The 56,462-nt window shown below is 71.4% G+C and carries 54 protein-coding genes (2 of these 54 only partly in view); 19 read left to right on the top strand and 35 right to left on the bottom strand.

Annotation, left to right across the window (positions count from 1 at the left end; genetic code table 11):
* Both cobC and OG594_RS11990 read left to right on the top strand, forming a co-directional pair.
* Window positions 1-1,019, top strand: partial view of an Rv2231c family pyridoxal phosphate-dependent protein CobC gene (gene cobC / locus OG594_RS11995; protein ID WP_266598008.1) — the 3' portion only. Its footprint begins 403 nt before the window's first position; 1,019 of the gene's 1,422 nt are visible here — the last part of the coding sequence; the start codon falls outside the window, past its left edge; the stop codon is at window positions 1,017-1,019.
* Between the two features lie 222 nt (window positions 1,020-1,241).
* Entirely contained in the window at window positions 1,242-2,465 is a 1,224-nt protein-coding gene (locus tag OG594_RS11990) for a CapA family protein (RefSeq protein WP_266598006.1), read from the top strand.
* A 263-nt stretch (window positions 2,466-2,728) separates the two neighbouring features.
* Here OG594_RS11990 and OG594_RS11985 read toward each other — a convergent pair whose 3' ends face one another.
* The 10 genes from OG594_RS11985 to OG594_RS11940 form a co-directional block, all read right to left on the bottom strand.
* A complete protein-coding gene (locus OG594_RS11985) occupies window positions 2,729-3,667 on the bottom strand; it encodes an SCO1860 family LAETG-anchored protein (protein WP_266598004.1) in 939 nt (312 codons plus the stop codon).
* Window positions 3,668-3,950: 283 nt separating this feature from the next.
* Window positions 3,951-5,027: an amidohydrolase family protein gene (locus tag OG594_RS11980; protein WP_266602838.1), complete on the bottom strand. Its 1,077-nt coding sequence runs from the start codon at window positions 5,025-5,027 to the stop codon at window positions 3,951-3,953.
* A gap of 111 nt (window positions 5,028-5,138) precedes the next feature.
* On the bottom strand, window positions 5,139-6,200 hold the full coding sequence (locus tag OG594_RS11975) for an aminotransferase class V-fold PLP-dependent enzyme (protein WP_266598002.1): 1,062 nt from the start codon (window positions 6,198-6,200) through the stop codon (window positions 5,139-5,141).
* 117 nt (window positions 6,201-6,317) lie between these two features.
* Window positions 6,318-7,025, bottom strand: a complete 708-nt coding sequence (locus OG594_RS11970) for a DsbA family oxidoreductase (protein WP_266598001.1) — start codon at window positions 7,023-7,025, stop codon at window positions 6,318-6,320.
* A 62-nt stretch (window positions 7,026-7,087) separates the two neighbouring features.
* Complete coding sequence (locus OG594_RS11965; protein ID WP_266597999.1) at window positions 7,088-7,588, bottom strand: GNAT family N-acetyltransferase; 501 nt, start codon at window positions 7,586-7,588, stop codon at window positions 7,088-7,090.
* A gap of 63 nt (window positions 7,589-7,651) precedes the next feature.
* A complete protein-coding gene (locus OG594_RS11960; RefSeq protein ID WP_266597997.1) occupies window positions 7,652-9,100 on the bottom strand; it encodes a penicillin-binding protein 2 in 1,449 nt (482 codons plus the stop codon).
* Window positions 9,101-9,162: 62 nt separating this feature from the next.
* A complete protein-coding gene (locus OG594_RS11955) occupies window positions 9,163-9,840 on the bottom strand; it encodes a response regulator transcription factor (protein WP_266597995.1) in 678 nt (225 codons plus the stop codon).
* Window positions 9,837-11,045 carry a sensor histidine kinase gene (locus tag OG594_RS11950; protein WP_266602836.1) on the bottom strand — a complete coding sequence of 403 codons (1,209 nt, stop codon included), beginning with the start codon at window positions 11,043-11,045 and terminating at the stop codon, window positions 9,837-9,839. Before OG594_RS11950 ends, OG594_RS11955 begins: the two co-directional genes overlap by 4 nt.
* Before the next feature lie 65 nt (window positions 11,046-11,110).
* The gene (locus tag OG594_RS11945; protein ID WP_266597993.1) at window positions 11,111-12,103 is read right to left on the bottom strand and encodes a hypothetical protein; all 993 of its coding nucleotides are present in this window, start codon (window positions 12,101-12,103) and stop codon (window positions 11,111-11,113) included.
* Window positions 12,104-12,204: 101 nt separating this feature from the next.
* Complete coding sequence (locus OG594_RS11940; RefSeq protein WP_266597991.1) at window positions 12,205-12,987, bottom strand: IclR family transcriptional regulator; 783 nt, start codon at window positions 12,985-12,987, stop codon at window positions 12,205-12,207.
* A 127-nt stretch (window positions 12,988-13,114) separates the two neighbouring features.
* Between OG594_RS11940 and OG594_RS11935 the strand changes: the two genes are divergently transcribed.
* From OG594_RS11935 to OG594_RS11925, 3 genes are all read left to right on the top strand, one after another.
* Window positions 13,115-14,638 (top strand): aldehyde dehydrogenase (NADP(+)), encoded by a 1,524-nt coding sequence (locus OG594_RS11935; RefSeq protein WP_266597989.1) that lies wholly within the window; start codon window positions 13,115-13,117, stop codon window positions 14,636-14,638.
* Window positions 14,639-14,988: 350 nt separating this feature from the next.
* Complete coding sequence (locus OG594_RS11930; RefSeq protein WP_266597987.1) at window positions 14,989-16,248, top strand: TerD family protein; 1,260 nt, start codon at window positions 14,989-14,991, stop codon at window positions 16,246-16,248.
* A gap of 102 nt (window positions 16,249-16,350) precedes the next feature.
* Window positions 16,351-16,527 carry a hypothetical protein gene (locus tag OG594_RS11925; RefSeq protein ID WP_266597985.1) on the top strand — a complete coding sequence of 59 codons (177 nt, stop codon included), beginning with the start codon at window positions 16,351-16,353 and terminating at the stop codon, window positions 16,525-16,527.
* A gap of 64 nt (window positions 16,528-16,591) precedes the next feature.
* Here OG594_RS11925 and OG594_RS11920 read toward each other — a convergent pair whose 3' ends face one another.
* The 3 genes from OG594_RS11920 to OG594_RS11910 all read right to left on the bottom strand — a co-directional run bounded on the left by OG594_RS11920 (window position 16,592) and on the right by OG594_RS11910 (window position 20,291).
* Window positions 16,592-18,031 carry an alkaline phosphatase PhoX gene (locus OG594_RS11920; protein ID WP_266597983.1) on the bottom strand — a complete coding sequence of 480 codons (1,440 nt, stop codon included), beginning with the start codon at window positions 18,029-18,031 and terminating at the stop codon, window positions 16,592-16,594.
* A 207-nt stretch (window positions 18,032-18,238) separates the two neighbouring features.
* Entirely contained in the window at window positions 18,239-18,478 is a 240-nt protein-coding gene (locus tag OG594_RS11915) for a hypothetical protein (RefSeq protein WP_266597981.1), read from the bottom strand.
* A 331-nt stretch (window positions 18,479-18,809) separates the two neighbouring features.
* The gene (locus tag OG594_RS11910; RefSeq protein ID WP_266597979.1) at window positions 18,810-20,291 is read right to left on the bottom strand and encodes a hypothetical protein; all 1,482 of its coding nucleotides are present in this window, start codon (window positions 20,289-20,291) and stop codon (window positions 18,810-18,812) included.
* A 410-nt stretch (window positions 20,292-20,701) separates the two neighbouring features.
* Between OG594_RS11910 and OG594_RS11905 the strand changes: the two genes are divergently transcribed.
* From OG594_RS11905 to OG594_RS11890, 4 genes are all read left to right on the top strand, one after another.
* Window positions 20,702-22,543: an endonuclease/exonuclease/phosphatase family protein gene (locus OG594_RS11905; RefSeq protein WP_266597977.1), complete on the top strand. Its 1,842-nt coding sequence runs from the start codon at window positions 20,702-20,704 to the stop codon at window positions 22,541-22,543.
* 69 nt (window positions 22,544-22,612) lie between these two features.
* The gene (locus OG594_RS11900; RefSeq protein ID WP_266597975.1) at window positions 22,613-23,086 is read left to right on the top strand and encodes a GNAT family N-acetyltransferase; all 474 of its coding nucleotides are present in this window, start codon (window positions 22,613-22,615) and stop codon (window positions 23,084-23,086) included.
* A gap of 147 nt (window positions 23,087-23,233) precedes the next feature.
* Entirely contained in the window at window positions 23,234-23,485 is a 252-nt protein-coding gene (locus OG594_RS11895) for a hypothetical protein (protein ID WP_266597973.1), read from the top strand.
* Between the two features lie 61 nt (window positions 23,486-23,546).
* Window positions 23,547-24,077 (top strand): hypothetical protein, encoded by a 531-nt coding sequence (locus OG594_RS11890; protein WP_266597971.1) that lies wholly within the window; start codon window positions 23,547-23,549, stop codon window positions 24,075-24,077.
* Between the two features lie 84 nt (window positions 24,078-24,161).
* On the opposite strand, the gene dapD is transcribed toward OG594_RS11890, so the two are convergent.
* Complete coding sequence (dapD, locus tag OG594_RS11885; protein WP_266597969.1) at window positions 24,162-25,142, bottom strand: 2,3,4,5-tetrahydropyridine-2,6-dicarboxylate N-succinyltransferase; 981 nt, start codon at window positions 25,140-25,142, stop codon at window positions 24,162-24,164.
* A 9-nt stretch (window positions 25,143-25,151) separates the two neighbouring features.
* Entirely contained in the window at window positions 25,152-26,381 is a 1,230-nt protein-coding gene (locus OG594_RS11880) for an MFS transporter (protein ID WP_266602834.1), read from the bottom strand.
* 93 nt (window positions 26,382-26,474) lie between these two features.
* Between OG594_RS11880 and OG594_RS11875 the strand changes: the two genes are divergently transcribed.
* Window positions 26,475-27,350, top strand: coding sequence for a winged helix-turn-helix transcriptional regulator (locus OG594_RS11875; protein ID WP_266597967.1), 876 nt, complete (start codon window positions 26,475-26,477; stop codon window positions 27,348-27,350).
* Window positions 27,351-27,518: 168 nt separating this feature from the next.
* On the opposite strand, the gene OG594_RS11870 is transcribed toward OG594_RS11875, so the two are convergent.
* The 11 genes from OG594_RS11870 to OG594_RS11820 all read right to left on the bottom strand — a co-directional run bounded on the left by OG594_RS11870 (window position 27,519) and on the right by OG594_RS11820 (window position 36,728).
* A complete protein-coding gene (locus OG594_RS11870; protein ID WP_266597965.1) occupies window positions 27,519-28,070 on the bottom strand; it encodes a TetR/AcrR family transcriptional regulator in 552 nt (183 codons plus the stop codon).
* Entirely contained in the window at window positions 28,070-28,390 is a 321-nt protein-coding gene (locus OG594_RS11865; protein WP_189735897.1) for a multidrug efflux SMR transporter, read from the bottom strand. Before OG594_RS11865 ends, OG594_RS11870 begins: the two co-directional genes overlap by 1 nt.
* Window positions 28,391-28,508: 118 nt before the next feature.
* Window positions 28,509-29,837, bottom strand: coding sequence for a hypothetical protein (locus tag OG594_RS11860; protein ID WP_266602832.1), 1,329 nt, complete (start codon window positions 29,835-29,837; stop codon window positions 28,509-28,511).
* 287 nt (window positions 29,838-30,124) lie between these two features.
* Window positions 30,125-30,469, bottom strand: a complete 345-nt coding sequence (locus OG594_RS11855) for a metal-sulfur cluster assembly factor (RefSeq protein ID WP_030009139.1) — start codon at window positions 30,467-30,469, stop codon at window positions 30,125-30,127.
* The gene (gene sufU / locus OG594_RS11850) at window positions 30,466-30,927 is read right to left on the bottom strand and encodes a Fe-S cluster assembly sulfur transfer protein SufU (protein WP_030009138.1); all 462 of its coding nucleotides are present in this window, start codon (window positions 30,925-30,927) and stop codon (window positions 30,466-30,468) included. The genes OG594_RS11855 and sufU overlap by 4 nt, the downstream gene beginning before the upstream one ends.
* Window positions 30,928-30,949: 22 nt before the next feature.
* Entirely contained in the window at window positions 30,950-32,206 is a 1,257-nt protein-coding gene (locus OG594_RS11845; protein ID WP_030762523.1) for a cysteine desulfurase, read from the bottom strand.
* The gene (gene sufC / locus OG594_RS11840; protein ID WP_030720347.1) at window positions 32,203-32,970 is read right to left on the bottom strand and encodes a Fe-S cluster assembly ATPase SufC; all 768 of its coding nucleotides are present in this window, start codon (window positions 32,968-32,970) and stop codon (window positions 32,203-32,205) included. Before sufC ends, OG594_RS11845 begins: the two co-directional genes overlap by 4 nt.
* A 7-nt stretch (window positions 32,971-32,977) precedes the next feature.
* Window positions 32,978-33,295, bottom strand: coding sequence for a bifunctional 3-phenylpropionate/cinnamic acid dioxygenase ferredoxin subunit (locus OG594_RS11835; protein WP_030009135.1), 318 nt, complete (start codon window positions 33,293-33,295; stop codon window positions 32,978-32,980).
* Window positions 33,295-34,473, bottom strand: a complete 1,179-nt coding sequence (gene sufD / locus OG594_RS11830) for a Fe-S cluster assembly protein SufD (RefSeq protein WP_266597958.1) — start codon at window positions 34,471-34,473, stop codon at window positions 33,295-33,297. The genes OG594_RS11835 and sufD overlap by 1 nt, the downstream gene beginning before the upstream one ends.
* An 81-nt stretch (window positions 34,474-34,554) precedes the next feature.
* Window positions 34,555-35,970, bottom strand: a complete 1,416-nt coding sequence (gene sufB / locus OG594_RS11825; RefSeq protein WP_030009133.1) for a Fe-S cluster assembly protein SufB — start codon at window positions 35,968-35,970, stop codon at window positions 34,555-34,557.
* Window positions 35,967-36,728, bottom strand: coding sequence for a metalloregulator ArsR/SmtB family transcription factor (locus tag OG594_RS11820; RefSeq protein ID WP_266597955.1), 762 nt, complete (start codon window positions 36,726-36,728; stop codon window positions 35,967-35,969). Before OG594_RS11820 ends, sufB begins: the two co-directional genes overlap by 4 nt.
* A gap of 413 nt (window positions 36,729-37,141) precedes the next feature.
* On the opposite strand from OG594_RS11820, the gene OG594_RS11815 reads away from it, so the two are divergent.
* From OG594_RS11815 to OG594_RS11800, 4 genes are all read left to right on the top strand, one after another.
* A complete protein-coding gene (locus OG594_RS11815) occupies window positions 37,142-38,068 on the top strand; it encodes an ABC transporter ATP-binding protein (protein WP_266597953.1) in 927 nt (308 codons plus the stop codon).
* Window positions 38,065-38,847, top strand: coding sequence for an ABC transporter permease (locus tag OG594_RS11810; RefSeq protein WP_266597951.1), 783 nt, complete (start codon window positions 38,065-38,067; stop codon window positions 38,845-38,847). The genes OG594_RS11815 and OG594_RS11810 overlap by 4 nt, the downstream gene beginning before the upstream one ends.
* A 67-nt stretch (window positions 38,848-38,914) precedes the next feature.
* Entirely contained in the window at window positions 38,915-40,048 is a 1,134-nt protein-coding gene (locus OG594_RS11805) for a hypothetical protein (RefSeq protein WP_266597949.1), read from the top strand.
* A gap of 4 nt (window positions 40,049-40,052) precedes the next feature.
* Window positions 40,053-41,042, top strand: coding sequence for a heme A synthase (locus OG594_RS11800; RefSeq protein ID WP_266597947.1), 990 nt, complete (start codon window positions 40,053-40,055; stop codon window positions 41,040-41,042).
* Here the strand turns inward: OG594_RS11800 and OG594_RS11795 are convergent.
* From OG594_RS11795 to OG594_RS11785, 3 genes are all read right to left on the bottom strand, one after another.
* Window positions 41,039-42,130 (bottom strand): amidohydrolase, encoded by a 1,092-nt coding sequence (locus tag OG594_RS11795; RefSeq protein WP_266597945.1) that lies wholly within the window; start codon window positions 42,128-42,130, stop codon window positions 41,039-41,041. The genes OG594_RS11800 and OG594_RS11795 overlap by 4 nt on opposite strands.
* A gap of 126 nt (window positions 42,131-42,256) precedes the next feature.
* The gene (locus tag OG594_RS11790; protein WP_266597943.1) at window positions 42,257-42,616 is read right to left on the bottom strand and encodes a hypothetical protein; all 360 of its coding nucleotides are present in this window, start codon (window positions 42,614-42,616) and stop codon (window positions 42,257-42,259) included.
* A gap of 24 nt (window positions 42,617-42,640) precedes the next feature.
* Window positions 42,641-43,582 carry a heme o synthase gene (locus OG594_RS11785; protein WP_266597941.1) on the bottom strand — a complete coding sequence of 314 codons (942 nt, stop codon included), beginning with the start codon at window positions 43,580-43,582 and terminating at the stop codon, window positions 42,641-42,643.
* Between the two features lie 331 nt (window positions 43,583-43,913).
* Here OG594_RS11785 and tkt point away from each other — a divergent pair, with 331 nt between their 5' ends.
* From tkt to pgl, 5 genes are all read left to right on the top strand, one after another.
* Window positions 43,914-46,001: a transketolase gene (tkt, locus tag OG594_RS11780; RefSeq protein ID WP_266597939.1), complete on the top strand. Its 2,088-nt coding sequence runs from the start codon at window positions 43,914-43,916 to the stop codon at window positions 45,999-46,001.
* Window positions 46,002-46,036: 35 nt separating this feature from the next.
* Window positions 46,037-47,155, top strand: a complete 1,119-nt coding sequence (tal, locus tag OG594_RS11775; RefSeq protein ID WP_266597937.1) for a transaldolase — start codon at window positions 46,037-46,039, stop codon at window positions 47,153-47,155.
* A 10-nt stretch (window positions 47,156-47,165) separates the two neighbouring features.
* Window positions 47,166-48,686: a glucose-6-phosphate dehydrogenase gene (zwf, locus tag OG594_RS11770; RefSeq protein ID WP_266602830.1), complete on the top strand. Its 1,521-nt coding sequence runs from the start codon at window positions 47,166-47,168 to the stop codon at window positions 48,684-48,686.
* Window positions 48,683-49,720 (top strand): glucose-6-phosphate dehydrogenase assembly protein OpcA, encoded by a 1,038-nt coding sequence (gene opcA / locus OG594_RS11765; RefSeq protein ID WP_266597935.1) that lies wholly within the window; start codon window positions 48,683-48,685, stop codon window positions 49,718-49,720. The genes zwf and opcA overlap by 4 nt, the downstream gene beginning before the upstream one ends.
* 151 nt (window positions 49,721-49,871) lie before the next feature.
* Entirely contained in the window at window positions 49,872-50,654 is a 783-nt protein-coding gene (gene pgl, locus OG594_RS11760) for a 6-phosphogluconolactonase (protein WP_266597933.1), read from the top strand.
* A gap of 70 nt (window positions 50,655-50,724) precedes the next feature.
* On the opposite strand, the gene pgi is transcribed toward pgl, so the two are convergent.
* The 6 genes from pgi to gap all read right to left on the bottom strand — a co-directional run.
* Window positions 50,725-52,380 carry a glucose-6-phosphate isomerase gene (gene pgi, locus OG594_RS11755; RefSeq protein WP_266602828.1) on the bottom strand — a complete coding sequence of 552 codons (1,656 nt, stop codon included), beginning with the start codon at window positions 52,378-52,380 and terminating at the stop codon, window positions 50,725-50,727.
* Window positions 52,381-52,529: 149 nt separating this feature from the next.
* Window positions 52,530-52,865, bottom strand: coding sequence for an RNA polymerase-binding protein RbpA (locus OG594_RS11750; protein WP_010352468.1), 336 nt, complete (start codon window positions 52,863-52,865; stop codon window positions 52,530-52,532).
* Between the two features lie 181 nt (window positions 52,866-53,046).
* Window positions 53,047-53,277 carry a preprotein translocase subunit SecG gene (gene secG / locus OG594_RS11745; protein ID WP_030720398.1) on the bottom strand — a complete coding sequence of 77 codons (231 nt, stop codon included), beginning with the start codon at window positions 53,275-53,277 and terminating at the stop codon, window positions 53,047-53,049.
* Window positions 53,278-53,407: 130 nt separating this feature from the next.
* The gene (tpiA, locus tag OG594_RS11740) at window positions 53,408-54,184 is read right to left on the bottom strand and encodes a triose-phosphate isomerase (protein ID WP_266597931.1); all 777 of its coding nucleotides are present in this window, start codon (window positions 54,182-54,184) and stop codon (window positions 53,408-53,410) included.
* Between the two features lie 6 nt (window positions 54,185-54,190).
* Window positions 54,191-55,405 (bottom strand): phosphoglycerate kinase, encoded by a 1,215-nt coding sequence (gene pgk, locus OG594_RS11735; RefSeq protein WP_266597929.1) that lies wholly within the window; start codon window positions 55,403-55,405, stop codon window positions 54,191-54,193.
* Window positions 55,406-55,536: 131 nt separating this feature from the next.
* Window positions 55,537-56,462: the 3' portion of a type I glyceraldehyde-3-phosphate dehydrogenase gene (gap, locus tag OG594_RS11730; RefSeq protein WP_189973787.1), read on the bottom strand. 82 nt of this gene lie beyond the right edge of the window; only the last 926 of its 1,008 coding nucleotides appear in the window; its start codon lies beyond the right edge, outside the window; it ends in the stop codon at window positions 55,537-55,539.

The raw sequence follows: 56,462 nt of genomic DNA, 5'->3' as shown, positions 1-56,462 counted from the left end.
ACGCCGAGGTGATCGACGCGGGCTCCGCCCTGGTGGACCTGGCGGTCAACGTACGTGCGGACACCCCGCCGGACTGGCTCAAGCAGCGGATCGCCGCCTCGCTCGGGGACCTCGCCGCATATCCCGACGGGCGGCGGGCCCGCGCGGCGGTGGCGGCCCGGCACGAGCTGCCGGTCGAGCGGGTGCTGTTGACGGCCGGGGCCGCGGAGGCCTTCGTACTGATCGCCCGGGCCCTGGGAGCCGTACGGCCGGTCGTGGTGCACCCGCAGTTCACCGAACCGGAAGCGGCCCTGCGGGACGCGGGGCACCAGGTCGAGCGCGTGGTGCTGCGGGCGGCGGACGGCTTCCGGCTGGACCCGGCGGCCGTGCCCGAGGACGCGGACCTGGTGGTGATCGGCAATCCGACCAACCCGACGTCCGTGCTGCATCCGGCGGGGACGCTGGCGGCGCTGGCCCGGCCCGGACGGATCCTGGTCGTGGACGAGGCGTTCATGGACGCGGTCCCGGGCGAGCGGGAGGCCCTGGCCGGACGGATGGACCTGCCGGGGCTGGTGGTGCTGCGGAGCCTGACCAAGACGTGGGGGCTCGCGGGGCTGCGGATCGGCTACGTGCTGGCCGAGCCCGAGGTGATCGTGAAACTGGCGGCCGCGCAGCCGTTGTGGCCGGTGTCGACGCCGGCGTTGGTGGCGGCCGAGGCCTGTGTGGCTCCGGCGGCGCTCGCCGAGGCGGAGGAAGCCGCCCGGCGGATCGCGGTGGACCGGGCGCACCTACTGGCCGGGCTCGCGGAATTCGACGAGGTGACGGTCTTTGGGGTGGCGGAGGGGCCGTTCGTCCTGATCCGGGTGGCGAGTGGGGCCGAGGTCCGCACCCGGCTGCGCGCCCTCGGCTTCGCCGTCCGCCGCGGGGACACCTTCCCGGGGCTGGACCACTCCTGGCTCCGGCTGGCGGTGCGCGACCGGGCGACGACGGGCCGGCTGCTCCAGGCCCTGGACCACGCCCTCGCACTGGCGGCGCGCTGAGCGCGGGCTGAGCGCGGGCTGAGGGTGGGCTGAACGCAGGCTGAGGGTGGCCCGAGCGTGGGCCCAGCGCGCGCCGGCCGGGCCGACCTCCACGGCGCCCGTCCTACCTGCAGTCCTTACGGAGCGCCGATGGGGCCGTCACCCGTACGGCTCCCTACGATGGCCGCGGGGGCGGGGCCGGGTGAGGATCCCCGCATCAGTGCATGACATCGGGGGTCGGGAATGAAGTCATCCGCCAAGACGGGCGTGGCTCTGGCCGCGCTGGCGGTCGTGGGCGGCGGGATGTACGCCGTACCGCAGTTGTTCGACAACGGTGCGGGGCCCGCCACGGAACAGCGGCTCCGGGGCGAGCCGGGCCGGGGCACGGCGGACGCGCCCGCGGGCGCCGCCGGTAAGCCGTTCACGCTGGTGGCGACCGGCGACATCATCCCGTACCCGTCGATCGTCCAGCGGTCGGCGGACGACGCGGGCAAGGCCGGGGAGTACGACTTCCGAAAGATACTCGCCGGGGTCAAACCCCTGATATCCGCCGCCGACCTGGCGATGTGCCACCACGAGATACCGTACGGGCGCCCCGGCGGCCCCTACACCGGCTATCCCACCTTCAAGGCCCCGCACCAGTTGGCGGACGCCCTGGGGGACGCCGGGTACGACAGCTGTTCCACTGCCTCGAACCACACCCTGGACGACGGCTACGAGGGCCTCGCCCGCACCCTGGAGCACCTCGACCGGGTCGGCATCCAGCACGTCGGCTCGGCCCGCAGCGCGGAGGAGGCCAAGGCCCCGGCGCTGCTCACGGCGGGCGGCGCGAAGATCGCCCAGCTCTCCTACACGTACGGTACGAACGGCATCCCGATCCCCCCGGGCAAGCCGTGGGCCGTCAACCTGATCGACAAGGACCGGATCGTCGCCGACGCCCGGGCCGCCCGGGCGTCGGGCGCGAACGTGGTGGTGCTCAGCATCCACTGGGGTACCGAGTGGCAGACGGCGCCCGATGAACAGCAGAAGGAACTGGCGCAGGCGCTGACCGCCGCCCGCTCGGCCGACGGACTCCCCGACATCGATCTGATCATCGGCACGCACAACCACGTGCCGCAGCCCTACGAGAAGATCAACGGCACGTGGGTGGTCTTCGGGATGGGTGACCAGGTCGCCAGCTTCGTACCGGCCGACAAGTTGCGCGGCAACCAGTCCTCGATCCCCCGCTTCACCTTCTCCCCGGCGGCGGGCCATCCGGGCCGCTGGGAAGTGGTGAAGGCCGAATACCTCACGCAGTACTCGGACATGGGTCCGCCGTTCCGCGTCGTCTGCGCCTCCTGCGCGGCCTCGGACACTTCGCTCCCGGCCGCGAAGCGGAACGAGTACGCGCGGATCGACCAGCAGGTCACCGAGGCCGTGATGGCACGCGGCGCGGGCGGACAGGGCCTGGAGCACGCCACCCGCTGAACACGCCACCGGCCGACCACGACCCGCCGAGCACGTCGCGCGCCGAGCCGGCCGTCGACCCCGCGGCCACCGGGGCCCGCAGACCACCGCGCCCGCAGGCCACCGGCGCCCGCAGACCTCCGGGGCCCTCGAAACGGCGGCCCCCGCAGGCCCATGCGTCGCCGGGCACGCCGCCCGTCCTCGCCCGTCACCCGTTGAGCACTCCCCTCCGTGCGCTCCTCGGGGCGGGCGCGCCGGGCGGCGGCCCGGGGCTCCCGGCCGCCCTACGAGGCCCTGCCCCGCCGGGTGATCAGGAGCGCGCCCCCGCCGATGGCGAGCAGGGTCAGGGCCCCGCCTGCGACGTAGGGAGTCAGTGAACCGCCGCCGGTCTCGGCGAGGTTGGCACCGGGGGTGCCGGGATTGCCGGCGGCGGCGCCGGACACGGCGGAACCGGAGCCGGAGCCGGTCCCCGTCCCCGCCTGGGGCTTGACGTCCGGGTTCGCGGGCGGGGTCGCCGGGGACTCGCAGTGCGCCTCGGCGAGCACGATCTCGCCGTCGACCTGCGCCACGTTCAGGTTCAGCGGGTTGACCGCCACCTTCAGGCGGAGCGCGGCCGCGGCGGCCGTGGTGGAGGTGGTCTCGGTACCGGACAGTTGCAGGTCGACCTGGCCCACCCCGGGGACCTCGACCTTGGTGGGGCCACCCGTCGACAGCGTCACCTTCTTGCCGAGCGCCGTCACCTTCCCGAGGGCGTTCGCGCTGGCCACCGGCTTCTTGCCCGCCTCGCAGACCGCCTTGGAGGTGACCTTCTCCACCTCGATGAGGGAGAGCAGCGGCAGTCCGGGCACGTGGACGGAGGCCTTGGCGAGGTTGGCCTCCGCCTCTGCCCGGGTCTTGTCGGCGCTCGCCTTGGAGGTGGCCACGTCGGCGCGCAGCACGCTGACCGGATTGTTCCCCTCGACCCCGTCCAGGGTGACGGTCAGCGCGGTCTTCTCGGCCGTCGCCGGGGCAGTGACCTCGTTGAGGGTCGTCTTCAGCGGGACGTGCGCGGTCTTGTTGAGCAGGCCCACGTCGAGTGCGGCGCGCAGGACGACGGCGCCGGCCTTGCCCTCACCCCCGGCCGCGCCGCCTCCCGTGGCGACGGCGGGCGGAGCGGCGAGCAGGGCCACCGCTCCCGTGGCGAGGAGGACGGCCGCGGGCTTGAGGAAGGTATGGCTGTTCACGGTGGTAGAACCCCCGGGGAGTTGGGTGCCGTCGCGCCGCCGATGGGGGACATCGCGGGCGCCGACGGACTCGACTCCGGAATCTTTACGCACTGTGGGTGAACGAGGGGCAACCTGAGGTGAGTTCACCCCAAAGGGTGGTTTCCGGGTGCGTATTCGAATCGTTGCGCCCCACGAAGAACGCGAGTTCTCTCCTTTCACGAACGTCCGGCCCGTGCGGCCCTCCTCAACGACCGGCGGGCCCCCGATGTCACGCGGCGTCAACCGGACGCCACCGCGCGGCTCAGGCCCGGACCCTGCCGTTCACGACGACCCGCAGCGGCTGTGCCAGCACGCGCACGTCGGCCCGCGGGTCGGCGGCGTACACCACGAGGTCGGCGGGTGCCCCCTCGGTCAGCCCCGGCCTGCCGAGCCACTCGCGGGCCGCCCAGGTCGTCGCGGAGAGGGCGTCGATCGGCGGGATACCGGCCTTGACCAGTTCCGCGACCTCCGCCGCGACCAGGCCGTGCGGCAGGGAGCCCCCCGCGTCGGTGCCGACGAAGACCTCGATGCCGGCGTCGTAGGCGGCGCGGACGGTGTCGTAACGCCGCTCGTGGAGCCGCCGCATGTGCGCCGACCAGTGCGGGAACTTCGCCTCGCCGCCCGCCGCCATCTTCGGGAAGTTCGCGATGTTCACGAGCGTCGGCACGATCGCGACCCCGCGCTGCGCGAACAGCGGGATGGTGTCCTCGGTGAGGCCGGTGGCGTGCTCGATGCAGTCGATGCCCGCCTCGACCAGGTCGCGCAGCGAGTCCTCGGCGAAGCAGTGCGCCGTGACGCGGGCACCCAGCCGGTGCGCCTCGGCGATGGCCGCCTCGACCTCGGTGCGCGGCCAGCAGGCCGTGAGGTCCCCGGCCTCGCGGTCGATCCAGTCTCCGACGAGCTTGACCCAGCCGTCGCCGCGCAGCGCCTCGCGGGCGACGTACTCGACGAGGTCGGCGGGTTCGATCTCGTGGGCGTAGTTGCGGATGTAGCGGCGGGTGCGTGCGATGTGCCGCCCGGCCCGGATGATCTTCGGCAGGTCCTCGCGGTCGTCGATCCAGCGGGTGTCGGAGGGCGAACCGGCGTCGCGGATGAGGAGGGTGCCGGCGTCGCGGTCGGTGAGGGCCTGGCGCTCGGCGGTCTCGGCATCGACCGGGCCGTGGGCGTCCAGGCCCACGTGGCAGTGCGCGTCGACCAGTCCGGGCAGGGCCCAGCCGGTCACCGTGGTGATCTCGCGCGCGCCGGGCGGGCGCTCGTAGGAGATCCGCCCGCCGACCACCCACAGCTCGTCGCGCACCTCGTCGGGCCCGATCAGCACCCGCCCCTTGACGTGCAGCACCTCGCGCCCGTCGCGCCCGTCGCGCCCGTCGTGCACATCGCCTGCATGGCTCGCGCCGCTCACACCGCTCACATCGCTCATGGCGGCACTGTACGCACGGGCCCTGCCCCTTCAGGAGGCGGAGAGGGCGTCCAGGAGCCGGTCCACGTCCGCCTCCGTGTTGTAGAGGTGGAACGAGGCCCGCAGGAGGCCCGCGCGGGCGGATGTGGCGATGCCGGCCGCCTCCAGGGCGGGCTGCCGGTCGGCGAGGCCCGGCACGGAGACGATGGCGGAGTCGCCGGAGACGGGTTCGTGGCCCAGGCGCGCGAGCCCGGCCCGGTAGCGGGCGGCCAGGGCGGTGTCGTGGGCGTGGACGGCCTCGATGCCGATCCGCTCCAGCAGGGCCAGTGCCGACTCGGACGCGTGGTAGGCGAGGAAGGCCGGGGACTCGTCGAACCGCCGCGCTCCGTGCGCGAGTTCCGCCATCGGCCCGTAGGTGGCGTCCCCTGCGGCCACCGCCGGAACCCATCCGGCGTGCAGCGGGGTGAGCGTGTGCTGGGCCTGCGGCGACACCGTCAGGTACGAGGCTCCGCGCACGCCGAGCAGCCATTTGAAGCCGGCGGCGACGGTGTACTCGTACGGCGAGGCGTCGAAGGGGAGCCAGCCGACCGCCTGGGTCGCGTCCACGAGCATCCGGGCCCCGTGCGCGGTCGCCGCCGCGCGCACCGCCGGCAGGTCGGCCTTGCGGCCGTCCGCGGACTGCACGACGCTCAGCGAGACCAGGGCGGTACCGGGGCCCACGGCCTCGGCGACGGCGTCGAGGGGGGCGAAGCGCACCTTGAGGTCGCCGCGCGCCACGAAGGGGTTGATCACGGAGGCGAAATCACCCTCGGGACACAGCACTTCGGCGCCCGGCGGGAGCGAGGCGGCGACGAGGCCGACGTGGGTGGAGACGGCCGAGCCGATGGACACCCGGTCGGTGTCCACCCCGACCAGGCGGGCGAAGGCCGCCCGGGCCCCGTTCACGCGGTCGAAGTCGCCGAAGCCGGTGGGCAGCCCGGCCCCCGCCGCCTCGGCCAGCTCCCGTACGGCCGCGACGGCGGAACGCGGGACGACCCCGCACTTGGCGGTGTTGAGGTAGGTGGTGGAGTGGGCGAACTCGGCACGGGTCGCTTCGGCGAGCGGAAGATCCATGCCTTCAACTCTGCGCCAGACTCGGCCCACAGTCCATCGCCGAGCGCTCCGAGTCTCCCGAGTCCCCCGGCTCTCCCCGGCTCTCCCCGGCTCCCCCCGGCCCTCCCCGAGCGGTCCTTATGCCTGGGGGACCGCGCACGCGCCGTCGGGCTCGCAGGCCTCGGCGGCGGGGGCCGGTTCCTCGACCTCGCGCCCGGCCCACGCCTGCTCCAGGGCCCGGGTGAACACCTCGGCCGGCTGTCCGCCGGAGATCCCGTAGCGGCGGTCGAGGACGAAGAACGGCACGGCGTTCGCGCCCAGCTCGGCAGCCTCGCGTTCGTCGGCCCGGACCTCGTCGGCGTAGGCGGAGTCGTCGGCGAGGACGGCGCGGGCCTCGGCCCCGTCCAGTCCGGCCTCGACGGCGAGCGCGATCAGCACCTCGGGGTCGAAGACGGAGCGCTCCTCACCGAAGTTGGCCCGGTAGGCGAGGTCGAGCAGCTCCTCCTGTCGGCCGCGGGCGGCGGCCAGGTGCAGCAGCCGGTGGATGTCGAAGGTGTTGCCGTGGTCGCGGCCCTCGGTCCGGTAGGTGAGCCCCTCCGCGCGGGCGCTGGCGGCGACGTGCTCCTCCATGCCGCGCGCCTCGTCGAGGGTGCGGCCGTACTTCTTGGCGAGCATCTCGACGACGGGAGCGGTGACGCCCTTCGCCCCGCCCGGGTCGAGCTCGAAGGACCGGAAGACGACCTCCACCTCGTCGCGGTGCGCGAACTCGGCCAGGCCCTTGGTGAAACGCGCCTTTCCGATGTAGCACCAGGGACAAGCGATGTCGCTCCAGATTTCGACGCGCATGATCCTTCTTCTCTCCGGGTTCAGGGGGAACGGTTTGCGGTTCAACCATTCACCGCCCCGTCTCATTCCCCGGACGGGGCAGATGCCCGGCCCACCTGTAGCCAGAGGGTGCGGTGGGTGCCCGAGCGCGGGGCCGCCGGATCCGCGAGCCAGCCCTGGGTGGCGTAGAACGCCTGGGCGCGGAGGTTGTGCTCGTAGACCTCCAGGCGGACCCGGCGGATTCCGGCCCGCCGCCAGGCGTCCAGGCAGGCGGCGTGCAGGGCGGCCCCGGTGCCCCGGCGCCAGTGGACGGGGTCGACGTGGAGCTGGGTGAGGGTGGTCTCGCCGTCCTGCGTGCGGAACGCGGCGACCCCGGTGACCTCGCCGTCCTGCTCGGCGCAGAGCACCTCGCCCTCGGCGGCGTCCCGGGCGATGGCCCGCGACCAGCCCTCGCGCGTGCGTTGGAGCTCGGCGTCGCCCAGGTAGGCCTGCTCGGGGATGTGGCCCTGGTAGTAGGTGGCGCGGGCCCGGGTGTGCAGGGCGGCGATCGCGGGGAGGTCGGCGGGGTGCGCGGCTCTGATCATGGGAGTGGGAACGCGCCGGGAGCCTCGACGGTTCCCGGCGCGTCGGCCGCGCGGCCTTCGCGGCTACTTCTTCAGCCACGCCTCCATCATCTTCTGGGCGATGGGGGCGGCCAGCTTCCCGCCGCCGATCTCGGAGCGGTCGGTGTCGGAGTTCTCGATCACCACGGCCACCGCGATCTGCTTGCCGTTCGACTTGCCGTACGAGGTGAACCAGGCCAGCGGAGCGAGGCTGTTGTTGACACCGCGCTGGGCCGTACCGGTCTTGCCGCCCACTTCGGCGCCGGACACCTGGGCCGGCTTGCCGCCGCCCTCGGTGGCGACCGTGCGCATGGCGTCACGGATCATCGTGGCGGTCTTCTCTCCCATGACCCGCTGGGACTTCGCGTCCTTGAAGCTCTCCAGCACGTTGCCGCCCGCGTCGGTGACCTCGGAGACCAGGTGCGGGGCGACGAGCTTGCCGCCGTTCTCGATCGCGGCCGTCACCATCGCCATCTGGAGCGGGGTGGCCTGCACGTCGAACTGGCCGATACCGGTCTGCGCGACCTGGTCGACCGACATCTTCTTCGACGGGTACTTGCTGGGCGGGTTGGTGCGCACCGGGGTGTCGATCTGCACGTTGAAACCGAGCTTCTCGGCGGTCGCCCGCATCTTGTCCTGACCCAGCTTGGAGGCGAGCTCGGCGAAGACGTTGTTGCAGGACAGCTTCAGGGCGGTGCGCACCGAGACGTTGTTGCAGGCCGCGGAGCCCGCCTCGCTGGGCAGCGGGGTGCGGGTGCCGGGGATCGTGTACGGGTCGGCGATCCCGGTCTGCCGGTCGAGGTCGGTGACGAGGCCGTTCTCGATCGCCGCGGCGAGGGTGACGAGCTTGAAGGTGGAGCCGGGCGCCTGGGGCTTGCGCAGCGCCACGTTCTCCAGGGCCTTGCCCTTGTCCGCGGAGAGCTCCGCCCAGGCCTCCTTGTCGTTGGCACCGGCGATGCTGCCCGGGTCGAAGGACGGGTTGTTCACCACGGCGAGGATCTCGCCGGTCGCGGGGTCCAGGGCCACGGCCGCGCCCTGCTTGCCCTGGAGTGCGTCGTAGGTGGCCTTCTGGACGCCCTTGTCGATGGTGGTCAGGACGTTGCCGGGGGAGGCCCGCTTGTTGGTGAGCGTGTCCATGACCGTCTTCAGTCGGCTGTCGGAGCCGTTGAGGACATTCCTGTAGATGCCTTCCAGCAGGGTGCTGCCGTAGGCCTGGGAGCTGTAGCCCGTGATGGGGGCGTAGAGGGGACCGTCGACGTACGTCCGCTTGTAGGCGAAGTCCTTGCCGCCCGTCTTGACCGAGCCGGTGATCGCCTCCCCGCCCACGATGATGTTGCCCAGCGGGTTCTGGTACTGCCCGATGAGGTTCCGGCGGTTGTGCTTGTCTTCTGCGAGGGCCTGGCCTTGGTATGCCTGCACCCAGGTGACGCGGACCAGCAGGGCCAGCACCAGGAGCAGACAGAAGACCGACGCACGCCTGATCGTCTTGTTCATCCCCCAGAAGGACGTCCCGGCGGCCCCAGCCGTTCCGCTCTGCCCCGATTGTGGCGGGCTTCTCAGCCTTTCTTCATGATGAAGCCCCCTTCGTAGGCCGCGATGACCGCCTGGGTGCGGTCGCGGGAGCCGGTCTTGGTGAGGACCGCCCCGACATGGGTCTTGACGGTCTGCGGTCCGACGCCGAGGCGCTCGCTCATCTCCTGGTTGGACAGGCCGGTGGCCATCAGACGCAGGACGTCGGCCTCGCGCTCGGTGAGCCGGGCCACCCAGGGCGCCTCGGCGATCGGGGCTCCGGCCGTGTGGGCGGCGGCGAGGGAGCGGACGGCGGCCGGGAAGAGCAGCGAGTCTCCGCGGGCGACGAGCCGGACCGCGCCGATCAGCTCGTCGGGGTCGGCCCGCTTGAGGAGGAAGCCGGCGGCTCCCGCGCGCAGCGCGTCGTAGACGTAGGCGTCGTTCTCGAAGGTGGTGACGACCACGATCCGGGGCGGCTCGGCCATGGTGGCGAGGATCTGTTCGGTGGCCCGGATGCCGTCGATCTCGGGCATCCGCACGTCCATGAGCACCACGTCGGGGGCCAGTGAGCGGACCAGCGGAACCGCCTCGGCCCCGGTGGCGGCCTCACCGACGACCTCCAGGTCGGCTTCGCCCTCCAGGATCACCCGCAGCGCGGTGCGGACCATCCGCTCGTCGTCGCAGAGCACGATGCGCAGCGGCGGTCGCGGCACGGGCGCGGTCATCGGGCCTCCCCGGCGAGCGGGAGGACGGCCCGAAGCCGCCACCGGTCCCCGTGCGGGCCGGCCTCGACGCTGCCGCCGAGCAGCGCGGCCCGTTCCGCGGCGCCGCGCAGTCCGCGGCCCCCGGTGGTACGGGTCTCCCGGCCCTCGGCGGGTACTGCCGGTGGATTGGTCATGGTGATCTCCAGTTCGCGGTGTGCGGGGTCGGGGCCGGCCTGTATGCGGATCCTCAGGTCCACCGGGCCCGCGCCGTGCCGCAGGGCGTTGGTGAGGCCCTCCTGGACGATCCGGTACGCCTCGCGGGAGGCGATCGCCGGGAGGGCGGTCCAGTCCCCGGCGGGTCCGGGGTCCTGGTGCGCGGTGACGGTGGTGCCGGCGACCCGGGTGCGGGCCAGCAGCCCGTCCAGGTCGGCGGCGAGGGTGGGCGCGGGCGCGGCGTCCGACCTGGCCGGGTCCCCGTCCCGCAGCAGGCCCAGTACGGCGTCGAGCTCGCCCACCGTCCGCCGCGTGGTGTCCTCGATCGCGGCCAGCGCCTCTCGTACGAAGCCGGGGTCGCGCTCCAGCATCCGCCGGGCGGCGGCGGCCTGGAGGGTGACGGCGCTCAGGGCGTGACCGACCGCGTCGTGCAGCTCGCGGGCCAGCCGGTTGCGCAGGGCCAGGTCGGCGGCCCGCTCCTCGGCCGCGGCCAGCCGGTCCGCCGCCGTGGGCCCGAGCAGTACGGGCGCCATCCTGGCCAGCAGCTGCCCGGCCCCGACCGCGCAGAGGGTGAGCCCGGCCAGCAGGCCGATCCCGAGCAGGGGGGCGGCGTACGGGCCGGTGTCCATGGCGAACCAGCCGTACCCCAACCGGACGTCCCGCAGCTGCCCCACGACCGGCACCGCGATCAGCATGACCGCCATGGGCGGTACCGCAAGGGTCATTCCGCTGATCAGCGCGCCGGTGCCCAGGTGCAGGGTCCACCAGGCCGAGGCCCGCCCCCGGGCGCCCCATGAGCGGGCCGGCCCGTCGGCCAACCGCTCCCCCGGTACCTCGCACATGGCCCGGACGGCGGCCACCGACATCGGCCGGACCGGCCCGAACAGCGCCGTAACGGCGACGAGGGGCAGGCAGGCGACATAGGCGAGGAAGGTGAGCGGGGCGGAGTTGAGCGCTTTGACCCCGCCCGCGACGACACCGACCACCACCTGCGCGAGCAGGAAGTACGGCATGAGCAGGGCGCCGCCGAGGATCAGGTGCACCCAGCGCCACCGGGCCCGCGCCACCGGCAGCCGGTTCACCCCGGGCGGCGGGTGCTGAGGAAGCGTATGAGGACGGTGCCGGTGAGCAATCCGGTGATCATCTGACCAGCGTAGATCAACAGCGTTGCGGCGGGAGGCCCTTCGCCACCGTCCAGCTGCGGCCCCAGCGCGGCGATCATCACCCATGCCCCCCAGCTCAGCGTCGCCGCCCCGCCGACCCAGGCGAGGCACAGCGGCCACCATGCCCTCAGCGTCCCACCACGGGCCAGCAGTACGGCCCCCGCTCCGGCGGCGAGCGCGCACACCGCGTGGACCACGGACACCACGGCGGTGTCCGCGGAGTGTGCGCCCGCCCGCTCGGCGTCCAGACCGGCGGTACCCCCCGAGGCCCAATACACCAACACTCCTGCCACCACCACGCCGAAGGCCGCCGCGGCTGCCGCCACCACGCCCGCGGAGGACGGCAGCCGCTCCCCCGTCACGCCCCGCCACGCCCACCCCCAGCGCTCCCGCGCATAGGGCACGAACAGAGCGGCCAGGGCGATTCCTTGGACCGTGAACCCGGTGTAGACGACGTGGAACACCCACGGGTCCAGGAAGGGCACCCGTGCCGCCTGCACCACCGGATCCGTCCCGAAGCCGAGGGCCCGTACGAGCAGTTGCCCCGGGAAGCCGAAGAGGATCGGGGTCAACAGCCCGGTGGCCACGAACACCGGAACGGTCAGCAGCAGGCCCGGCACCCGTATGCCCCAAGGCCTGGTGAACACCAGCACGAGAAGGATCACGCAGGCGTCCATGGCCAGCGTGACGGAATTGGCCGCCATGAAGAACGGGCCCGGATCCCGCAGCACACTGCCCTCGGGTATGCCGAGGTGACTCCCGCACAACCAGACCGTCTTGAGCCCCAGATACGGCACGGTGGCGGTCAGGGCCACCGCCCGCAGCATCCGCCGCCCGGTCCCCGGGCGCAAGGGTGACGGCCGCTTCACCACCGTCAGGTCACTCAGGCGCATCTCTCGCGTGTTCATGATTCAACGGTCGCCGTCGCGCCGCCCCACCACCTCCCCCTTGAAGGGGAACCACCTCCCCCACGCGGGGGAGGAACAACACCCGCCCCGCCCGCGGCGCATCACATGCGGCGCGTGACCACCGACAACCGGTCCCGCGCCTCGAACAGCGCCGCCTTGATGACCTGCTCGTGCTCCCCCGTCAGCCGGGCCACCGGCACCGAGCAGCTCACCGCGTCCCGCGCCGGCGTCCGGTACGGCACGGCCACCCCGAAGCAGCGCAGCCCGAGCGTGTTCTCCTCCCGGTCCAGCGCGTACCCCTGCTCCCGCACCAGCGCCAGCTCCTCGATGAGCTGCTCCCGGTCGGTGATGGTGTGCTCGGTGACCGCCTCCAGCCGCCGCGGCAGCAGCGCCCGTACCTCGGCGTCCGCATGCGTGGCGAGCAGCGCCTTGCCGAGTGCCGTCGAGTGCACGGGCAGCCGCCGCCCGACCCGGGTGAAGGGCCGCAGGTAGTGCTGGGACTGCCGGGTGGCGAGGTAGACCACGCTCGTCCCGTCCAGCCGGGCCAGGTGGATGGTCTCGGTCGTCTCGTCGGAGAGCCGGTCCAGGGTGGGCCGGGCCGCGGCGACCACCTCGTCGCCGTCGATGTACGAGCTGCCGACCAGCAGGGCCCGTACGCCGATGCCGTACCGGGTGCCCGTCGCGTCCGTCTCCACCCACCCCAGGTTCACCAGCGTCCGGAGCAGCATGTAGAGGCTGGACTTCGGCAGGGAGAGGTCGTTCTGGATGTCGGCCAGGCTGTGCAGCCCCGGCCGCGCCGCGAAGTGCTCCAGCAGCAGGACGGTCCGCACCGCAGATTTGACCGGCGCCGCCTGGGCGGGGATCCCCGACTCGGTCGTCGTCATACGCCTGCTTCCCCTCTGGTCGCCTCTTGTCACGCCGAGGACGCGGAAATAGAGTCCACAGCAGATGTGATCATTCATCCACCGGAACTGCGTTCAGAATACTGAACGATCCAGGAGGCAGTGGGCCATGACAACGACACCAGTCTGGAGTGTGGACCCCCGCACCGGGAAGCAGCGCGAACAGGTTGCGGTGGAGGCCACACCGGGCGAGGTGGACGAAGCCGTACGGGCCGCCCACGCCGCCCGCGGCCCGCTCGCCGACGCCACCGTGCGCGCCGCCTTCCTGCGCGCCGCCGCCGCACTGCTGGACGAAGCCGCCGCCCACGTGATCGAGGCCGCCGACGCCGAGACCGCCCTCGGCCCGGGCCGGCTCACCGGCGAACTGGCCCGCACCACCGGCCAGCTGCGCGCCTTCGCCGACGCCGTGGACGCCGGGGCCTACCTCGACATCCGGATCGACCGCGCCGACCCCTCCCTCAGCCCGCCGCGCCCCGAACTGCGCCGCTACAAGGTCCCGCTGGGCGTGGTCGCGGTCTACGCCGCCTCCAACTTCCCGCTCGCCTTCTCCGTCCCCGGCGGGGACACCGCGAGCGCGCTCGCCGCCGGCTGCCCGGTGGTCGTCAAGGCGCACCCCGACCACCCCGCCACCTCCGAGCTGTGCGCCTCGCTGCTGCGCCGGGCCGCGGCCCTGACCGGGCTCCCGGCCGACGTGGTGAGCGTGGTCCACGGGTTCGACGCCGGTCTGGAACTGATCCGCCACCCGCTGGTGGCGGCCGCCGGATTCACCGGTTCCATCCGGGGCGGGCGGGCCCTGTTCGACGCGGCGGCCGCCCGGCCCGTGCCCATTCCCTTCCACGGCGAACTGGGCTCCCTCAACCCGGTCGTGGTCACCCCGGCCGCGGCCGCCGAACGTGCCGAGGAGATCGGCGCCGGGCTCGCGGGATCGGTCACCCTCGGCGTCGGCCAGTTCTGCGTGAAGCCCGGCCTGGTGCTGGTCCCCGAGGGCGCGGACGGCGACCGGGTCACCGGCGAACTCACCAAGGCGCTCGGGGAGACCGAGCCCGGCGTGCTGCTCGACCACCGGATGCGGGAGAACTTCGTCTCCGGGGTGCGCGAGCGGGCCGCGCTGCCCGGCGTCGACGCACCCGTGACCCCGGGGTCCGGCGGCGAGCACACCGTCGGGGCGGGCTACCTGACCGTACGGGCCGGACACCTGCTGGAGCGCGGCGCGTACGACGTCCTCCTGGAGGAGTGCTTCGGTCCGGTCACCGTCGTCGTGCGGTACGCCGACCAGGACGAGGCGGGCGCGGTGCTCGGGCTCCTCGGCGGGAACCTGAGCGCCACCCTCCAGCTGTCGGCCGCCGAGACCGAGGGCGCGCCCGGCCCGGCCGCCGAGCTGATCGGGCAGGTCACCGGGCTGGCGGGGCGGATCGTGGTCAACGGCTGGCCGACCGGGGTCGCGGTGGCCCCGGCCCAGCACCACGGCGGCCCCTACCCGGCGGCCACCTCGCACTCCACCTCGGTGGGCGGGACCGCGATCGAGCGCTGGCTGCGGCCGGTGGCCTACCAGTCCGTGCCGGACGCGCTCCTTCCGGCGGAGCTGCGCGAGGCCAACCCGCTGGGGCTGCCGCGCCAGGTCACCGGGGGCTGAGCGGGAACCGGCCGCGCCGGTGTCCCGGCGGCAGGGGCGTGCCGCCCGCCGCCGGGACACCGGACCGCCGGACCGCCGGACCGCCCGACCGCCCGACCGCCGGACCGCCGTGTCAATCGCAGGGCCCGTCCCGAGTCCGTCCGTCGCGGCATGCTGCGCAGCATGCCGAAGCCGCACGGGTTCACGTACGAACGCCACCGGGACGGCTCCGTCGTCACCACCCACCGGGGCCGCACCGCGGCCGCCCTGCGCGCAGCCACCCCCGCAATCAGCACTGAAACATCCCGAAATATCCCGCGAGGGTAAGGGAACGGCAAAGCACCTCCGGTCGTTCTCCGGGCATGACCGCTATGACCCCTGGATCCAACCTGCCGCTCAACGCCGTCCGCGTGACGGTCGACGTGGCTGCGCCGGTACGGCTCGACGTATCGGCCCTGCTCCTGACGGCGGACGGCAAGGTGCGCTCCGACGCCGACTTCATCTTCTTCAACCAGCCCTCCGGTCCCGGTGTCAGCTACCGCTCCGGCGGGGGTGCGGCACCGGACTCGATCACCGTGGACACGGCCGCGCTGCCCCCGGGCATCGAGCGGATCGTGGTCACCGCCAGCCCCGACGCCGCCGGGCAGTCCTTCCAGGGCATCGAGCCCACCGGCACCGTGCGCAACGCCGACGGCGGCGCGGTGATCGCCTCCTTCACCCCGCCGCGGCTGGGCAGCGAGACCGCGCTCGTCGTCGTCGAGGTCTACCAGCGCGGCGGCGTGTGGAAGGTGCGCGCGGTCGGCCAGGGGTACGCCAACGGCCTCGCGGGCATCGCCACCGACTTCGGGGTCTCCGTGGACGAGGAGCCCGCGGCGCCCCAGGCCGTGACCCCGCCCGCACCCCCGGCGCCTCCCGCACCCCCCGCTCCCCAGTCCCCGCCGGTCTCCTACCCGGCCTCCCCCTGGCTCGGCGGCGCCACCACGCCCGCGGCTCCCTCCGCCCCGATCGCCCCCGCGGCGCCCCCCGCACCCGCGGCCCCCGCGCCCGGCTCCGGGAAGATCAACCTCGACAAGGGCCGGGTCACCCTCCAGAAGAACCAGACCGTCTCCCTCGTCAAGGGCGGCCGCCCGCTGCTCTCCCAGGTCAAGATGGGGCTGGGCTGGGAGCCCGCCTTCCGCGGCAAGGACATCGACCTCGACGCCTCCGTCATCGCGTACGGCCCCCAGCGCAACCACATCGACAGCTGCTACTTCGGCAAGCTGTCCATCCTCGGCGGTGCCATCAAGCACTCCGGTGACAACCTCACCGGTGAGGGCGCGGGCGACGACGAGGTGATCGTCGTGGACCTCGGCCGGATCCCCGCCGACGCCACCGGCCTGGTGTTCACGGTCAATTCCTTCTCCGGCCAGAAGTTCACCGAGGTGGCCAAGGCCTACTGCCGTCTCATCGACGCGGCGAGCGGCGAGGAGCTGGTGCGCTTCGACCTGACGAGCGCCGAACCCCAGACCGGCGTGATGATGGCCAAGCTGATCAAGCAGTTCTCCGGCGAGTGGGAGATGACGGCCATGGGCGACTTTGTGAAGTCGCGCACAGTGCGCGGCATGGTCAAGCCCGCCGCGCAAGCACTCTGAGCAGGTGGGCGGGCACATGCGGCCACCGGTACGCGTTGCGGGTGATGGATGCCACGCGTAATCCGCGGGTGGCTGTCAGTGCCCGCCCGTAGCCTTGAAACCATGCACGAGACACTCAACCCCGCGGGGCCCGCCCGCCCGTCCGCCGCAGAGGCGAACGAGGCGATCCGGCGCCTCGTCGAGACCCAGGTGGACGGGGAGTGGCCCTCGGAGGCGTACGAGTTCCTGCTCACCGAGTGGGCCGAGGCCTCGCGCGCGGAGGTTTCCCCGGCCCCGTAGGCGTCCTCTAGGCGTCACGTGCGCCGTCGCGCCGCCGACGTCAACGTCAATGCCAACGCCAACGTCAGTGCGCGCGCCGCCACGGCCCGGTGATGGCGAGCATGATGCCCGGGTCCTGGATGTTGGCGTACAGCGTGCGCCCGTCCGGGGAGAAGCAGACGCCGGTGAATTCGGAGTACTCCGGCGCCTCGGCCGACCCGTTGTTCAGCTCGTTGCGCGCCAGCGGGTAGGTGCGTCCCGACGCCGTCGCGCCGAACAGGTGCTGGAGCCCCGAGCCGTCCTCCGCGATGATCAGGCCGCCGTACGGGGACACGGTGATGTTGTCCGGGCCGTCGTAGCCGCCGTCGACCGACGGGTCGGCGTTGATCCCGATGAGGACGGTGAGCCGGACCGTGCGCCGCTTGGGGTCGTAGAACCAGACCTGGCCGTCGTGGGCCGCGCCCGGGCTCTCCTCACGGGCGTAGGACGAGACGAAGTACGCGCCGCCGTCCGCCCACCACATGCCCTCCAGCTTGCGTCCGCGCGTCACCACACCGTCCGCGAACTGCTTGCGCACCGGTACGGTCCGGGCATCGCGGTCGGGGACGTCCACCCAGTCGACCCCGTACACGGTGCCGATCTTCGTTGCACGCGAGAAGTCGTCGACGAACCGGCCGGAGCTGTCGATGCACTTGGCGGCCTGGAGCACGCCGGCGTCGGCCGCGAGCGTACGGAGCTTGCCGCGCCCGTGGTGGAAGCCGCGGGGCGGGGTCCAGCGGTACAGCAGCCCGTTGGGGCCGGAGGCGTCCTCGGTCAGGTAGGCGTGGCCCTGGCGCGGGTCGATGACCACGGCCTCGTGGTCGTAGCGCCCGAAGGCCTTGACCGGCCGCGGGTCTCGGTTGGCGCGCCGGTCGTGCGGGTCGACCTCGAAGACGTAGCCGTGGTCCTTCGTCATGCCGTTCTTGCCGGCCAGGTCCGAGTTCTCCTCGCAGGTCAGCCAGGTGCCCCAGGGGGTGGCGCCGCCCGCGCAGTTGGTCGACGTACCGGCGATGCCCACCCATTCGGCGACCTCGCCGCCGCGCCGGACCTCGACGACCGTGCACCCGCCGGCCGCGGCCGGGTCGTAGACGAGGCCCTCGGTGAGCGGGACGGGGTGGGCCCAGTTCTCCCGCTTGCCCTTGAGCTCGTGGTTGTTGACGAGGAGGGTGACCCCGCGGTGACCCTCGAAGGCGGCGGTCCCGTCGTGGTTGGACGGGGTGGTCTCGCCGGAGTCCAGTTTGGTGACCCCGCTGTGCGTGATGACGCGGTACGTGAACCCGGCGGGCAGGGCCAGCAGTCCGGCCGGGTCGGGGACGAGCGGGCCGTAGCCGGGCTCGCAGGGCCGCCCGCGCTCGTCGCGTTCGGTGCTGTCCTCGGCGGCGAGCGCCCCCGGGGCGGTGGCGAGGGCACCGACCGTCCCGGTGAGCGCGACTCCCGCTCCGGCGATGACGGTACGAGCGGTGAAGTCTCTACGGCTGAGCGGCATCGGAGCTCCAGGGGTGGGGAGGTGGTGCGCCTGTCGTGCGGTCGTCGGCGCACACGCTCTCGCCCGCACGTGAACGGCGGCTGAACTACCCACCACGAGGAACCGACCCCTTGCCCTGCCCTGGAATGGCCAACTCCGGCCGCAGGAACGGCGCATTGTCGCCACCCTTCCCGGACACCCGGGCCGGGAACCGGTCGAGGGACCGGGTCACCCAGTCGGTCCTGCGATTGCGCCGCGGGCCGCGAGGCGGAAGTCCTTGACCGCCTGGTAGAGGATCCGCTGCCGTTCGGCGTCCTCGACGGGGGAGGCCGGCCCTTCGAGGACGACGGTTTCGGCGGCGCGGTGGACCTCGCGGGCCAGGGTGACGAAGCGGCCCGTCTTCTCGTCGACGTCGGACAGGTCGGGTGCGTCCGGCCGCAGCGCGTCGAGTACGGCGTCCATGGCCATGTCCCGGTCATGGAAGCGCGCCGAGGTAGCCCACGTACGCGTCCGTGCCTGCGCACGGCCGCTCACGATCGCGGCCCCGAGGGTGGTGGCGGAGCCGACGGTGGCGCCCAGCAGCGCGGCACGTCCTGAGTCCGTGGCGCCCGTCGTCTCCGCCGCAGATCACGGGGCAGCCCCCGGGCAGCCCTCCCGCACCGCGCGCCCTGCCCCGCCCCGCCCCGCCCCGCCCCGCCCCGCCGGATCTTGCCGGATGATCCCCGGGTCGTCCGGTGCGGTGCTTCTCCCCCGGCTAGCGCTGGGACGGGCCCCGGGCAGAGTCGCGGGCCGGACCCGGCTAGGCCGGGCGGCGGGAGCGGGTCTTGAAGGCGGCCTTGCGGGCTTCCTTGGCCGCCTTCTTGTCCGGGTGCAGCCGGCCCATCGCCTCCAGGACGTACGCCGTCGCCGGGTGCTCCACCCGCCAGACCTCCTCGAAGAAGCGCGCGTGATGAGCGGTCAGGCTCTCCATCAGGAGCGGCAGTTCCTCCGTCTCCCCGTCGGCGGCGAGCTGCGCCGCGATCGTGTCCACCGTCAGCCAGAACACCATCTCCGGGTCCGGCGCCGGTACGTCGCTCACCCCGCGCTCCGCCAGCCAGACCCGGGCGAGCCCGCCGAGCTCCGGGTCGTCCAGCACCGAGCGGACCGCGGGCTCGGCCTCCGGCCCGGCGGGGGCCAGGGCCTGCTGGCACCGGAGCCGGCGCAGCGGGCCGCCCTCGTCGTCCCCGCGGGCGGCGGCCAGCAGCTCGGCGGCCGCGGCGGGCAGTTCCCGGCCGGCCAGCCACTGCTCGATCTCGGCCTGGGCGGCGTGCTCGGAGTAGAAAGAGACCGCGTCGAGGAGTGCGTCGGCTCCCTTCTCGGCCAGTTCGCCGACGGCGGGGGCATCGACCCCGGCCTCGAGCATCCGGGCCCGGATCCCGTACAGGCCGAGGGGGGTCAGGCGGACCATCCCGTAGCGGGAGACGTCCTCGTCGTCCGCGGCGCTCGCGGTCTCCGGCTCCAGAGGGTCGTCGCCCTCCGCCATGAGCTCCTCGTCGACGGGCCGGAACTCCACCAGCCCGATCGGCTCCAGCTGCCGGAACTGGTCGTCGAGGCGCATCATCGCGTCCGAGACCTGTTCCAGCACGGCATCGGTCGGCTCGCCCATGCCGTCGGGCACGACCATCGACGCGGCGAGCACCGGCAGCGGAACCGGATCGTCCGCGGCCCCGCCCTCGGTGACGGTGAGCAGGTAGAGGTTGGCGAGGACCCCGTCGAGGAGGTCCGCCTCGCGCCCCGGGTTCCAGTCCAGCCGGTCGAAGTCGATCTCGCCGCCCGCGTCCAGCGCGTCGACGAGGTGGTCGAGGTCGGGCACCGCCGCGTCGGCGAGCACCGTGTCCAGCGCCGCCAGCCAGAGGTCGAGTACGTCGCCGGGCGCACCGCTCGTCACCAGCGCGAGGTCCTCACCGGGCGCGGCCGTGCCGAAGCGCTCCTCGTCGCCCTCCCCGCCGTCGTCCTCCGGCTCGGTCACGTCGACCAGGCCGGTGTCCACGGCCACGCGCCAGGCCTGGCTCGCGTACCCGCGGGAGTCCGCGTCTGCGGCGTCGAGGCCGAGCACCGCGGCGGCCTCGGGCAGCTGGTCGGTGGCGAGCTCGCCACCGACGCCGACGCGGGTGTCAGGTCCGGCCCAGCGGGCGAGCCGTACGGCGCGCGCGAACAGCGGGGCGCCGAGGGCGTCGCGGGCCAGCTCCGCGTCGGAGTGCAGCCGTACGGGCGGCAGCGTGGGGTGCGAGTCTGCGGACATGGGGCGGTTCTCCTCGCGGACGCGGTGGGACGGGGTGCAGAGGGGTGTGGCGGGGTGTGGCGGGGTGTGGCGTTGGTGACACCGGCCGCGCTGTCAGCCGGACCGTCATGTGCGCCCGGATTTCGATGACATGGCCGACATGACGGGCAGTGCGGGCACACGGATGTGGCGCAGATGACAGGCGTGGCCTTCGTGCGGCGCTCCAGCCTAGACGCATTTCGGGCGCGTCCGGCGGGCCATCCCCTTTGGTTCATCCCACAGTCAGCTGCCGTATTCCCTGGAGGGCTTGACAACTTTGCTGGCCACACAGGAAATTGACGCGCGTAGATGTACAGGGAGCGGCATGCCTCCCGCAGATCTCACTGCCGCACCCCCCACCTTTTCCCTCTCCCACACCGGAGTTCCCGCCCATGCGCTCCTCGCATCCCCGTTCCGCCGCCGTCGCGGCCCTCGTCGCCACCGCGCTGGCCACCGGCCTGCTCGCGGGCTCCGCCGACGCGGCCGAAGGCGCCGTGTCCGCCGATCCGATACGCATCCACGACATTCAGGGCACCACCCGGATATCCCCGCTCAACGGCAAGCAGGTCACGGACGTCGAGGGCATCGTGACGGGCGTGCGCACGTACGGCTCGCGCGGCTTCTGGATCCAGGACCCGAACGCCGACGACAACGACGCCACCAGTGAGGGCGTCTTCGTCTTCACCAACGCCGTCCCGACCGTCGCCGCGGGCGACGCGGTCAAGGTCTCCGGCACCGTCGGCGAGTACATCCCCGGCGGCGTGAACTCCGGCAACCAGTCGGTGACCCAGATCTCCAAGCCGACGGTGACCGTGGTCTCCTCCGGCAACGCGCTGCCCGAGGCCACCGCGATCAACGAGTACTCGGTGCCCGCCGAGTACGCCCCGGCCGGCGACCCGGCCGCCGGCGGCAGCATCAACGGCCTGACCCTGGAGCCCTCGCGCTACGCCCTCGACCACTACGAGTCGCTGGAGGGCATGAACGTCAAGATCGGCACCTCCCGCGTGGTCGGCGCCACCGACCCGTACTCGGAGCTGTGGGTCACGGTGAAGGGCTGGGAGAACACCGCCAAGCGCGGTGGGACCATCTACGGCTCCTACGAGTCCCAGAACACCGGCCGCCTGCAGATCCAGCAGCTCGCGCCCATCGCGCAGCAGCCCTTCCCGGTGGCCAACGTCGGCGACCGGCTGACCGGCACCACCGAAGGCCCGCTGGACTTCAACCAGTTCGGCGGCTACACGCTGGTGGCCCGCACCCTCGGCACCGTCAAGGCGGGCACCCTCGCCCCCGAGAAGACCAAGCCGCAGGCCGAGCAGGAGCTCGCGGTGGCCACGTACAACGTCGAGAACCTCGACCCGACCGACCCGCAGGAGAAGTTCGACGCGCTGGCGAAGGCGGTCGTCGAGAACCTGGCCGCCCCCGACGTCCTCGCCCTGGAGGAGATCCAGGACGACAACGGCGCCAAGAACGACGGCACCGTCTCGGCCGAGCAGACCCTCACCAAGTTCACCGCTGCGATCAAGGCCGCCGGCGGCCCGGCCTACCAGTGGCGGACCATCAACCCGGAGGACAAGAAGGACGGCGGCGAGCCCGGCGGCAACATCCGTCAGGTGTTCCTCTACAACCCGGCGCGGGTCTCCTTCACCGAGCGCGCCCCGGGTGACGCGGTGACCGCGACCGGCGTGACCAAGGTGAACGGCAAGGCCGCCCTGACCCACTCCCCCGGCCGCGTCGACCCCGCCAACCCGGCGTGGGCGGACAGCCGCAAGCCCCTCGCCGGCGAGTTCGTCTTCCGCGGCAAGACGGTCTTCGTGATCGCCAACCACTTCGGCTCCAAGGGCGGCGACGAGGGCCTGACCTCGCACCACCAGCCGCCGGTCCGCTCCTCGGAGACCAAGCGACTGCTCCAGGCGCAGGCCGTGAACGGCTTCGTGAAGCAGATCCTGGCGGAGGACAAGAACGCCAACGTCCTGGTCCTCGGCGACATCAACGACTTCGAGTTCTCGGCGACGACGGACGCGCTGGCGGACGGCGGGGCGCTGTACCCGGCGATCAAGTCGCTGCCGAAGGCGGAGCGCTACTCGTACGTCTACCAGGGCAACGCGCAGGTGCTGGACCAGATCCTGACCAGCCCGGCGATCAAGAAGTTCACGTACGACAGCGTGCACATCAACGCGGAGTTCGCGGCGCAGAACAGCGACCACGACCCGCAGGTGCTGCGCTTCCGCCCGTAACCCCTCGGGGCCCGCAGCTGTAGGGGGTCCGGCCGGTGTCCCGGCCGGACCCCCTGCCACAATCCCGCCATGATCTTCCGTGAGGCCACCCGCCAGGACCTGCCCGCCGTACTCGCCCTGCTCGCCGACGAGGACTCGGTCGTCGACCCGGCCCGGGTCGTGATCGGCGAGGCGCACGAGCGGGCCTTCGCCGCGATCGAGGCGGACCCGCGCAACGAGATCCTCGTCCTCACGGACGGGGCGGGCGAGGCGGGCGGTGCGGGCGGGGTCGTCCTCGGCTGTCTCCAGCTCACGTACGTCCCGGGCCTGGGCCAGAACGGGCAGGAGCGGGCACTGGTGGAAGCGGTACGGGTCCGCGCGGACCGGCGGGACGCGGGACTCGGCGCCGAACTGATGCGGCTCGCCATCGAGCGGGCCCGCGGGCGCGGCTGCGGCCTGGTCCAGCTGACCAGCAACAAGCGTCGGACGGCCGCGCACCGGTTCTACGAGCGACTGGGCTTCGCACGCAGCCACGAGGGCTTCAAGCTGCACCTGGAGCCGTAACGGCGCCTTCTCGGACAAGCTAGGGACTTTCGGCCCTGGCGTGACGCTCGACACATCCCTACCGAATCGCCCGGTTGTGGTGGTTGAGTATTTCCACGCTCGATCTTGTTACCGGCTCGTACCGACCGCACCCCCCGGAGGATCCTCGTGTTGCCCTCCATCTCCCTCGCTCAGGAAATCGGCCTCGCCGTCCTGCTCGTGGCCGCGATCGTCTGGCTCACCGGCCTCCGCCGCATGCGGGAGGACGGCCACTTCCCCTACTCGGGTCCCGCCGCCGAGGGCCTGCCGATGATCCCGTCCCAGCGCGGCTCCACCGCGCACCCGATGGAGTCGGTGGAGCTGACCGAGGCGGAGAAGCAGGCCTTCGCGGGCCTGGTCCGCACGATCTCCCCGACCTGAGCTGAGCTGACCTGACCCGACCGGAGCTGACCTGACCGCCCGCGGGAACGGATGCAGGGGGATGATGTCCGATTTCCTGGGGCCGCTGGAGTTGATCGGGGGCCGATGGGCGATCGGTGACCCGAAGCGGAAGCGCCGTTCACATCTGGTCCTCACCGCCGAAGGCATGGAGCACCACAAGGACGGGGCGGCCGAGCCGCGCGCCGTCATCCCCTGGGGCAGGTTCATGGGGCTGGGCGTGAACGCGACCACGCGGGCGTGGATGGCCACCCGCGCCGGGGGCGTGCTGGAGCTGGCCTCGACCTCCGCGCAGATCGGCGGCCGCAGCGCGTGCTCCGCGTCGGCGACCCTGCGTCACCCGTACGAGAACTGGTCGGTCAACTACACCCACCACGAACGCGCCTACACGGGTTCCCACGTCTTCCTCCTGGACCGACTCATCGGGCAGGTGTCCGACGCGAAGGCGCTGCACCGCTTGGGCGATCCGGATTGGCTGGGCGCGGCGGTGGCCGAGCTGGCGCCGTTCCGCGTCCGGTGGGCCGCCACGGCGGTGCGGCGCGTGCGCGAGGTCGTCGAGGACCTCGGCACCTGACGGCCTACGACCGGCGGCGGCCCCGAGAAACACGAAGAGCGCCTTCCCCGGCCTGGGGAGGGCGCTCTTCGACGTGGCAGGGCGTCAGTTGTGGCTGTGCAGGACCTCGTTCAGGCCGCCCCAGGTCGCCTTGTACGGGCGGGCCTCGACGGCGCCGGTCACCGAGTTGCGGCGGAAGAGGATGTTGTTGGCGCCGGAGAGCTCCAGGGCCTTGACGATCTGGCCGTCCGGCAGGGTCACGCGGGTGCCCGCGGTCACGTAGAGGCCGGCCTCGACGACGCACTCGTCGCCCAGCGCGATGCCCACGCCCGCCTCGGCGCCGATCAGGGTGCGCTCGCCGATCGAGATGATCTGCTTGCCGCCGCCCGAGAGGGTGCCCATGGTGGAGGCGCCGCCGCCGATGTCGGAGCCGTCGCCGACCACGACGCCCGCGGAGATGCGGCCCTCGACCATGGAGGTGCCGAGGGTGCCGGCGTTGAAGTTGACGAAGCCCTCGTGCATGACGGTGGTGCCCTCGGCGAGGTGCGCGCCGAGGCGGACGCGGTCCGCGTCGGCGATGCGCACGCCCTTGGGGGCGACGTAGTCCGTCATCCGCGGGAACTTGTCGATCGAGGTGACCTGGAGGTGCAGGCCCTCGGCGCGCGCGTTGAGGCGGACGGTCTCGACCTGGTCGACGGCGACCGGGCCCAGCGAGGTCCAGGCGACGTTCGTGAGCAGGCCGAAGACGCCGTCGAGGTTCTGGCCGTGCGGCTTGACCAGGCGGTGGCTGAGCAGGTGCAGGCGCAGGTACGCGTCGTGCGCGTCCAGCGGCTTGTCCTCCAGGGAGGAGATGACCGTGCGGACGGCTACGACCTCGACGCCGCGGACCGCGTCCGTGCGGATCGCCTTGGCCGCTGCGGCGCCCAGCAGCTCCACGGCCCGGTCGGCGGTGAGGCGCTCGGTGCCGGCCGGGCCGGGCTCGGCGACCAGCTCGGGGGCGGGGAACCAGGTGTCGAGGACGGTGCCGTCGGCGGTGAGGGTGGCAAGTCCGGCGGCGACGGCGCCGGTGGTACGCGTAGCAGTCATATCCGAAACCTAACCGGCGACGGCCTTCGGTTGCGAACCGGTCTCATGTGCCGGTCGCGCGGGTCGCCGCACTCCCCGCGCACCCGTGACCAGCACGATCCCCCCGGCGGCCGTGCCGAGCGCCGCGCACAGCGGCCACAGCAGCTCCGGCGCGGTGTCGTACAAGGCTCCTCCGAGGGGCGCGGCGAGGACGAAGCCGCTGATGGACACGCCCGCGTACAGGCTCTGGAACCGGCCGATGGCGTGGTCGGGCGACTCGTCCGCGACGTACGCCATGGCGGTGGTCTTGTAGAGGATCTCACCGAGGGTGAGCAGGACCATCATCGCGACGGCCGTTGCGGTACCGACGCCGAGCATCAGCATCGCGTAGCCGCCGCCCACCAGCACCAGCCCGCTGCCGATGACGTGCAGCGGGGAGCGGTGGCGCAGGGCGAGGGCGGCGGGGATCTCCAGCAGCAGGATGACGCCGCAGTTGACCGCGATGAGCCAACCGTACGCACGGGTGTCCAGACCGTGGTCGGCGAGGTAGACGGGGAAGGTCGTGAGGTGCTGCCGGTAGACGACGTCGATGACGACGATCGCACCGAGCAGGACCAGTACGGCCGGCCGCGCACGCAATTCCCGCCACAGCCCTCCGCGGCCCAGACCCCCGTCCGGGGCCGCGGAAGGGGCGGTGGCAGCCCTGGCCGGAACGACCCGGGCGGTCCAGAGGGCGAAGAAGAGGGTGCCGAGTCCGTCCGCGACGAAGAGCCAGTCGTAGGAGAGTCCGGTCGCGATGAGGGCCCCGAGCGGTCCGCCCACTGCGAAGCCTCCGTTGGACAGGCAACGGGTGACGGCGAAGGCCTGGCGACGAGAACCTTCCGGCACCGTGACGGCGACCAGTGCGGAGTTGGCGGCGCGGATCACCCCGGAGGCGTACTGGGCGAGCGGCAGGAGGAGGGTCAGCAGGCCGGTGGTGGCCGCCGGCAGGGCGATGAGGGCGGATCCGCCGAGAGCCGAAGCGGTGAGCAGCACCCGGCGGTGGCCGAACCGGTCGCCGTACCAGCCGCCGGTGAAGTTGCCGGCGACCAGGCCGATGCCGCCGATGCCGACGATGAGGCCCGCCTGGGTGGCTCCGAGGCCGCGCGGGCCGGTCAGGTAGAGGAAGACGAAGACGACGGTGAAGCTGGCGACGGTGTTGACGAAGATCCCCGCAGCCAGCAGCCACACGACCCGCGGTACGTCCTTGAACCCCTGCAGCACACCCGTGCCCCCTTGCCAGACTAGTAAGTTCCCTTTGGGAACGGACTATGTCAGCATGGCAGCCTTGGGTCAACGGACGAAGGAGTTCCCATGGCCCAGCGCACACACCTCGGCGACGCGGACTGCGCCATCGCCCAGGCCCTCGACGTGGTGGGCGACTGGTGGACGCTGCTGATCGTGCGCGACGCCGCGCGCGGTCTGCACCGCTTCGACGAGCTCCAGCGCGAGTTGGGGATGTCCCGCAAGGTACTGGCGGAACGGCTGAAACTGCTCGTCGAGGCCGGGGTGCTGTCGCGCGAGCCGTACCAGGAACGCCCGGTGCGGCACGAGTACCGGCTGACCCCGCGCGGGCGGGGGCTGCTGCCCGTCTTGGTTGCCCTCCAGGACTGGGGAGACACCTGGGTCCTGGGAGAGGGAGAGATGACGGCGACGACCGACGAGGCCTCGCGCGAGGCGGAACGGGTGCACGCACTGCGCGGCACGCGCGTGCCGCCACTGCTACTGCCGGACCGTTTCGGCGAACTGAGCGACCCGGTGGCGGACACCCCGTTCACGGTCCTGTACTGCTTCCCGGGCGCGTACGCGCGCGCCGAGTCCTACCCGCCCGACTGGGCCGGGATCCCGGGCGCCAGGGGCTGCACGTTCGAGTCGTGCACCTACCGCGACCAGCTCGCGGAGTTCACCGCGGCCGGTGCCACCGTGCACGGGGTGTCGACCCAGCGCCCGGACGAGCAGCGGGAGTTCGCGGAGCAGGAGCGGCTGCGGTTCCCGCTCCTGTCGGACGCGGATCTGGCGCTGACGGCCGCGCTGCGCCTGCCGACGTTCCGCGCGGCGGGCACGAGCCGGATCAAGCGGCTGACGCTCGTCATCGACCGCGACCGCACGGTCCGCGAGGTGATCTACCCGATCCAGGACATCGAGGCGAGCGTGCGGGCGGCCCTCGCGGCGGTACGCTCCGCGGGCTGAACGGGCCGGGCCAGTCGGGCGGGCCGGCCGGTTGGGGCCGGCCGGTTGGGGTCGGCCGGTTGGGGTCGAGCAGCCGGAGGAGCCGCTCCCCCCACCCCTCGCGACCGGGCCCACACCGCCGGCGCCCACGACCCAGGCCCCGGCGGGTCCCGAACGGCAGCGCCGCGCCTACGACGGCCGCAGCACCCGCCTCAGGACCTCCCGGGCGTACTCCTCGTCGTACGCGGCGTCCGTCAGCAGGACCTGCAGGCCGATCCCGTCCATGGCCGCCACCAGTGCCCGCGCGGTCATCGGGTCGGTCCGCGGGGCCAGTGCCGCCGACACCGCCTCGCACCACTGCGCCGCCACCGGCCGCAGCGCCGGGCGGCGCAGGGCCGCGAGGTAGAGCTCGTACTCCAGCTCGACCCGGCCCCGGTCCGCCGCCAGGAGCTCCCCGAGCAGGCGGGCCAGGACCCCGGCGAGGTCCGCGTCCGGGTCGGCCAGTGCGGCCGAGCGCGCCACCGCCTGCGCGAAGCCCTCGTTGGTCTGGCGCAGGGCGGCGACCAGCAGGTCGTCCAGCGTCTTGAAGTGGTACGTCGTCGACCCGAGCGGTACGTCGGCCTCCGCGGCGGCGCTGCGGTGGGTCAGTCCCGCGATGCCCCGCTCGCCGACGACCCGCAGCGCCGCGTCGATGATCCGCTGCCGCCGGTCCGGGTCGTAGCGACGCACACCGGGGGACATCAGTGGGCCCCGCCGAGGTTCAGCAGGACCACGCCGCCGATCACCAGGGCGATCCCGGCGATCTTGGCGGCGGTGGCCGCCTCCCCCAGGAACACCATGCCTATGGCGGCGATCGCGGCGGTGCCGACGCCCGCCCATATCGCGTAGGCCGTGCCGACCGACATCGACTTCAGCGTCTGCGCGAGCAGGGTGAAGGCGATGACGTAGCCCAGCAGGGTGCCCAGCGACGGCCACAGCTTCGTGAAGCCGTCGCTGTACTTCATGGCGGTGGTTCCGGCGACCTCTGCGGCGATGGCCGCGGCAAGCATGACGTAAGGCATGCGTACAACTGTACACAGTGATGCGTACGCGCGTACACACTGACAGGCCGACGGACACACCAACGGACGCACACACGTGCGCAGGTGCGCACGTGCGCATCGATGCCGCATCCAGGCGTCAGCCCAGCGTGAACCAGGCCGCGCGGGCCTTCTTCCACTCCGCGTGCGTCAGGTCCTTGGCCTCGGTGCCGTCCCCGTACAGGTCCGCGGAACCGCTGTCCGTGATCAGCTGCACCCGGGCGCCCGGAACCGTCAGGTCCGGCACCTCCACGATGGCCTCCCAGCCGCCGGGGTCGGTGGTCGGCAGGTCCGCCCGCTTGACCGGCGCGTGGCCGGGGACGCCGTCCCACTGGTAGAGGGCGTACGGGTCGGAGTTGTCGTCCGCGGCCCAGGAGCCGGCCAGGATCAGGTACTGCCCGGCCGCGTTCTTGCGGATGTCCCGGACGGAGAGCCCGCCGAGGTCCAGCTCGATGCCCGCGCCGAAGGTGGCCTTGGCCCCGCTCGCCAGGACCTGGTCGAAGTTGGTGACGGGCACGATCAGGGCCTTGCCGCCCGGCACGACCGGCGCCAGCGGGGCCCGGAAGCCCACGTAGGCGGTGGTGGTCGAGCCCGGCGCGAACTCCAGGCCCTCCACGTTGAACCCGTCGATCTGCTTCGGCGCTTCCCCGGCGGCAGTGCCCGCCGCGAAGCCGTACTTGTTCCCGTTCGCCTTGTCCCAGGCCACCAGGTCGTCACGGAGCTTCTTGTACGAGCGCCCGTACGCCAGCTGCGTGCCCGCGCCGGAGCCGCTCACCGTGGTGGTGAAGACCGTGTTCCGGGGCGCCTTGTACTCGCCGTCCTTGTTGTTGCCGAGCGAGCCGGTCCAGTAGATGGTGTCGCCGATCCGGGTCGCCCCCTCGATGTCCACCTCCTTGCTGACGCCGAGCTGCGAGCTGAAGTCCCAGGTCTTGACCGGCGCGCCGGAACGGGAGCGGTCGTACAGGCGCAGCACGTTGGACTCGTCGTCGGCCACCACCGCGTACCCGCCGCCCACGTCCACGGCGGCCGAGGCGTCCGCGGATCCCGTGAGGTACCGCGCGTCGGCCGGGTTCTGCACGGCGGCCGAAGCCGCGTAGGACAGCGTCTTGGTGGCGGTCTTGCCGCCCAGCCCGGTGACCTTGACGGTGAGGTTGGTGTAGCCGCGGCCGCGCGCGGCGACGGCCAGCTGCCGCACCGCCCCGGCGCCGGTGACCGTCACGTCCTCGGTGCCGGCGACCGAAGGCTTGCTCGACGCGGACGCGCTGACGGTGAGCGCGGACGCGTCGGCCCCGCTCTGGCCGACGGTGACGTTCACGACCGGGTCACCGGTCGCGCCGACGGCCCCCGACAGGTAGGAGGCGGAGAGTGCGATCGTCGGCGTCCCGTACGTCACGGCCTGCGCGGGCACGGTCAGCGCGGCGACCAGCAGGGCGGCGGCGCCGGCGGTCCCTGCGGCGAAGCGAACGGTCACGGAAGGTCCTCTCGTCTACGGCGTCACGTCGTGACGGCCGTCGAGAAGATTCGGCCACGGTGGACAACTCCCGGTGCACACCACCCGTCCACCCGGAGAACAGCGTTCCGGAAATCCGCCGCGCCCGCCATCGGGCCAGAGAACCAGCAGGTCAGAGGGGGTGGCCCGAGAACACCGCGGAAACCCGAGGGCCCCCGGCACGGATGTGCCGGGGGCCCTCGGTCAAGCAGGGGGTCGAGCGGTGATCAGACGTTGAAGCCGAGCGCGCGGAGCTGCTCGCGACCGTCGTCCGTGATCTTGTCCGGGCCCCACGGCGGCATCCAGACCCAGTTGATGCGCAGTTCGCTGACGATGCCGTCCGTCGCCGACTTCGCCTGGTCCTCGATGACGTCCGTCAGCGGGCAGGCCGCCGAGGTCAGGGTCATGTCGAGGGTGGCGATGTTCGCGTCGTCGATGTGGATGCCGTAGATCAGGCCCAGGTTGACGACGTCGATGCCCAGCTCGGGGTCGACCACGTCGTAGAGGGCCTCGCGGACCTCTTCCTCGGTGGCCGGCTTGATCGACGCCTCGGGCGTCGCGTTCTCGGTCATGCCGTCTTCCTCTCCGCGCCGCCCAGAGCCTGGGCCGTCGCGTCCTTCCACGCCATCCAGCTCAGCAGTGCACACTTCACACGAGCCGGGTACTTCGAGACGCCGACGAACGCGACCGCGTCCTCCAGCACCTCCTCCATGGCCTCGTCGGGCTCGATCTTGCCCTTGGACTGCATCATCTCCAGGAAGACTGCCTGGATCTTCTGCGCCTCGGCCAGTTCCTTGCCCACGAGCAGCTCGTTCAGTACGGACGCGCTGGCCTGGCTGATGGAGCAGCCCTGGCCCTCGTAGGAGACGTCGGTCAGCGTCTCGCCGTCGTACTTCACGCGCAGCGTGATCTCGTCACCGCACGTCGGATTGACGTGGTGCACCTCGGCGTCGCCGTCGCGCAGGCCACGCCCGTGCGGGTGCTTGTAGTGGTCCAGGATCAGTTCCTGGTACATCGAATCCAGCTTCACTGCGTCCTCGTCGCCTCGTCCGTCAGCCGAAGAAGTTCCGTACGTGCTCCAGCCCGTCGATCAGCGCGTCGACATCGGCCGGAGAGGAGTACAGGTAGAAAGACGCTCGCGTCGTCGCAGGAATTCCGTAGCGCAGGCAGACGGGGCGCGCGCAGTGGTGTCCCACGCGGACCGCGATGCCCTGCTCGTCCAGTACCTGACCGACGTCGTGCGGGTGGATGTCACCCAGGACGAAGGAGATCGCGGCGCCGCGGTCCTCGGCCGTGGTGGGGCCGATGATCCGCAGGTCGGGCACCTCCGCGAGGCGCTTGATCGCGTACTCGGTGATCGCGTGCTCGTGCGCGGCGATCTTGTCCATGCCGATCGCGGTCAGGTAGTCCACGGCCGCGCCGAGGCCGACGGCCTGGGCGATCGGGGGCGTACCCGCCTCGAACTTGTGGGGTGCCGGGGCGTAGGTCGAGGCGTGCATCGACACGGTCTCGATCATCTCGCCGCCGCCGAGGAACGGAGGCAGGTCCTCCAGGAGCTCCTGGCGGCCCCAGAGGACGCCGATGCCGGTCGGGCCGCACATCTTGTGGCCGGTGAAGGCCACGAAGTCGGCGCCGAGCGCCTGCACGTCCAGCGGCATGTGCGGGGCGGCCTGGGAGGCGTCGATCAGCACGAGGGCGCCGACGTCCTGGGCGCGCCGGACGATCGCCTCGACCGGGTTGACCGTGCCCATGATGTTGGAGACCAGCGTGAAGGAGACGATCTTCGTCTTCTCCGTGATGACCTCTTCAATGTTGGACAGGTCGAGCCGGCCGTCGTCGGTGAGGCCGAACCACTTCAGCTTCGCGCCGGTGCGCTGCGAGAGCAGCTGCCACGGCACGATGTTGGAGTGGTGCTCCATCTCCGTGATGGCGATCTCGGTCTCGCGGTCGACCCGGTAGGGCTCGTCCGCCCAGCCGAGCATGTTCGCGACCAGGTTGAGCGACTCGGAGGCGTTCTTGGTGAAGATCACCTCGTCGCGGCTCGGCGCGTTGATGAAGGCGGCGACCTTGTCGCGGGCGCCCTCGTACAGCGCCGTGGCCTCCTCGGCGAGCACGTGCACGCCACGGTGGACGTTGGCGTTGTGCTGCTCGTAGTACTCGTTCAGCGCGTCGAGCACCTGGCGCGGCTTCTGCGAGGTCGCCGCGTTGTCCAGGTAAACGATCTTCTTCCCGTCGTGGACCACACGATCCAGAAGGGGGAAGTCCTTTCGGATCGCCTCGATGTCGAGGAGGCCAGGCAGCTGTGTCACGCGGTCGCGCCACCCTTCGTGCTGTACGACTCGTAGCCTTCGGCCTCCAGCTTGTCGGCGAGCTCGGCGCCACCGGACTCGGCGATGCGGCCCTCGGAGAAGACGTGGACGAAGTCGGGCTTGATGTAGCGGAGGATCCGCGTGTAGTGCGTGATCAGCAGCGTGCCGACCTCGCCGGTCGCGCGGACGCGGTTGACGCCTTCGGAGACCTGACGCAGTGCGTCGACGTCGAGGCCGGAGTCCGTCTCGTCGAGGATCGCGATCTTCGGCTTCAGGAGCTCCAGCTGCAGGATCTCGTGGCGCTTCTTCTCACCGCCGGAGAAGCCCTCGTTGACGTTGCGCTCGGCGAAGGCCGGGTCCATCTGGAGCTGCTCCATCGCGGACTTGACCTCCTTCACCCAGGTGCGCAGCTTCGGCGCCTCGCCGCGGATCGCGGTGGCCGAGGTGCGCAGGAAGTTGGAGACCGAGACACCGGGGACCTCGACCGGGTACTGCATCGCGAGGAAGACGCCGGCGCGGGCGCGCTCGTCGACGGACATCTCCAGGACGTCCTCGCCGTCGAGGGTCACGGTGCCACCGGTGATGGTGTACTTCGGGTGACCGGCGAGCGAGTACGCCAGGGTGGACTTGCCGGAGCCGTTCGGACCCATGATGGCGTGCGTCTCACCCTGCTTGACGGTGAGGTCGACGCCCTTGAGGATCTCGCGGGCGCCGTTCTCGGCCTCGACGGAGACGTGCAGGTCGTGGATTTCAAGCGTTGCCATGGATACCTCAGGACTCCTGGGTGAGGGAGACGAGCACGTCGTCCCCTTCGATCTTGACGGGGTATACGGGTACGGGGCGCGTCGCGGGCAGACCCGAGGGCTTGCCGGTGCGCAGGTCGAAGGCCGACCCGTGCAGCCAGCACTCGATCATGCAGTCTTCGACCTCGCCCTCCGAGAGCGAGACGTTCGCGTGCGAGCAGATGTCGTTGATCGCGAACACCTCCCCCTCGGTGGAGACGATGGACACCGGCGTGCCGTCGAGTTCCACCCGCTTCGGGGTGTTCTCCTCCAGCTCGCTGAGCGCACAGGCCTTGACGTAATTCATCAGACGGAACCCTGGAGCTCGGTCTCGATCTTGGCGAGCAGACGCTCCTCGATGTCGTCGACACCGATCTGCTGGACGAGCTCCGCGAAGAAGCCGCGGACGACCAGGCGGCGGGCCTCGTCGGCCGGGATGCCACGGGCCTGCAGGTAGAAGAGCTGCTCGTCGTCGAAGCGGCCGGTCGCGGAGGCGTGGCCGGCGCCGACGATCTCGCCGGTCTCGATCTCCAGGTTCGGCACCGAGTCGACCCGCGCGCCGTCCGTGAGGACGAGGTTGCGGTTCATCTCGTAGGTGTCGGTGCCCTCGGCGCTCTTCTGGATGAGCACGTCGCCGATCCAGACCGCGTGGGCGTCCTGGCCCTGGAGCGCGCCCTTGTAGACCACGTTCGACTTGCAGTGCGGGGCGTCGTGCGTGACCAGGAGGCGGTGCTCCTGGTGCTGGCCGGCGTCCGTGAAGTACAGGCCGAAGAGCTCGGCCTCGCCGCCGGGGCCGGCGTAGCTGATGCGCGGGTGGAGGCGCACGACGTCGCCGCCGAAGGTGACCACGACCGACTTGAAGGTCGCGTCGCGGCCGACCAGCGTGTTGTGCTGGGAGCAGTGGACGGCGGTGTCGTCCCAGTCCTGCACGGACACGACGGTGAGCTTGGCGCCGTCGCCGACCAGGAAGTCGACGTTGGCGGCGCGCACGCCGTCACCGGTGTGGTCGATGACGATGACGGCCTCGGCGAAGGCCTGTACGTCGAAGACGGTGTGGCCGAAGGTGGTGCCGCCCTCGCCGTGCAGCGTCACGCGCACCGGCTCGGTGAGGACCGTCTCCTTGGGCACGGTGACGACCGTGGCCTTGGCGAAGGAAGAGAACGCCTGGGCGGCGATCCGGTCCACCGGGGTGCCGGCCTTGCCGATGCGCGCGTCGCCGCGCTCCACCGACTCGATCGTGACGCCCTCGGGGGCGTCGATCTGGGCCTTCATGGTGCCGTTGGCGACCGCGGTGCCGTCGTGCAGGCCCTTGAGGCGGGCGAGCGGCGTGAAGCGCCACTCCTCCTCGCGGCCGTTCGGAACCGGGAAGTCCGCCACGTCGAAGGACGGGGGCGCACTCATCCGGGTGGCGACGGTGGACTCGGCGGCCACCGCGATCGCGCCGGCGGTGGTCGAACCCGCCGGAATGTTCTGAGCCTCAGCCATGGCTGTCGTCTTGCTCACTCTCTTTGAAGAACACTGCCTACGTCGATGGATGTGCGGCGGGGGACGCCGCGCGGCCGGCGGTCAGCCGACCGATCCCTCCATCTGCAGCTCGATCAGCCGGTTCAGCTCCAGGGCGTACTCCATGGGCAACTCGCGCGCGATGGGCTCGACGAAGCCGCGCACGATCATGGCCATCGCCTCGAACTCCGTCATGCCGCGGCTCATCAGGTAGAAGAGCTGGTCGTCGGAGACCTTGGAGACCGTGGCCTCGTGGCCCATGGAGACGTCGTCCTCGCGGACGTCCACGTACGGGTACGTGTCCGAGCGGGAGATGGTGTCGACCAGGAGCGCGTCGCACAGCACGTTGGACTTCGAGCCGTGGGCACCCTCGCCGATCTCGACCAGGCCTCGGTAGGAGGTGCGGCCGCCGCCCCGGGCCACCGACTTGGAGACGATGTTCGAGGAGGTGTTCGGCGCCATGTGGACCATCTTGGAGCCGGCGTCCTGGTGCTGGCCCTCGCCCGCGAAGGCGATGGACAGGGTCTCGCCCTTGGCGTGCTCGCCCATCAGGTAGACGGCCGGGTACTTCATGGTGACCTTGGAACCGATGTTGCCGTCGATCCACTCCATGGTCGCGCCCTCGTACGCCACGGCGCGCTTGGTGACCAGGTTGTAGACGTTGTTCGACCAGTTCTGGATCGTCGTGTAGCGGCAGCGGCCGCCCTTCTTGACGATGATCTCGACCACGGCGCTGTGCAGCGAGTCCGAGGAGTAGATCGGGGCGGTGCAGCCCTCGACGTAGTGGACGTAGGCGTCCTCGTCGACGATGATCAGCGTCCGCTCGAACTGGCCCATGTTCTCCGTGTTGATGCGGAAGTAGGCCTGGAGCGGGATGTCGACCTTCACGCCCTTGGGGACGTAGATGAAGGAGCCGCCGGACCACACCGCGGTGTTCAGCGACGCGAACTTGTTGTCGCCGACCGGGATGACCGTGCCGAAGTACTCCTGGAAGAGCTCCGGGTGCTCCTTGAGCGCGGTGTCCGTGTCGAGGAAGATGACGCCCTGCTCCTCCAGGTCCTCACGGATCTGGTGGTAGACGACCTCGGACTCGTACTGGGCCGCGACACCGGCGACGAGGCGCTGCTTCTCCGCCTCCGGGATGCCGAGCTTGTCGTACGTGTTCTTGATGTCCTCGGGCAGGTCCTCCCACGAAGCGGCCTGCTTCTCGGTGGAACGCACGAAGTACTTGATGTTGTCGAAGTCGATGCCCGAGAGGTCGGAACCCCAGTTCGGCATGGGCTTCTTGTCGAACAGCTTCAGGCCCTTGAGGCGAAGCTTGAGCATCCACTCCGGCTCGGACTTCTTCGCCGAGATGTCGCGGACGACCTCTTCGGACAGACCCCGCTTGGCAGCGGCACCGGCCGCGTCGGAGTCGGCCCAGCCGTATTCGTAAGTGCCCAGGCCATCGAGCTCAGGGTGAGCGATCTCCGTGGTCATGCGGGGTTCCTCCCGGCCGTACTTGCAGATACTGATGTGTCGGTCTGTGTGGTGCTCGCGCCACGCGGAATGAACGTCGTGCACACCCCGTCGCCGTGGGCGATCGTGGCGAGGCGCTGCACATGGGTCCCCAGCAGACGGGAGAAGACCTCGGTCTCCGCCTCGCAGAGCTGCGGGAACTGCTCGGCGACGTGCGCGACCGGGCAGTGGTGCTGGCAGAGCTGTTCACCGCTGTGCGGACCGGGAGCGCTCTTCGCCGTAGCAGCGTACCCGTCCACGGTCAACGCCCTGGCAAGGGCCTCCGTGCGCTCCTGCGGGGCGGCGGCCTCGACGGCCTCCTTGTAGGCCCGCGCCTGCGCTTCCATCCGCGCCCTGGCGAAGGCGGCGACGGCCACCTCGCCCTGCTCGCCGCCGCCGACCGACTGCGCGATCCAGCGCAGGGCGTCCGCGGCGAGCGTGTCGTAGGACTGGTCGAAGGCGTCGCGGCCGCAGTCGGTGAGCGCGAAGACCTTGGCGGGCCGACCCCGGGTGCGCGCACCGTACACACGCTGCTCACGGGGTTCGACCACGTCGTCGGTGACGAGCGTGTCGAGGTGGCGGCGGACGGCGGCCTGGGTGAGGCCGAGGCGCTGGGCGAGGTCGGCGACGGTGGACGGACCGTGGTCCAGGATCGAGCGCGCCACCCGGTTGCGGGTTGACCGCTCCCCGGTGCCGAGCTCCCCCTGGGGGGTGTCGATCTGCCGTTCGCCGTATTTCACAACGCCATTGTTGCGTAAATAACCGAGCGGCGACAAGCCGTGATGGACGCCACCCCTGGTGGCCTCCATCACTAAGGGTTACCTAATTTGTCGACGGAGAGTTATTCGGATGGAGACATTCCGACGCCCTCCCGGATACCTCCGGTGAGCCCGCACCCCGCTCCCACCAGCACATATGCGCCCGCGATGGTTCCCCGGCACCGGGAAAGCCTACTTCCGGAAAAGATCACTGAAACATGCCGACGCTTCCAGGGCCGACCGACTGAAAAGAACCGTATTCGCGACGCGGCGTTCGAATCCCCGGAGACGAACCGGAGCCGGAGGAGGAGGCGAAGGAGGAGGCGAGGGGGAGTCGAAAGGGCCCTGACCCCGGGACCCACGGCCCCTTCCCGGGCTCCGTAGACTCACCCCTCATGAGCAACGACCCCGCCGTGGAGATCCGCGGACTGGTGAAGCGGTACGGCACGAAGACCGCGGTGGACGGCCTGGACCTCACCGTCCGCAGCGGCTCCGTCACCGCGGTCCTCGGTCCCAACGGCGCGGGCAAGACGACCACGGTGGAGACCTGCGAGGGCTACCTCCGCCCGGACGCCGGCACCGTCCGCGTCCTCGGCCTCGACCCGGTCGCCCGGGCCGAGGCCCTGCGCCCGCGGATCGGCGTGATGCTGCAGTCCGGAGGCGTCTACTCCGGAGCCCGCGCCGTCGAGATGCTCCGCCACATGGCCAAGCTCTACGTCGACCCGCTCGACGTCGCCACCCTGGTGGAACGCCTCGGACTCGGCGGTTGCGGCCGCACCCCCTACCGCCGGCTCTCCGGCGGCCAGCAGCAGCGCCTGGCCCTGGCCATGGCCGTGGTGGGCCGCCCCGAGCTGGTCTTCCTCGACGAACCCACCGCCGGCCTGGATCCGCAGGCCCGCCGCGCGACCTGGGACCTCGTACGGGAGCTGCGCACCGACGGGGTCACCGTCGTCCTCACCACCCACCACATGGACGAGGCCGAGCAGCTCGCCGACGAGGTCGCCATCGTGGACGCGGGCAAGGTCATCGTCCACGGCAGCCCCGAGCAGCTGTGCCGCGGTGGCGCCGAGAACACCCTGCGCTTCACCGGCCGCCCCTCCCTCGACCTCGCCTCGCTCCTGAAGGCGCTGCCCGACGGCACCGAGGCCGCCGAGCTCACCCCGGGCGTCTACCGGGTCACCGGCGACGTCCACCCGCAGCTGCTGGCCACCGTCGCCTCCTGGTGCGCGCAGCACGGTGTGATGCCGAGCAGCCTCACGGTCGAGCGGCACACCCTCGAGGACGTCTTCCTCGAACTGACAGGCAAGGAGCTGCGCGCATGAGCGCCGGTACGTTCACCCCCCGCCCGGGGGCCGCGCCCGTGTCCCGCATGATCCTCGCGCAGACGGCGCTGGAGACCCGGATGCTGCTGCGCAACGGGGAACAGCTGCTGCTGACCGTGATCATCCCGGCGCTGCTGCTGACCCTCTTCTCGGCGGTCGACATCGTCAGCGTGCCCGTCCAAGAGGGCGGCGGCGAGAAGTCGGTGGACTTCCTCGCGCCCGGGATCCTGGCGCTCGCCGTGATGTCCACCGCCTTCACCGGCCAGGCCATCGCCACCGGCTTCGACCGCCGCTACGGGGTCCTCAAGCGGCTCGGCGCCTCCCCGCTGCCGCGCTGGGCCCTGATGGCCGCCAAGACCCTGTCGGTGCTGGTCACCGAGGTACTGCAGATCGCCCTGCTGACGGTGATCGCCCTCGCACTGGGCTGGTCCCCGCAGGGCGACCCGCTGTCGGTGGCCGCGCTGATCCTGCTGGGCACCGCCGCCTTCTCCGGTCTCGGGCTCCTGATGGCGGGCACCCTCAAGGCCGAGATGACCCTGGCCGCCGCCAACCTGGTCTTCCTGCTGCTGCTGGTCGGCGGCGGGGTGATCGTGCCGCTGGAGAAGTTCCCGGACGCCGTGCGGTCGGTACTGGAGCTGCTGCCCATCTCGGCCCTGTCCGACGGGCTGCGCGAGGTGCTCCAGCACGGGGCTTCGCTCCCGTGGGGCGACGCGGCCGTACTGGCGGGCTGGGCCGTACTCGGTCTGGGCGCCGCGGCGCGACTCTTCCGCTGGGAATGAAATCCTTCCCCTCGCGACGGCGATGCCGCGAGGATGGGCCCCTCACACATGAAGCCGGGGGGCGGACATGGTGCAGCGGGACGCCGTTCTACGGCTGGACGATCAATGGGCACGGGTGCGGTCGGGGGCGGAGCACGCGGAGCCCGGGGAACGCGAGCGGCTCCTCGACGAGCTGATCGGCGCCCTGCGCCCGTTCACGGACGACCCGCGGTGCACCGCACTGCTCGGGCTGCGCCTCGCCGACCGGGCCGCCGCGCGGTTCGCGGCGGGGGACCGCGCCGGCGCCCTCGCCACGATCGAGGAGGGGCTGCGCAGCTCCGAGCGCGCGGCCGGGCACTCCCCCGAATTCGCCCGCTGGTACGCCCGCGGGCTGATCAACCACGGGGTCTGGCTGTCCTGGCCGCTCAGCGACGGCGCCCGGCTGCCGAAGCACCCGCTGGGCCCGGCCGCCGGCGAGGGGCCGAGCGCCATGGAGCGGGCGGCCGGTGAGCGCGCCCGCGATCTGACCCGGACCGCGGTGGAGGTGTGGGCGGGCCTGGACCAGCGGGATCCGGTCAACCGGCTGGGCCTGGCCCAGGCCAAGGTGTTCCTCGGGGACCGCCTCGCCGAGCTGGGGTTCGCCGAGGAGGCCGCGGCCTGGGCCGTGGCCGCCGAGTCCGACTTCCGGCAGCTGCTGCTCGCGGACCCGGCCGCGGAGGAGTCCGGGGAGGCCGAGGAGGCCCTCGACCACATCGGCCGCCAGCTGGACCTGCGACTGCGCTTCCTGACCTTCGGCTCGCTGGTCAGCCTGCGCACGCAGGGGTTGCTGCCCGAGCGGCTGCTGCCCCGGGCCGTGGTGGCCGCCCGCATCCAGGGGGTGGCGGAGCCGGGGATCGCGTCCGGGCTGGGCCTCGACGCCGAGCAGGTGCGCACGATGCTGGAGGTCACCCCCTGGCTCGCGGTGTGGCGCTTCGAGGTGCGGGGGCCTGACGGCCTGTGGAACGTACTCGAACATCCCTGGCATAGCACCACAGAAGTAAGGAACAGGACGTCGAAGGATGTAGCGGACGAATTAGTGCGGGGGTTCGTCGCCTCGGCGGACCACCCGGGCGCCGGCGCCCATTGGCGCCTCCTCCTGTGGTGGCAGGAGGAGGGCGACCCCGCGGGGGCGAAGTACCGGCTGACCGTCGGACCGGACGCACCCCTGCCCACCCCCTCGTGAAACTTTGCACAAGTGGTCGCCTACGATATGGGGCGTGTTGAACCCCCTCGCCCTTATCGCCAGCCGCTGGACCCCGTCACCCCGGATCGTCCAGCGGGCCGCACTCGCCGCGCTCGTGATGAGCGTGGCCATCGTCGTCACCGGCGGCGCGGTACGGCTGACCGGATCAGGCCTCGGCTGCGACACCTGGCCCAAGTGCACCGACGACAGCCTGATCGTGACGCAGGCGCAGGGCTTCCACGGCGCCATCGAATTCGGCAACCGGATGCTGACCTACGTGCTCAGCGCGGCCGTCGGCTGGGGCATCATCGCCGCCCGCTCGGCCAAGCCCTGGCGGCACTCCCTGACGAAGCTCGGCTGGGTCCAGTTCGCGATCGTGATGTCGAACGCCGTGCTCGGCGGAATCACCGTCCGCACCGGACTCAACCCGTACAGCGTGGCCGGACACTTCCTCCTCGCCACCGCGCTGATCGCCGTGACGACGGCCACCTGGCAGCGCACCCGCGAGGGCGACGGTGCCCCCCGGCCGCGCGTGCCCGGCCCGGTGCGCAAGCTGTCGTGGGCGTTGCTCGCGACCACCCTCGTCCTGATCGCGGCGGGCACCGTCGTGACCGGCGCCGGTCCGCACGCCGGTGACAGCAGCGAGATCGAGCGCATGCCGTTCGATTGGGACACCACCGTCCACGTGCACGCCGCCGCCGCCTGGCTGGTGTGCGCGCTCGGCATCGCGATGTGGCTGGTCCTGCGCGTCGTCGACGCTCCCGCCGACACCCGGGCCCGCGCCCGCGACCTGTTGATCGTGCTGCTCGCCCAGGGCGCGATCGGCTACGTGCAGTACGCCACCCAGGTCCCCGAGGTCCTGGTCGGCGCCCACATGCTCGGCTCCTGCCTGGTGTGGATCGCCGTGGTCCGGGTCGCGCTGAGCCTGCGCGAGCGGCCCGTCGAGCAGGCGGAGGTCCCCGTCCCGAGCGACCCGCAGCTCTCCGCCGCCTAACGGCTCTCCAAGCGGTAGACGCGGCGGGCGTTGCCCGCCGCGACCAGGGCGGCCACCCGTTCCGCGTCCCGCCAGGACCAGGAACCCTCCGCGGCCCAGCCGCCCAGCACGCGGCCCAGCGCCTCGCGGAACACCAGGGCGCCCACCGCGTGCAGTTCGGGCAGCTGCCGGCCGGCACTGGAGAACAGCACCTTGCCGAACGGCGCGGTCTCCAGCAGCTCCGCCAGGACGGCCGCGGCCCGCACCCCGGTCCGTCCGAGGGCCGCGCCCGTATCGACGTAGACGTGCGGGAAGGCCGCCGCGAGCTGCGCGGTGCAGCGGTGGTGCGGGTATCCGCCGAGCAGCACCAGGCGCGTCCCGAGGCCCGCGGTGGCCCGTACGAACCCGGTCAGTGCGGCGGGGTCGGCCTCGTCCGCGTGCAGCTGGAGCGGCCGCCCCGACGCCACGGCGCTCCACAACAGGTGGGCCAGGAGCACGGGGTCCCGTACGGCGCCGCCCCGCGGCCGCCGGGCCAGCCACCGCCCGGCCGCCCCGCGCACCGCGCCGGGACCGGGCGGGTCGGGTTCGACGGCCGGGGCGTCCCCGCGGGTGAAGGCGGTGGCGCAGGTGAAGGCCACGGCCCCGCGGGCGGCGTGGTGGACGGCCTCGGCGAGATTGGCGAGGAAGGCGCCCACGGTCCCGGAGGTGTCGGCGACCTGCTCGGCCAGGAACTCCAGCCGGACCGACTCGAAGGCTTCGGCGTCGCCGGCGAGCGCCAGTTCCTTGGGCCCGGTGAGGTCTCCGGGCACGCCGGTGTCGACCAGGTAGGCGGCGACGCCGGATCCGCTCAGCAGCCGCCGGGTGGTCTCGGCCACGCCCAGCTCGCGCCGCCGCGCCAGATAGCGGGCGGGGGTGGCGTGCGGCTCCAGTCCCAGCAGCGGCGGGCACCATCGGCGCACCGCGAAGCCGGTCTGCGTGTCGAAGAAGGTGGTGCCCGCGGCGGGCGGGCCGGCCGAGCGCATCAGCTGGGCCTCGAAGGTGCCCAGGCCCAGCTCGGTACGGAGTGCTCCGTGGCAGTACTGGTCCACCAGGGGCGGCGTTTCGATCATCCGGTCATCCCGTTGCGGACGTGAGGAAGGGGCTTCCACACGTCCTAACGGGTGAGCGGGGTGTGAGGTGTTGCTCGGGCTGTTGACCGAGACGGCACTCCCCGGTCCCCCGGCCGTTCTCCCGGCTCAGGCCGCCGGGTTCTCGGGTCCGCCGATCTGGAGGCCGGCCATCCGCGTCCACTCGTACGGACCCGTGCGCACGCGCGCGGCGAACTCTCCGTCGAACTCGTCGTGGAGGGTCAGCCCGGCCTGCTCCGCGGCCAGCCGGGCCACCTCGAAGGTGGGGGCGACCAGGTCGCCCCAGCCGCCGTCCGTACCCACGAGCACGATCCGGGTGCCGGCCTGGCCGATGTGGGCGAGCTGGCCCTCGGCGCCGCCGTGCTGCTTGGCGAACGCGCCGATCTGCTTGGCCAGCTTCGCGGCCTTACGGTCCTGCTTCTTGTCCGCGGCGCCTGCGGCGGCCGCCGTGTCTGCGGTGTCTCCCATGGAAGCCATGCTACCGGCGAGTAATCAACGGAGGAAGGGATCCACGGCCACCGCCACGAACAGCAGCGACACGTAGGTGATGGACCAGTGGAACAGGCGCATCTCCTTGAGCTTCGCGCCCATGACGCCCGCCTTGGCCCGCGCGTGGAGCGCGTGCGCCTCCCACAGCCACCAGCCGCCCGAGACCAGCGCGACCGAGGTGTAGAACCAGCCGGTGTAGCCCAGCGGGGTCAGCAGCAGCGAGACCGCCACCATCACCCAGCTGTAGAGGACGATCTGGCGCGCCACGGCCCGGTTGCCCGCGACCACCGGGAGCATCGGCACGCCGGCCCGCGCGTAGTCGTCCTTGACCTTCATCGACAACGGCCAGTAGTGCGGCGGCGTCCAGAAGAAGATGACGAGGAAGAGGATGACCGCGGCCCAGGAGACCTCGTCCTTGACGGCGGACCAACCGATGAGCACCGGCATGCAGCCCGCGATGCCGCCCCAGACGATGTTCTGGGCGGTGCGCCGCTTCAGCAGCATCGTGTAGACCACGACGTAGAAGAGGAGCGCACCGAGCGACAGCGCCGCCGACAGCCAGTTGACGAGCAGGCCGAAGAAGAGCGTGGAGACGACCGCGAGGGTGAGGCCGAAGGCCAGGCACTCCCGCGGGCTGACCATGCCGGTCACCAGCGGGCGCTGCGAGGTCCGGTCCATCAGTGCGTCGATGTCGCGGTCGATGTACATGTTCAGCGCGTTGGCGCCGCCCGCGGACAAGTAGCCGCCGAAGCAGGTCACCAGAACCAGCTGCAGCGACGGAACGCCCTGCTCGGCCAGGAACATCACCGGCACTGTGGTGATCAGCAGAAGTTCGATGATCCGCGGCTTGGTCAATGCCACGAAAGCCATGACGCGGGTCCCGAGCGGCCGGTGACCGGGGCTCGTCCCGAGCACCCCCGCTGGACGGGATTCGACGGCCGTCACGCACACCCCTGAGAGAGAATCCAGCAAGCTCCGACTCGGACCATTCACGACATGAAGGCCCGGTTAAGGCTTGCGCGTACCACGCCACTGTAGACGTTGCACTTACGTCGCCCCGCGCCGGGGTCGCCTCGTGTTGAGCCGATCGGACCGTGCATACATACGGGGGACGGGCCCCGCCGGACGCCGGTGCGCGGGTGAACCGGAAGCGGCGGCGCGGTGACGGACCGCCTGCACTCGAATAGCTGCACGCCGTTGCAGGGGTAGGCTCGGAATCGCCGGTGCACCGTTCGTCACCGGGATACAAACATGTGGAGAGGAGCCCTGACCCACGGTGAGCACCAAGCCGACCACCACAGAGCTCGAGTGGACCGAACTGGACCAGCGGGCCGTCGACACCGCCCGCATCCTGGCCGCTGACGCGGTCCAGAAGGTCGGAAACGGCCACCCCGGTACGGCGATGAGCCTGGCCCCCGCCGCGTACACCCTCTTCCAGAAGGTGATGCGGCACGACCCGGCGGACCCCGAGTGGGTGGGCCGCGACCGTTTCGTGCTCTCCGCGGGGCACTCGTCCCTGACCCTCTACACCCAGTTGTACCTGGGCGGGTTCGGGCTGGAGCTGGACGACCTGAAGGCGTTCCGCACCTGGGGCTCGAAGACCCCCGGTCACCCGGAGTACGGCCACACGGCCGGCGTGGAGACCACCACCGGCCCCCTCGGCCAGGGCATCGCCAACGCGGTGGGCATGGCCATGGCCGCCCGCTACGAGCGCGGCCTGTTCGACCCGGAGGCCGCCCAGGGCGCCTCCCCGTTCGACCACATGGTCTACGCGATCGCGGGCGACGGCTGCCTCCAGGAGGGCATCTCCCACGAGGCGTCCGCGCTGGCCGGCCACCAGAAGCTCGGCAACCTCGTCCTGCTGTGGGACGACAACCACATCTCCATCGAGGGCGACACGGAGACGGCCGTCTCCGAGGACACCCTGGGGCGCTACGAGGCGTACGGCTGGCACGTCCAGCGCGTCGAGCAGCAGGAGAACGGCGACCTCGACCCGAAGGCCCTGTTCGCCGCGCTCCAGGCCGCCAAGGCCGAGACCGGCCGCCCGTCCTTCATCGCGGCCCGCTCGATCATCGCCTGGCCCGCCCCGCACGCCCAGAACACCGAGGCCGCCCACGGCTCGGCGCTCGGCGACGACGAGGTCGCGGCCACCAAGCGCGTCCTCGGCTTCGACCCGGAGCAGACCTTCGAGGTCTCCGACGAGGTCATCGCCCACACCCGCAAGGCCCTCGACCGCGGCCGCGAGGCCAAGGCCGAGTGGGAGAAGGAGTTCTCCGCCTGGCGCACCGCCAACCCGGAGCGCGCCGCCGAGTTCGACCGCATCAACGCCAACGAGCTGCCCGCGGGCTGGGAGGACGAGCTCCCCGTCTTCGAGGCCGGCAAGGGCGTCGCCACCCGCGCCGCCTCCGGCAAGGTCCTCGGCGCGCTCGGCGCGGTCATCCCGGAGCTGTGGGGCGGCTCGGCCGACCTGGCCGGCTCCAACAACACCACCATCGACAAGGACTCCTCGTTCCTGCCGGTGGGCAACCCGCTGCCGGAGGCCGACCCGTACGGCCGCACCATCCACTTCGGCATCCGCGAGCACGCCATGGCCGCGTCCATGAACGGCATCGCGCTGCACGGCCACACCCGCATCTACGGCGGCACCTTCCTGGTGTTCTCCGACTACATGCGCAACGCCGTCCGCCTCTCCGCGCTGATGCACCTGCCGGTGACGTACGTGTGGACGCACGACTCCATCGGTCTGGGCGAGGACGGCCCGACCCACCAGCCGGTCGAGCACCTCGCCTCGCTGCGCGCCATCCCGGGCCTGAACGTCGTCCGCCCGGCCGACGCCAACGAGACCGCCATCGCCTGGCGCGAGATCCTGCGCCGCCACACCAAGGTCTTCGGCAAGGGTGCCCCGCACGGCCTCGCGCTGACCCGCCAGGGCGTGCCGACGTACGAGCGCAACGAGGGCGCCGCCAAGGGCGGGTACGTCCTGTTCGAGGCCGAGGGCGGCCCGGCGCAGGTCCTCCTCATCGGTACCGGCTCCGAGGTGCACCTGGCCGTCGAGGCCCGTGAGCAGCTCCAGGCGCAGGGCGTCCCCACCCGGGTCGTCTCGATGCCGTCCGTCGAGTGGTTCGAGGAGCAGGGCCAGGAGTACAAGGACAGCGTCCTGCCGCCGTCGGTGAAGGCCCGCGTCGCGGTCGAGGCGGGCATCGGCCTGACCTGGCACCGCTACGTCGGTGACGCCGGTCGGATCGTCTCGCTGGAGCACTTCGGTGCCTCGGCCGACGCGAAGGTGCTCTTCCGCGAGTTCGGCTTCACGGCCGAGAACGTGGCGGCCGCCGCCCACGAATCCCTCGCCGCCGCCGCGCGCTGACGCCGGTACGCAACCCAAGTAGGAGATGTAATCCCATGACAGACGCACTCAAGCGCCTCTCCGACGAAGGCGTCGCGATCTGGCTGGACGACCTGTCCCGCAAGCGCATCACGTCCGGCAACCTGGCCGAGCTCATCGACCAGTCGCACGTGGTCGGTGTCACCACCAACCCGGCGATCTTCCAGAAGGCCATCAGCGGCGGCGAGGGCTACGAGCAGCAGCTCACCGACCTCGCGACCCGCAAGGTCACCGTGGAAGAGGCCCTGCGCATGATCACGACGGCGGACGTCAGGGACGCCGCCGACATCCTGCGCCCGGTCTACGACCGCACCGACGGCCAGGACGGCCGCGTGTCGATCGAGGTCGACCCGCGCCTGGCGCACAACACCCCGGCGACCATCGCCGAGGCCAAGCAGCTCGCCTGGCTGGTGGACCGCCCGAACACGCTCATCAAGATCCCGGCGACCAAGGCCGGCCTGCCGGCGATCACCGAGGTCATCGGCAAGGGCATCAGCGTCAACGTCACGCTGATCTTCTCGCTGGAGCGCTACCGCGAGGTCATGGACGCGTACCTGTCGGGTCTGGAGAAGGCCAAGGCCGCCGGCCTGGATCTCTCCCTGATCCACTCGGTCGCCTCCTTCTTCGTGTCCCGCGTGGACTCGGAGATCGACAAGCGCCTGGACGCGGTCGGCACCGACGAGGCGAAGGCCCTCAAGGGCAAGGCGGCGCTCGCCAACGCCCGTCTGGCCTACGAGGCCTACGAGCAGGTGTTCGCCAGTGACCGTTGGGCCGCCCTGGAGCGTCTCGGCGCCAACAAGCAGCGTGCGCTGTGGGCCTCGACGGGCGTCAAGGACCCGGCGTACAAGGACACCCTGTACGTGGACGACCTGGTCGCCCCGAACACGGTGAACACCATGCCGGAGGCCACCCTGGAGGCCACCGCCGACCACGGGCAGATCACGGGCGACACCGTGCGCGGCACCTACGAGCAGGCGCGCGCCGAGCTCGACGCGGTCGCGAAGCTGGGCATCTCGTACGACGATGTGGTGCAGCTGCTCGAGGACGAGGGCGTCGAGAAGTTCGAGGCGTCCTGGAACGACCTGCTGAAGTCGACCGAGGCGGAGCTTGAGCGCCTCGCCCCCACGGAGGCCTGAACCCTTGTCTGTGAACGGAGCGAACCCGCTTCGTGACGCACAGGACCGGCGGCTCCCGCGCATCGCGGGGCCGTCCGGCCTGGTCATTTTCGGCGTTACGGGTGACCTGTCGCGCAAGAAGCTGATGCCTGCCGTCTACGACTTGGCCAACAGAGGCCTGCTTCCGCCGGGCTTCTCGCTGATCGGGTTCGCCCGCCGCGAGTGGCAGGACGAGGACTTCGCCCAGGTGGTCCACGACGCCGTCAAGGAGCACTCCCGGACGCCCTTCCGCGAGGAAGTGTGGCAGCAGCTCGTGCAGGGCTGCCGTTTCGTCCCGGGCGACTTCGACGACGACGCCGCCTTCGAGACGCTGAAGGCGACCATAGAGGAGCTGGACAAGGCGCAGGGCACGGGCGGCAACTTCGCCTTCTACCTGTCCGTCCCGCCGAAGTTCTTCCCCAAGGTGGTCCAGCAGCTCAAGGACCACGGGCTGGCGCAGAAGGAGGGCTCCTGGCGGCGTGCCGTCATCGAGAAGCCCTTCGGACACGACCTGCAGAGCGCCGAGGAACTCAACAAGGTCGTCCACGAGGTCTTCCCGCGGGACGAGGTCTTCCGGATCGACCACTACCTCGGCAAGGAGACCGTCCAGAACATCCTGGCGCTCCGCTTCGCCAACACGATGTTCGAGCCGATCTGGAACCGGTCGTACGTCGACCACGTGCAGATCACCATGGCCGAGGACATCGGCATCGGCGGCAGGGCCGGGTACTACGACGGCATCGGCGCCGCCCGTGACGTCATCCAGAACCACCTGCTCCAGCTGCTCGCGCTGACCGCGATGGAGGAGCCCGGCTCCTTCCACCCCAAGGCGCTGGTGGCCGAGAAGCTCAAGGTGCTCACCGCGGTGCAGCTGCCGGAGGACCTGGGCAAGCACACGGTGCGCGGCCAGTACGCGGCTGCCTGGCAGGGCGGCGAGAAGGTCGTCGGGTACCTCGAAGAGGACGGCATCGACCCCAAGTCGAAGACCGACACCTACGCGGCCATCCGCCTGGAGATCAACAACCGCCGCTGGGCGGGCGTCCCGTTCTACCTGCGGACGGGCAAGCGCCTGGGCCGCCGGGTGACCGAGATCGCGGTCGTCTTCAAGCGGGCCCCGTACCTGCCGTTCGAGTCGGGCGCGACCGAGGAACTCGGGCAGAACGCCCTGGTCATCCGGGTCCAGCCGGACGAGGGCGTGACGGTCCGCTTCGGCTCCAAGGTTCCGGGCACCTCCATGGAGGTCCGGGACGTCACGATGGACTTCGCCTACGGCGAGTCCTTCACGGAGTCGAGCCCCGAGGCGTACGAGCGACTCATCCTCGACGTGCTCCTCGGCGACGCGAACCTCTTCCCGCGTCACCAGGAAGTCGAACTGTCCTGGAACATCCTCGACCCGATCGAGGAGTACTGGGACAAGCACGGCAAGCCCGCGCAGTACCCGTCGGGCACCTGGGGGCCGGTCGAGGCGGACGAGATGCTCGCACGAGACGGACGGAGCTGGCGCCGGCCATGAAGATCGACCTCACGGAGACCAACTCCAGCAAGATCAATGCCGCGATGGTGCAGGCACGCCGGGACATCGGCACGCCGGCCATCGGCATGGTCCTCACGCTGGTGATCGTGACCGACGAGGAGAACGCGTACGACGCGCTCAAGTCGGCGAACGACGCGTCCCACGAACACCCCTCGCGGATCGTCGTCGTCATCAAGCGGGCCAGCCGCTCGCCACGCAGCCGCCGCGATGCCCGGCTCGACGCGGAAGTCCGCGTCGGGGCGGACTCCGGCAGCGGTGAAACGGTTGTGCTCCGCCTTCACGGCGACCTGGTCGACCACGCCCAGTCGGTGGTTCTCCCGCTGCTCCTGCCGGACGCCCCGGTGGTCGTCTGGTGGCCGGACGGTGCCCCCACGGACCTGGCGGGCGATCCGCTGGGTGCGCTGGGACAGCGCCGGATCACGGACACGTACTCCTGCGAGGACCCGATCAGGGCGCTCAGCGGCCGTGCGGGGGCGTACGCCCCCGGGGACACGGACCTGTCGTGGACCCGGATCACCCCGTGGCGCTCCATGCTGGCGGCCGCACTGGACCAGCAGGCCCTGTCGGTCGTTTCGGCGACCGTCGAGGGCGAGGACGAGAACCCGAGCTGCGAACTGCTGGCCATGTGGCTGGCGGACCGGCTCCAGGTCCCCGTCAAGCGCACGCTGTCGTCGGGCCCGGGCCTGACGGCCGTACGCCTGTCCACCAAGGACGGCGACATCGTCCTGGACCGGGCGGACGGTGCGCTGGCCACCCTGTGCATGCCGGGGCAGCCCGACCGTGCGGTGGCACTCAAGCGCCGCGACACGGCCGAGCTCCTGGCGGAGGAGCTGCGCAGGCTGGATCCGGACAACACGTACGAGGCCTCGCTGAAGTTCGGCGTGGCGAGGCTGGAGGCGTCGGTCCCGGAGCCGGAGGCCGAGGCTCCGGCCAAGGTCGAGGCCGCGGCTCCGGCCAAGGCCGAGCCCTCGAAGCCGGCCGCCAAGCCGTCGAAGAAGGCCTCGGCCAAGTAATACCCCCGCGGGTCCGCTCCTGGGGCTCCGCCCCGGACCCCGCGCCTCAAACGCCGGCGGGCTGTATTTCAGCCCGTCCGGCGTTTGAGGACCGGGGCCGCGCAGCGGCACCCGCACCCCCGATCTACCGACAAGGCGGCAGCACATGGGTATGACGACTCCCCAGGTCGTCGTCCACCGGGACAAGGAACTGATGGCCCAGGCCACCGCGGCCCGGCTCATCACGAAGATCGTGGACGCGCAGACGGCCCGCGGCACCGCGTCCGTCGTCCTCACCGGCGGACGCAACGGCAACGGCCTGCTCGCGGCGCTGGCCGCCGCCCCGGCGCGGGACGCGATCGACTGGTCCCGGCTGGACCTGTGGTGGGGCGACGAGCGGTACGTCCCCGCCGACGACCCCGAGCGCAACCACACCCAGGCTCGCGAGGCCCTCCTGGACTCGGTCCCGGTGGACCCCGCCCGCGTGCACGTGATGCCCGCCTCGGACGGCCCGTACGGCGGCGACGTGGACTCCGCGGCGGCCGCCTATGCCGCCGAGCTGGCGAAGGCGGCCGGCCCGGAGGACCACGGTCCGGTCCCCCGGTTCGACGTGCTGATGCTGGGCGTGGGCCCGGACACGCACGTGGCCTCGCTGTTCCCGGAGCACCCGGCGGCCCGCGAGACCGAGCGCACCGTGGTCGGCGTGCACGGAGCCCCGAAGCCCCCGCCCACCCGGATCTCGCTCACGCTCCCGGCGATCCGGGCTGCCCGTGAGGTCTGGCTGCTGGCCGCGGGCGAGGACAAGGCCGGGGCGGTCTCCCTGGCCCTCGGCGGCGCGGGCGAGGTCCAGGCCCCGGCCGCGGCGGCGTACGGCCGCTCCCGCACCCTGTGGCTCTTGGACCGCGCGGCCGCGGCCAAGCTCCCGACCGGGATGTACCCCCCGGCCTCTTCCTGACCGGGGCCGGCCCGAACGGCGAGGGGCCCGCTCCCCCGAGGGGGAGCGGGCCCCTCGCCGTTTCCCGGCGTCAGCTACGGCCGCGCAGCTTCCGGTACGTGGCCACCAGCGCCTTCGTCGAGGCGTCCAGCCCCGGCACGTCGGCGCCCTCGGTCAGCGCGGGCTCGACCCGCTTGGCGAGCACCTTGCCGAGTTCGACGCCCCACTGGTCGAAGGAGTCGATGTTCCACACCGCGCCCTGGACGAACACCTTGTGCTCGTAGAGCGCGATCAACTGGCCCAGCACCGCCGGGGAGAGCTCGCCCGCCAGGATGGTGGTCGTCGGGTGGTTCCCGTGGAAGGTCTTGTGCGGGACGAGCGACTCCGGGGCGCCTTCCGCCCGCACCTCGTCCGCCGTCTTGCCGAAGGCCAGCGCCTGGGTCTGCGCGAAGAAGTTCGCCATCAGCAGGTCGTGCTGGGCCGCCGGGGCCGCCTCCAGCTCCGCCACTGGCCGGGCGAAGCCGATGAAGTCCGCGGGGATCACCTTCGTCCCCTGGTGGATCAGCTGGTAGTAGGCGTGCTGCCCGTTGGTGCCGGGCGTGCCCCAGACCACCGGGCCCGTCTGCCACTCCACGGGATTGCCGTCGCGGTCCACGGACTTGCCGTTGGACTCCATGTCGAGCTGCTGCAAGTACGCCGTGAACCGCGAGAGGTAGTGGCTGTACGGGAGCACCGCGTGCGACTGGGCGTCGAAGAAGGCGCCGTACCAGATCCCCAACAGGCCCATCAGCAGCGGCGCGTTCTCGTGCGCGGGCGCCGTGCGGAAGTGCTCGTCCATGGCGTGGAAGCCGCCGAGCATCTCACGGAAGGCGGCCGGGCCGATCGCGATCATCAGCGAGAGGCCGATGGCGGAGTCGAAGGAGTAGCGTCCGCCGACCCAGTCCCAGAACCCGAACATGTTGGCCGGATCGATGCCGAAGTCGGTGACCTTCTCGGCGTTGGTGGACAGCGCCACGAAGTGCCGGGCCACGGCGGCCTGGTCCCCGCCCAGTCCGGCGAGCAGCCAACCGCGCGCCGAGGTGGCGTTGGTGATGGTCTCGATGGTGGTGAAGGTCTTGGAGGCGATGATGAACAGCGTCTCGGCCGGGTCCAGGTCCCGCACGGCCTCGTGCAGGTCCGCGCCGTCTACGTTGGAAACGAAGCGCACCGTCAGATCGCGGTCGGTGAAGGCGCGCAGGGCCTCGTAGGCCATGGCCGGACCGAGGTCGGAGCCGCCGATGCCGATGTTGACGACGTTCTTGATGCGCTGGCCCGTGAAGCCGGTCCACGCTCCCGACCTGATCCGGTCGGCGAAGTCCGCCATCTTGTCGAGGACGGCGTGCACGCCCGGGACGACGTCCTCGCCGTCGACCTCGACGACGGTGTCCGCCGGTGCGCGCAGGGCGGTGTGCAGCACCGCCCGGTCCTCGGTCGTGTTGATCTTCTCGCCGCGGAACATCGCCTCGCGCAGCTCGGCCACGCCCGTGGCCTCGGCCAGATCGCGCAGCAGTGCGAGCGTCTCGTCGGTGACGAGGTGCTTCGAGTAGTCGATGTGCAGGTCCCCGACCTGCAGGGTGTAGCCGGCGCCGCGGCCGGGATTCTCCTCGAACAGTTCCCGCAGATGCGTCTGCCCGAACTCCTCCCGGTGCTTGCCGAGTGCCAGCCACTCGGGCGTCCGGTTGAGCTTCGTACGGCTGCCTGCGTTCATCTCGGACATCAACCCACTTCTTCCGTCCTGTCGTGCCCCGCCGGCTCCAACCTAAGGGATCACAAGCAGCAGAACGCACACAAAGAGGCCCGGTGACGCAGGAGAAGTTCCTGTGTCACCGGGCCTCGTGTCACATGCTTCGAGCCGTCTCAGATCTCGCCGCGGAGCTTGGCGAGCGCTTCGGCGAGGATCGCCTCGCCGTCGGCGTCCGAGCGCCGTTCCCGTACGTACGCCAGGTGCGTCTTGTACGGCTCGGTGCGCGGCGGCGCGGGCGGGTTGTCCCGGTCCTGGCCGGCCGGGAACCCGCAGCGCGGGCAGTCCCAGGTATCCGGCACCTGCGCATCGCTGGCGAAGCTCGGCTGCGTCTCGTGCCCGTTCGAGCACCAGAAGGAGATGCGCAGACGGGGCGCGGACTCGCCGCGCTCCGCCTCACCCATCGGCCCCGCTCCGACCCGGCTACCACGGATCGCGTTGCCACTTGCCACGGTCGTAACTCCCTGCGTGATGGTGCCGCGGAAGGTGAGTGGAATTCCGCCGCGGAGCGCCCAAGTCTACGTAAGGCCCAACGCACGTCCAGTGAGCGGAGTTACTGATTCCACGCGATGGACGCCGGCCCTCATGATAGGCCGGACGGTGCCGACCGGACTGCCGGAATGGCCAGAACGGTCAGGTGCTCGACTTCGTCAGCAGACCGAGCGCGACGATGCACGCGAACCACAGCAGACCGACGACCACGGTGATGCGGTCCAGGTTGCGCTCCGCGACGGAGGAACCGCCGACCGACGACTGCATGCCGCCGCCGAACATGTCGGAGAGGCCGCCGCCCTTGCCCTTGTGCATCAGCACGAGCAGCATCAGCAGGGCGCTGAAGACGATCAGGGCGATCGAGAACCCCATAATCACGGCTGATTCCTACTTTCTGGCTTTTTCGGGCTTTCCGGCATTGCGAGATGTGCACGGGGGCCAGGGGCTGATGCATCAGCCTCTGGCCCCCGCAAGGGTACGACGGATCCGCCCTACCGCATACTCACTGGTCGCGGAAGCGGACGATCTTGACGAACTCCTCCGCGTCCAGTGCCGCGCCGCCGATCAGGGCGCCGTCGACGTCGGGCTGGGCCATGATCGCCCCGATGTTCCCGGACTTCACGGAGCCGCCGTACTGGATGCGGACCTTGTCGGCCAGCTCCTGCGAGTACAGCTCGGCGAGGCGGCCGCGGATCGCCCCGCAGACCTCCTGGGCGTCGTCGGGGGTGGCGACCTCGCCGGTCCCGATGGCCCAGACGGGTTCGTAGGCGATCACGATGGACTCGACCTGGTCGGCCGGGACGCCTTCCAGGCCGCCGTCGAGCTGACTCAGCGTGTAGGGGACCTGCCGGCCGGCCTGACGGACGTCCAGGCCCTCTCCGACGCACAGGATCGGGGTGATCCCGTGCCGGAAGGCGGCCTTGACCTTGGCGTTGCAGATCTCGTCGGTCTCGCCGTGGTACTGGCGGCGCTCGCTGTGGCCGACGGCCACGAACGTGCACTTCAGCTTCGACAGCATAGGGCCGGAGATCTCACCGGTATAGGCACCGGAGTCGTGCGCGGAGATGTCCTGCGCGCCGTACTTGATCTTCAGCTTGTCGCCGTCGACCAGGGTCTGGACCGAGCGCAGGTCGACGAAGGGCGGCAGGACCGCGACCTCGACGGCGTCGTAGTCCTTGTCGGTGAGGGCGAAGGCGAGCTTCTGGACGTGGGCGATGGCCTCGAGGTGGTTGAGGTTCATCTTCCAGTTGCCCGCCATGAGCGGGGTGCGCGTGGTCATACGGGTTCAGCCCTCCAGGGCGGCGAGGCCGGGGAGCGTCTTGCCCTCGAGGTATTCGAGGGAGGCGCCGCCACCGGTCGAGATGTGGCCGAATGCATTCTCGTCGAAGCCCAGGATGCGGACCGCGGCGGCGCTGTCGCCACCGCCGACGACGGTGAAGGCGCTGCTGTCGAGCAGGGCCTGGGCGATGGCCGTGGTGCCCCCGGCGTAGTCGGGGTGCTCGAAGACGCCCACCGGACCGTTCCAGAAGACGGTCTTGGCATCGGCGATCTTCGACGCGTACAGCTCGCGCGTCTTGGGGCCGATGTCCAGGCCCTCCTTGTCGGCGGGGATCTTGTCCGCGTCGACGGTCTCGAACGTGGCCGGGGTCTTGCCCTTGAGGTCCGGGAACTCCGAGGAGACCAGCACGTCGACCGGGAGGACCAGCTCGACGCCGGTCTTCTCGGCGCGCTCCATGTACTCCTTGACCTTCTCCACCTGGTCCTTCTGGAGCAGGGAGATGCCGACCTCGTAGCCCTTGGCGTAGAGGAAGGTGTAGGCCATGCCGCCGCCGATGAGGATGCGGTCGGCCTTGCCGAGCAGCTCGTCGATGACGGCGAGCTTGTCGGAGACCTTGGCACCGCCGAGGACCACCACGTACGGGCGCTCGACCTCGGCGGTCAGCTTCTTCAGGACGCCGACCTCGGTGGCGATGAGGTAGCCGGCCCCGTGCGGGAGGCGGGCCGGGAGGTCGAGGACCGAGGCGTGCCCCCGGTGCACGGCGCCGAAGCCGTCGCCCACGTAGAGGTCGGCGAGCTCCGCGAGCTGGTCCGCGAAGGCGCCGCGCTCGGCGTCGTCCTTGGAGGTCTCACCGGCGTTGAAGCGCAGGTTCTCGATCACGGCGACCTGGCCGTCGGCCAGGGCCGCGACGGTCTCCTTGGCGGAGGCGCCGACGGTGTCGGTCGCGAACGCCACGTCCGCACCGAGCAGTTCGCCGAGGCGCGTGGCGGCCGGGGCCAGCGAGAACGCCGGCTCGACGCCGGCGCCCTTGGGGCGACCCAGGTGCGAGGCCACGATGACGCGGGCGCCGGCTTCGGCGAGCTTCGCGATCGTGGGCTGGACGGCGCGGATGCGGCCGTCGTCGGTGATGGTGCCCTCGGCCAGCGGGACGTTCAGGTCCGCGCGGACGAAGACCCGCTTGCCCTTGACGCCTTCGGCGAGCAGTTCATCGATCGTCTTCATGTATTTCTACTCCTTTGAGCCTTCACTCGAAGGGCGAGGAAGGATAACGAGGCAAGCAACAGGGCCCGTGCGGCGCATCGTCGCGCTGCTCGGACCCTGTGCTTCACATCGTGGTGCCTTGCCCTACGTTCTTAGAGCTGACCGCCGACGAAGACGGTGAGGTCGACGAGACGGTTGGAGTAGCCCCACTCGTTGTCGTACCAGCCGACGACCTTGACCTGCGTACCGTCCTGAACCATGGTCAGGGAGGAGTCGAAGGTGCAGGACGCGGGCCAGTTCACGATGTCGGAAGAGACGATCGCGTCCTCGGTGTAGTCGAGGATGCCCTTGAGCTGCCCCTCCGAAGCCTTCTGGAAGGCCGCGTTGATCTCTTCCACCGTGGTCTCGCGGGAGAGCTCCAGCACCAGGTCGGTCACCGAGCCGGTCGGGACGGGGACGCGCATGGCGATGCCGTCCAGCTTGCCCTTGAGCTGCGGGAGGACCAGCGCGGTCGCCTTCGCGGCACCGGTGGAGGTCGGGATGATGTTCTCGGCGGCGGCGCGGGCGCGACGCAGGTCCGAGTGCGGGAAGTCCAGGATGCGCTGGTCGTTCGTGTACGCGTGGACCGTCGTCATCATGCCCTTGACGATGCCGAAGTTCTCGTCGAGGACCTTGGCCATCGGCGCCACACAGTTGGTGGTGCAGGAGGCGTTGGAGATGACGTGGTGGTTGGCCGCGTCGTACTTGTCGTGGTTGACGCCCATCACGATGGTGATGTCCTCGTCCTTGGCCGGAGCCGAGATGAGGACCTTCTTCGCGCCCGCCGCGATGTGCTTGGCGGCGTCGGCCTTCTTCGTGAAGATGCCGGTCGACTCGATGACGATGTCGGCGCCCAGCTCACCCCAGGGGAGGTTGGCGGGGTCACGCTCTGCGAAGGTCTTGAAGGTCTGACCACCGACGGTGATGCTGTCGTCGGTGTGGGAGACGTCGGCCTTGAGGCGGCCCAGGATGGTGTCGTACTTGAGCAGATGCACCAGGGTCGCGTTGTCAGTCAGGTCGTTGACACCGACGATCTCGA

Source organism: Streptomyces sp. NBC_01214 (assembly GCF_026340975.1).
Taxonomy (GTDB): Bacteria; Actinomycetota; Actinomycetes; order Streptomycetales; family Streptomycetaceae; genus Streptomyces.
This window is presented reverse-complemented; position numbering and strand designations above follow the sequence as displayed.

Excerpts from the sequence above, each read along its gene's own strand:
- OG594_RS11935 (WP_266597989.1), top strand. The coding sequence starts at position 13,115 with ATGACAACGACACCAGTCTGGAGTGTGGACCCCCGCACCGGGAAGCAG.
- OG594_RS11970 (WP_266598001.1), bottom strand. The coding sequence starts at position 7,025 with ATGCGCGTCGAAATCTGGAGCGACATCGCTTGTCCCTGGTGCTACATC.
- OG594_RS11975 (WP_266598002.1), bottom strand. The coding sequence starts at position 6,200 with ATGGATCTTCCGCTCGCCGAAGCGACCCGTGCCGAGTTCGCCCACTCC.
- OG594_RS11900 (WP_266597975.1), top strand. The coding sequence starts at position 22,613 with ATGATCTTCCGTGAGGCCACCCGCCAGGACCTGCCCGCCGTACTCGCC.
- tpiA (WP_266597931.1), bottom strand. The coding sequence starts at position 54,184 with ATGACCACGCGCACCCCGCTCATGGCGGGCAACTGGAAGATGAACCTC.
- OG594_RS11805 (WP_266597949.1), top strand. The coding sequence starts at position 38,915 with ATGGTGCAGCGGGACGCCGTTCTACGGCTGGACGATCAATGGGCACGG.
- OG594_RS11870 (WP_266597965.1), bottom strand. The coding sequence starts at position 28,070 with ATGTCCCCCGGTGTGCGTCGCTACGACCCGGACCGGCGGCAGCGGATC.
- secG (WP_030720398.1), bottom strand. The coding sequence starts at position 53,277 with ATGGGGTTCTCGATCGCCCTGATCGTCTTCAGCGCCCTGCTGATGCTG.
- OG594_RS11940 (WP_266597991.1), bottom strand. The coding sequence starts at position 12,987 with ATGACGACGACCGAGTCGGGGATCCCCGCCCAGGCGGCGCCGGTCAAA.
- OG594_RS11960 (WP_266597997.1), bottom strand. The coding sequence starts at position 9,100 with ATGAACAAGACGATCAGGCGTGCGTCGGTCTTCTGTCTGCTCCTGGTG.
- OG594_RS11855 (WP_030009139.1), bottom strand. The coding sequence starts at position 30,469 with ATGACCGAGAACGCGACGCCCGAGGCGTCGATCAAGCCGGCCACCGAG.
- tal (WP_266597937.1), top strand. The coding sequence starts at position 46,037 with ATGACAGACGCACTCAAGCGCCTCTCCGACGAAGGCGTCGCGATCTGG.
- OG594_RS11990 (WP_266598006.1), top strand. The coding sequence starts at position 1,242 with ATGAAGTCATCCGCCAAGACGGGCGTGGCTCTGGCCGCGCTGGCGGTC.
- OG594_RS11790 (WP_266597943.1), bottom strand. The coding sequence starts at position 42,616 with ATGGGAGACACCGCAGACACGGCGGCCGCCGCAGGCGCCGCGGACAAG.
- OG594_RS11865 (WP_189735897.1), bottom strand. The coding sequence starts at position 28,390 with ATGCCTTACGTCATGCTTGCCGCGGCCATCGCCGCAGAGGTCGCCGGA.
- OG594_RS11945 (WP_266597993.1), bottom strand. The coding sequence starts at position 12,103 with ATGAACACGCGAGAGATGCGCCTGAGTGACCTGACGGTGGTGAAGCGG.
- OG594_RS11810 (WP_266597951.1), top strand. The coding sequence starts at position 38,065 with ATGAGCGCCGGTACGTTCACCCCCCGCCCGGGGGCCGCGCCCGTGTCC.
- OG594_RS11910 (WP_266597979.1), bottom strand. The coding sequence starts at position 20,291 with ATGTCCGCAGACTCGCACCCCACGCTGCCGCCCGTACGGCTGCACTCC.
- pgi (WP_266602828.1), bottom strand. The coding sequence starts at position 52,380 with ATGAACGCAGGCAGCCGTACGAAGCTCAACCGGACGCCCGAGTGGCTG.
- pgk (WP_266597929.1), bottom strand. The coding sequence starts at position 55,405 with ATGAAGACGATCGATGAACTGCTCGCCGAAGGCGTCAAGGGCAAGCGG.
- dapD (WP_266597969.1), bottom strand. The coding sequence starts at position 25,142 with ATGACTGCTACGCGTACCACCGGCGCCGTCGCCGCCGGACTTGCCACC.
- OG594_RS11875 (WP_266597967.1), top strand. The coding sequence starts at position 26,475 with ATGGCCCAGCGCACACACCTCGGCGACGCGGACTGCGCCATCGCCCAG.
- OG594_RS11815 (WP_266597953.1), top strand. The coding sequence starts at position 37,142 with ATGAGCAACGACCCCGCCGTGGAGATCCGCGGACTGGTGAAGCGGTAC.
- OG594_RS11925 (WP_266597985.1), top strand. The coding sequence starts at position 16,351 with ATGCACGAGACACTCAACCCCGCGGGGCCCGCCCGCCCGTCCGCCGCA.
- sufC (WP_030720347.1), bottom strand. The coding sequence starts at position 32,970 with ATGGCAACGCTTGAAATCCACGACCTGCACGTCTCCGTCGAGGCCGAG.
- sufB (WP_030009133.1), bottom strand. The coding sequence starts at position 35,970 with ATGACCACGGAGATCGCTCACCCTGAGCTCGATGGCCTGGGCACTTAC.
- OG594_RS11890 (WP_266597971.1), top strand. The coding sequence starts at position 23,547 with ATGATGTCCGATTTCCTGGGGCCGCTGGAGTTGATCGGGGGCCGATGG.
- sufD (WP_266597958.1), bottom strand. The coding sequence starts at position 34,473 with ATGGCTGAGGCTCAGAACATTCCGGCGGGTTCGACCACCGCCGGCGCG.
- pgl (WP_266597933.1), top strand. The coding sequence starts at position 49,872 with ATGACGACTCCCCAGGTCGTCGTCCACCGGGACAAGGAACTGATGGCC.
- OG594_RS11955 (WP_266597995.1), bottom strand. The coding sequence starts at position 9,840 with ATGACCGCGCCCGTGCCGCGACCGCCGCTGCGCATCGTGCTCTGCGAC.
- OG594_RS11950 (WP_266602836.1), bottom strand. The coding sequence starts at position 11,045 with ATGCCGTACTTCCTGCTCGCGCAGGTGGTGGTCGGTGTCGTCGCGGGC.
- OG594_RS11930 (WP_266597987.1), top strand. The coding sequence starts at position 14,989 with ATGACCCCTGGATCCAACCTGCCGCTCAACGCCGTCCGCGTGACGGTC.
- OG594_RS11795 (WP_266597945.1), bottom strand. The coding sequence starts at position 42,130 with ATGATCGAAACGCCGCCCCTGGTGGACCAGTACTGCCACGGAGCACTC.
- opcA (WP_266597935.1), top strand. The coding sequence starts at position 48,683 with ATGAAGATCGACCTCACGGAGACCAACTCCAGCAAGATCAATGCCGCG.
- OG594_RS11920 (WP_266597983.1), bottom strand. The coding sequence starts at position 18,031 with ATGCCGCTCAGCCGTAGAGACTTCACCGCTCGTACCGTCATCGCCGGA.
- OG594_RS11915 (WP_266597981.1), bottom strand. The coding sequence starts at position 18,478 with ATGGCCATGGACGCCGTACTCGACGCGCTGCGGCCGGACGCACCCGAC.
- OG594_RS11835 (WP_030009135.1), bottom strand. The coding sequence starts at position 33,295 with ATGAATTACGTCAAGGCCTGTGCGCTCAGCGAGCTGGAGGAGAACACC.
- OG594_RS11905 (WP_266597977.1), top strand. The coding sequence starts at position 20,702 with ATGCGCTCCTCGCATCCCCGTTCCGCCGCCGTCGCGGCCCTCGTCGCC.
- OG594_RS11965 (WP_266597999.1), bottom strand. The coding sequence starts at position 7,588 with ATGATCAGAGCCGCGCACCCCGCCGACCTCCCCGCGATCGCCGCCCTG.